General features: G+C 70.2%; 45 protein-coding genes and 4 pseudogenes. 30 read left to right on the forward strand and 19 right to left on the reverse strand.

Going from position 1 to position 41311, the window contains the following annotated elements; genetic code table 11:
* Positions 1–210: 210 nt before the first annotated feature.
* The 4 genes and pseudogenes from ACFV9O_RS29780 to ACFV9O_RS29795 form a co-directional block, all read left to right on the forward strand.
* Positions 211–518 (forward strand): annotated as a pseudogene (locus tag ACFV9O_RS29780) (LLM class F420-dependent oxidoreductase); the annotation flags it as partial.
* Between the two features lie 153 nt (positions 519–671).
* A complete protein-coding gene (locus ACFV9O_RS29785) occupies positions 672–1481 on the forward strand; it encodes a VOC family protein (protein WP_385423203.1) in 810 nt (269 codons plus the stop codon).
* Between the two features lie 772 nt (positions 1482–2253).
* Positions 2254–2811 carry a hypothetical protein gene (locus ACFV9O_RS29790; RefSeq protein WP_385423205.1) on the forward strand — a complete coding sequence of 186 codons (558 nt, stop codon included), beginning with the start codon at positions 2254–2256 and terminating at the stop codon, positions 2809–2811.
* Between the two features lie 35 nt (positions 2812–2846).
* Positions 2847–3341, forward strand: coding sequence for a hypothetical protein (locus tag ACFV9O_RS29795; protein WP_385423207.1), 495 nt, complete (start codon positions 2847–2849; stop codon positions 3339–3341).
* Between the two features lie 24 nt (positions 3342–3365).
* Here ACFV9O_RS29795 and ACFV9O_RS29800 read toward each other — a convergent pair whose 3' ends face one another.
* Entirely contained in the window at positions 3366–3758 is a 393-nt protein-coding gene (locus ACFV9O_RS29800; RefSeq protein WP_385423209.1) for a helix-turn-helix transcriptional regulator, read from the reverse strand.
* 230 nt (positions 3759–3988) lie between these two features.
* On the opposite strand from ACFV9O_RS29800, the gene ACFV9O_RS29805 reads away from it, so the two are divergent.
* On the forward strand, positions 3989–4918 hold the full coding sequence (locus tag ACFV9O_RS29805) for an STAS domain-containing protein (RefSeq protein ID WP_385423211.1): 930 nt from the start codon (positions 3989–3991) through the stop codon (positions 4916–4918).
* A gap of 198 nt (positions 4919–5116) precedes the next feature.
* A complete protein-coding gene (locus ACFV9O_RS29810; protein WP_385423298.1) occupies positions 5117–5317 on the forward strand; it encodes a DUF6480 family protein in 201 nt (66 codons plus the stop codon).
* 50 nt (positions 5318–5367) lie between these two features.
* Here ACFV9O_RS29810 and ACFV9O_RS29815 read toward each other — a convergent pair whose 3' ends face one another.
* The gene (locus ACFV9O_RS29815) at positions 5368–5655 is read right to left on the reverse strand and encodes a hypothetical protein (protein WP_385423213.1); all 288 of its coding nucleotides are present in this window, start codon (positions 5653–5655) and stop codon (positions 5368–5370) included.
* A gap of 182 nt (positions 5656–5837) precedes the next feature.
* On the opposite strand from ACFV9O_RS29815, the gene ACFV9O_RS29820 reads away from it, so the two are divergent.
* Genes ACFV9O_RS29820 through ACFV9O_RS29835 form a run of 4 tightly spaced genes read left to right on the forward strand, consistent with a single transcriptional unit; the run spans position 5838 to position 9368 of the window.
* Complete coding sequence (locus ACFV9O_RS29820; protein WP_385423215.1) at positions 5838–7649, forward strand: thiamine pyrophosphate-requiring protein; 1812 nt, start codon at positions 5838–5840, stop codon at positions 7647–7649.
* A gap of 26 nt (positions 7650–7675) precedes the next feature.
* A complete protein-coding gene (locus tag ACFV9O_RS29825; protein WP_385423217.1) occupies positions 7676–8347 on the forward strand; it encodes a nucleotidyltransferase family protein in 672 nt (223 codons plus the stop codon).
* On the forward strand, positions 8344–8634 hold the full coding sequence (locus tag ACFV9O_RS29830) for a BON domain-containing protein (RefSeq protein WP_385423219.1): 291 nt from the start codon (positions 8344–8346) through the stop codon (positions 8632–8634). Before ACFV9O_RS29825 ends, ACFV9O_RS29830 begins: the two co-directional genes overlap by 4 nt.
* Positions 8631–9368 (forward strand): metallophosphoesterase, encoded by a 738-nt coding sequence (locus ACFV9O_RS29835; protein WP_385423221.1) that lies wholly within the window; start codon positions 8631–8633, stop codon positions 9366–9368. Before ACFV9O_RS29830 ends, ACFV9O_RS29835 begins: the two co-directional genes overlap by 4 nt.
* A 10-nt stretch (positions 9369–9378) precedes the next feature.
* On the opposite strand, the gene ACFV9O_RS29840 is transcribed toward ACFV9O_RS29835, so the two are convergent.
* The 5 genes from ACFV9O_RS29840 to ACFV9O_RS29860 are packed head-to-tail and all read right to left on the reverse strand — an operon-like array spanning position 9379 to position 14848.
* Entirely contained in the window at positions 9379–10272 is an 894-nt protein-coding gene (locus ACFV9O_RS29840; RefSeq protein ID WP_385423223.1) for a Gfo/Idh/MocA family protein, read from the reverse strand.
* On the reverse strand, positions 10269–11492 hold the full coding sequence (locus ACFV9O_RS29845; RefSeq protein ID WP_385423225.1) for an ROK family protein: 1224 nt from the start codon (positions 11490–11492) through the stop codon (positions 10269–10271). Before ACFV9O_RS29845 ends, ACFV9O_RS29840 begins: the two co-directional genes overlap by 4 nt.
* A 17-nt stretch (positions 11493–11509) precedes the next feature.
* Positions 11510–12376, reverse strand: coding sequence for a carbohydrate ABC transporter permease (locus ACFV9O_RS29850; RefSeq protein ID WP_385423300.1), 867 nt, complete (start codon positions 12374–12376; stop codon positions 11510–11512).
* Between the two features lie 26 nt (positions 12377–12402).
* Entirely contained in the window at positions 12403–13428 is a 1026-nt protein-coding gene (locus ACFV9O_RS29855; protein WP_385423227.1) for a carbohydrate ABC transporter permease, read from the reverse strand.
* A gap of 16 nt (positions 13429–13444) precedes the next feature.
* Positions 13445–14848, reverse strand: coding sequence for an ABC transporter substrate-binding protein (locus ACFV9O_RS29860; protein WP_385423229.1), 1404 nt, complete (start codon positions 14846–14848; stop codon positions 13445–13447).
* A 152-nt stretch (positions 14849–15000) separates the two neighbouring features.
* On the opposite strand from ACFV9O_RS29860, the gene ACFV9O_RS29865 reads away from it, so the two are divergent.
* The 5 genes from ACFV9O_RS29865 (at position 15001) to ACFV9O_RS29885 (ending at position 21022) form a co-directional block, all read left to right on the forward strand.
* Positions 15001–16047 carry a zinc-binding alcohol dehydrogenase gene (locus ACFV9O_RS29865; protein WP_385423231.1) on the forward strand — a complete coding sequence of 349 codons (1047 nt, stop codon included), beginning with the start codon at positions 15001–15003 and terminating at the stop codon, positions 16045–16047.
* A gap of 19 nt (positions 16048–16066) precedes the next feature.
* Complete coding sequence (locus ACFV9O_RS29870) at positions 16067–16867, forward strand: sugar phosphate isomerase/epimerase family protein (protein ID WP_385423233.1); 801 nt, start codon at positions 16067–16069, stop codon at positions 16865–16867.
* Positions 16864–18231 (forward strand): trehalase family glycosidase, encoded by a 1368-nt coding sequence (locus ACFV9O_RS29875; RefSeq protein WP_385423235.1) that lies wholly within the window; start codon positions 16864–16866, stop codon positions 18229–18231. The genes ACFV9O_RS29870 and ACFV9O_RS29875 overlap by 4 nt, the downstream gene beginning before the upstream one ends.
* A complete protein-coding gene (locus tag ACFV9O_RS29880) occupies positions 18228–20150 on the forward strand; it encodes a glycogen debranching N-terminal domain-containing protein (RefSeq protein WP_385423237.1) in 1923 nt (640 codons plus the stop codon). Before ACFV9O_RS29875 ends, ACFV9O_RS29880 begins: the two co-directional genes overlap by 4 nt.
* A gap of 326 nt (positions 20151–20476) precedes the next feature.
* Positions 20477–21022 (forward strand): fibronectin type III-like domain-contianing protein, encoded by a 546-nt coding sequence (locus tag ACFV9O_RS29885; protein ID WP_385423239.1) that lies wholly within the window; start codon positions 20477–20479, stop codon positions 21020–21022.
* On the opposite strand, the gene ACFV9O_RS29890 is transcribed toward ACFV9O_RS29885, so the two are convergent.
* The 4 genes from ACFV9O_RS29890 to ACFV9O_RS29905 all read right to left on the reverse strand — a co-directional run bounded on the left by ACFV9O_RS29890 (position 21003) and on the right by ACFV9O_RS29905 (position 23770).
* Entirely contained in the window at positions 21003–21467 is a 465-nt protein-coding gene (locus ACFV9O_RS29890; protein ID WP_385423241.1) for an SRPBCC family protein, read from the reverse strand. The genes ACFV9O_RS29885 and ACFV9O_RS29890 overlap by 20 nt on opposite strands.
* A 231-nt stretch (positions 21468–21698) precedes the next feature.
* On the reverse strand, positions 21699–21980 hold the full coding sequence (locus ACFV9O_RS29895) for a CsbD family protein (protein WP_385423243.1): 282 nt from the start codon (positions 21978–21980) through the stop codon (positions 21699–21701).
* Positions 21981–22023: 43 nt separating this feature from the next.
* On the reverse strand, positions 22024–22962 hold the full coding sequence (locus tag ACFV9O_RS29900) for an SRPBCC family protein (protein WP_385423245.1): 939 nt from the start codon (positions 22960–22962) through the stop codon (positions 22024–22026).
* A gap of 4 nt (positions 22963–22966) precedes the next feature.
* The gene (locus ACFV9O_RS29905; RefSeq protein WP_385423247.1) at positions 22967–23770 is read right to left on the reverse strand and encodes a histone protein; all 804 of its coding nucleotides are present in this window, start codon (positions 23768–23770) and stop codon (positions 22967–22969) included.
* A 149-nt stretch (positions 23771–23919) separates the two neighbouring features.
* Between ACFV9O_RS29905 and ACFV9O_RS29910 the strand changes: the two genes are divergently transcribed.
* From ACFV9O_RS29910 to ACFV9O_RS29945, 8 genes are read left to right on the forward strand one after another with little or no spacing between them, the layout of a single operon-like run.
* A complete protein-coding gene (locus ACFV9O_RS29910) occupies positions 23920–24213 on the forward strand; it encodes a gas vesicle protein (RefSeq protein WP_385423249.1) in 294 nt (97 codons plus the stop codon).
* Between the two features lie 30 nt (positions 24214–24243).
* Positions 24244–24747, forward strand: coding sequence for a gas vesicle structural protein GvpA (locus tag ACFV9O_RS29915; RefSeq protein WP_385423251.1), 504 nt, complete (start codon positions 24244–24246; stop codon positions 24745–24747).
* Positions 24748–24750: 3 nt separating this feature from the next.
* Complete coding sequence (locus ACFV9O_RS29920; RefSeq protein ID WP_385423253.1) at positions 24751–25464, forward strand: GvpL/GvpF family gas vesicle protein; 714 nt, start codon at positions 24751–24753, stop codon at positions 25462–25464.
* Positions 25465–25474: 10 nt separating this feature from the next.
* Positions 25475–25738: a gas vesicle protein GvpG gene (locus tag ACFV9O_RS29925; RefSeq protein ID WP_385423255.1), complete on the forward strand. Its 264-nt coding sequence runs from the start codon at positions 25475–25477 to the stop codon at positions 25736–25738.
* Positions 25731–26180 carry a gas vesicle protein gene (locus tag ACFV9O_RS29930; RefSeq protein WP_385423257.1) on the forward strand — a complete coding sequence of 150 codons (450 nt, stop codon included), beginning with the start codon at positions 25731–25733 and terminating at the stop codon, positions 26178–26180. Before ACFV9O_RS29925 ends, ACFV9O_RS29930 begins: the two co-directional genes overlap by 8 nt.
* Positions 26173–26988, forward strand: coding sequence for a GvpL/GvpF family gas vesicle protein (locus ACFV9O_RS29935; protein ID WP_385423259.1), 816 nt, complete (start codon positions 26173–26175; stop codon positions 26986–26988). Before ACFV9O_RS29930 ends, ACFV9O_RS29935 begins: the two co-directional genes overlap by 8 nt.
* Positions 26985–27218, forward strand: coding sequence for a gas vesicle protein (locus ACFV9O_RS29940; RefSeq protein ID WP_385423261.1), 234 nt, complete (start codon positions 26985–26987; stop codon positions 27216–27218). The genes ACFV9O_RS29935 and ACFV9O_RS29940 overlap by 4 nt, the downstream gene beginning before the upstream one ends.
* Positions 27208–27612 carry a gas vesicle protein K gene (locus tag ACFV9O_RS29945; RefSeq protein WP_385423263.1) on the forward strand — a complete coding sequence of 135 codons (405 nt, stop codon included), beginning with the start codon at positions 27208–27210 and terminating at the stop codon, positions 27610–27612. The genes ACFV9O_RS29940 and ACFV9O_RS29945 overlap by 11 nt, the downstream gene beginning before the upstream one ends.
* 2 nt (positions 27613–27614) lie before the next feature.
* Here the strand turns inward: ACFV9O_RS29945 and ACFV9O_RS29950 are convergent, their stop codons facing one another.
* From ACFV9O_RS29950 to ACFV9O_RS29965, 4 genes and pseudogenes are all read right to left on the reverse strand, one after another.
* A complete protein-coding gene (locus ACFV9O_RS29950; RefSeq protein WP_385423265.1) occupies positions 27615–28913 on the reverse strand; it encodes a PP2C family protein-serine/threonine phosphatase in 1299 nt (432 codons plus the stop codon).
* Positions 28914–29170: 257 nt separating this feature from the next.
* Positions 29171–29671: pseudogene (locus tag ACFV9O_RS29955) on the reverse strand (type III effector protein); the annotation flags it as partial.
* Between the two features lie 114 nt (positions 29672–29785).
* Positions 29786–30181, reverse strand: a pseudogene (locus ACFV9O_RS29960) (helix-turn-helix domain-containing protein); the annotation flags it as partial.
* Between the two features lie 366 nt (positions 30182–30547).
* Positions 30548–30870: pseudogene (locus ACFV9O_RS29965) on the reverse strand (transposase); the annotation flags it as partial.
* A gap of 104 nt (positions 30871–30974) precedes the next feature.
* Between ACFV9O_RS29965 and ACFV9O_RS29970 the strand changes: the two are divergent.
* Positions 30975–31394 carry a hypothetical protein gene (locus tag ACFV9O_RS29970; RefSeq protein WP_385423267.1) on the forward strand — a complete coding sequence of 140 codons (420 nt, stop codon included), beginning with the start codon at positions 30975–30977 and terminating at the stop codon, positions 31392–31394.
* Here ACFV9O_RS29970 and ACFV9O_RS29975 read toward each other — a convergent pair.
* From ACFV9O_RS29975 to ACFV9O_RS29985, 3 genes are read right to left on the reverse strand one after another with little or no spacing between them, the layout of a single operon-like run.
* A complete protein-coding gene (locus ACFV9O_RS29975; RefSeq protein ID WP_385423302.1) occupies positions 31313–31876 on the reverse strand; it encodes a PAS domain-containing protein in 564 nt (187 codons plus the stop codon). The two genes, ACFV9O_RS29970 and ACFV9O_RS29975, sit on opposite strands and share 82 nt — an antisense overlap.
* Positions 31877–31879: 3 nt before the next feature.
* Complete coding sequence (locus tag ACFV9O_RS29980) at positions 31880–32794, reverse strand: AAA family ATPase (RefSeq protein WP_385423269.1); 915 nt, start codon at positions 32792–32794, stop codon at positions 31880–31882.
* Between the two features lie 2 nt (positions 32795–32796).
* On the reverse strand, positions 32797–34038 hold the full coding sequence (locus ACFV9O_RS29985) for an RNA ligase (RefSeq protein ID WP_385423271.1): 1242 nt from the start codon (positions 34036–34038) through the stop codon (positions 32797–32799).
* 169 nt (positions 34039–34207) lie between these two features.
* Between ACFV9O_RS29985 and pgm the strand changes: the two genes are divergently transcribed.
* Positions 34208–35848, forward strand: coding sequence for a phosphoglucomutase (alpha-D-glucose-1,6-bisphosphate-dependent) (gene pgm, locus ACFV9O_RS29990; protein WP_385423272.1), 1641 nt, complete (start codon positions 34208–34210; stop codon positions 35846–35848).
* A 76-nt stretch (positions 35849–35924) separates the two neighbouring features.
* Here pgm and ACFV9O_RS29995 read toward each other — a convergent pair whose 3' ends face one another.
* Positions 35925–36707: a LysR family substrate-binding domain-containing protein gene (locus ACFV9O_RS29995; protein ID WP_385423274.1), complete on the reverse strand. Its 783-nt coding sequence runs from the start codon at positions 36705–36707 to the stop codon at positions 35925–35927.
* A 67-nt stretch (positions 36708–36774) separates the two neighbouring features.
* On the opposite strand from ACFV9O_RS29995, the gene ACFV9O_RS30000 reads away from it, so the two are divergent.
* The 5 genes from ACFV9O_RS30000 to ACFV9O_RS30020 all read left to right on the forward strand — a co-directional run bounded on the left by ACFV9O_RS30000 (position 36775) and on the right by ACFV9O_RS30020 (position 41180).
* A complete protein-coding gene (locus ACFV9O_RS30000) occupies positions 36775–37164 on the forward strand; it encodes a DUF5997 family protein (protein WP_385423276.1) in 390 nt (129 codons plus the stop codon).
* Between the two features lie 569 nt (positions 37165–37733).
* A complete protein-coding gene (locus tag ACFV9O_RS30005; protein ID WP_385423278.1) occupies positions 37734–38072 on the forward strand; it encodes an antibiotic biosynthesis monooxygenase family protein in 339 nt (112 codons plus the stop codon).
* Positions 38069–38956, forward strand: coding sequence for an NAD(P)-dependent oxidoreductase (locus ACFV9O_RS30010; protein WP_385423280.1), 888 nt, complete (start codon positions 38069–38071; stop codon positions 38954–38956). The genes ACFV9O_RS30005 and ACFV9O_RS30010 overlap by 4 nt, the downstream gene beginning before the upstream one ends.
* Entirely contained in the window at positions 38953–39939 is a 987-nt protein-coding gene (locus ACFV9O_RS30015) for an amidohydrolase family protein (protein WP_385423282.1), read from the forward strand. Before ACFV9O_RS30010 ends, ACFV9O_RS30015 begins: the two co-directional genes overlap by 4 nt.
* On the forward strand, positions 39936–41180 hold the full coding sequence (locus ACFV9O_RS30020; RefSeq protein WP_385423284.1) for a cytochrome P450: 1245 nt from the start codon (positions 39936–39938) through the stop codon (positions 41178–41180). The genes ACFV9O_RS30015 and ACFV9O_RS30020 overlap by 4 nt, the downstream gene beginning before the upstream one ends.
* The last annotated feature ends 131 nt before the right edge of the window (positions 41181–41311 follow it).

The following is a 41311-nucleotide window of genomic DNA, read 5'->3' on the forward strand; positions in this document are numbered from 1 at the left end:
CTCGGCAGCGACGGGGTCTCGGACACGATCCCCAATGATCAACAATCCAGGCCCGCAGATCAACTCAGCCCGAGACGACCACCAAACCAGTCACGGCGGAACAAGCAGGTCCCCGGCCGCTGGTGGACCACGTCAGGCATGCCGAGGACGTCGGATTCCACTTCTCGGTCACGCCCGACCACGCGTTCCCCTGGCTCCGGAGCCACGGGCTACGACACCGACCGGGACGCGGCCGTGCGCCGCGCGCACGAGCAGTTCCGGTGGTGCGGACTGGGCTGGAAGGTCAACACCGAACTGCCCCATCGCGACGCGTTCGAGTCCGCCGGCCAATACGTGCGCCGAGGACGTGGCCGAGTCCATCCCCTGCGGCGACGACCCCAGGAGACCGTCGGGGCGGTGCGCCGCTTCGTGGAAGCGGGCTTCACCGAGGTGGCGCTCGTCCAGATCGGCGGTGACAGCCGGCACGCGTACCTGGACTGGGCCGGGCACAGGCCCTGCCGGCGCTGCGCGACGTCTGAACCGACGCCGCCGTCATGGCCGGCGCAGACTCCCGTCGACACGCCCATACATTCCGCCACCATTCCCTCACTGTCGGTGACCAGCCGTCCCGGACAGGGCGTAAAGTTAAAAAGTTCCCCTCACCTGCTCATGGCAGATGGAGTTGGCGGCTCATGTCGACGTCAAGTCATGCGGTCTACGGCGCTCCGTGCTGGGTCAGTCTCATGGCCCGCGATCTGCATGGAGCAGAGGAGTTCTACGGCTCCGTCTTCGGCTGGGATTTCCGGCCCACACGGCTCGGTGAAGAATTCTCGGTGGCATTCCTCGACGGAGATCCCGTCGCCGGCATCGGCGCGCTCGCCGGGAGCCTGGCGGTGCCCGTCGCGTGGACCCCGTACTTCGCCGTCGACGACGCCGACACGATCGCCGCACGCATCCGCGAGCGCAGCGCCACCCTCGCGGTCGGCCCACTCAGCTTCGGCACCGGCCGGGCCGCCCTTGCCGCGGACCGGGACGGCGCGGTCTTCGGGATCTGGGAGGGCAAGATCATCCCCGACTGGGGTGTCGGCAGGGACAAAGCACCCGCCTGGCTGGAGCTGCGCACCAGGGACGCCTTCGAGGCGGCCATCTTCTACGCCGAGGTCCTCGACTGGGCGTGCGAACGGCCGGGCTGCTGCGAGGTGGCCTACGAGGACGACCATGTCGTTCTACGCCGCCACAAGGACGTGATCGCACGGCTCACCGGGGGTGCCCCGGAGGCGGAACCCGACCCCCGGATGCAGCCGCACTGGCACGTGCACTTCTACGTCCCGGACGTTGACTACGCCGTCGAGAAAGCCCTCAAGCTCGGCGGCGAAACCGTGTCCGATGCCACCGGACCGTCCGGCCTCGCCGAGGACGTCACCCTGCGCGACCCCGACGGCGGACTCTTCACAGTGACCGCCCGCACCGCCGGACGACCCGGTACCGCCGGGTGCGGCTGAACGGGCGACGGCCGACGCCACCGGCCCAGCCGGCTGGGCGAGAAGCGCCTCTGCCTGGGAAACTGGCCGCATTGCCTGCCGAGAGCAGCCGCGAGTCCGGTCACCGAAGAGGAGGGACCTGATGGCCGAGCGCGCCAGAGGGAACCAGCCGCGCAGGAGGGCGTCCGGCCTGGTGCATCGCCTGGGCGCCGACATCCGTGAGGCAACCGCGGACCATGCGGGGAGGCCGGCCGCACATCCGGTTGCGGATGGTGCCGTCCCGTCGCGGTATCTCACCGCAGGCGACTACTGGTTCGAGGCGGAGCGGGCCGACGACCGCGGCAGCCCTCTGCATCCCTGACTCCCCCAGCACCTTCTCAACGCCGGGTGGATTTCCGCCTCTTCCGTTAACCGTGGGGGCGGTGAGCTGCCGAGCAGGATTCCCTGCCATCAGGTGCCATCAGGTGCCATCAGGATTGCGCCATCGCGCAGACACATTGCGACGCGATGAGTGAGGCGACTCGGCGCGGGTAAGCGCACATCACATGGCTCCTGAGGAGAGCGCGCATTACCCGCTGCCACAGGTGGGGTGCCCAGCAGGGGCCGATCGTGGCGATGGCAACGGCCCATCAGGACGAGCCTCATGCTCATATCCCGAGGCCGCCCTCGCTCCGTTTGAAATGTCTCCTCTGTGGCAGTGGCGTCCATGGCGCCACGAATCAGGGCGTCGTGTCCCCGGACACGACGCAGGACACCCGCAAAGGGAAACACCGCCTGTCGGGAGGTCGGCTCCATGTCAACAGAAACTCTCCTCGCCATCATCATCCCCGTCGTGGTGGTTCTTGCCGCGCTGGCCGTGGCAGCCCTTCTTCTCATGCGCCATCGGCGCCTTCGCGAGCGTTTCGGCCCGGAATACGACCGAGCGGTCGAGGAGACCGGCAGCCGACGCGCGGCCGAACGCGATCTCAGCGAACGCGAGAAACGACACGACTCGCTCGATATCAGGCCACTGCCGAGCGGTGTCCGGGAGCGGTACACGCAGGAATGGGACAGCGTGCAGGGGGAATTCGTCGATCGACCGGAGGATGCCGTACAGGACGCGGACGTTCTGGTCACGTCGCTGATGCGCGAGCGCGGTTATCCGACCGAGGATCTGACCCAACGACTCAAGGACCTTTCCGTCGAGCACAGTCGCACCCTCGAGCACTATCGCGCCGCCCATGAGGTCAACCGGATGAGCATCAAGCACGAGGCGACCACCGAGCAGCTGCGGGGCGCCATGGTGCACTACCGCGCCCTGTTCACCGAGCTGCTCTCCGACGGCGGTCAGGCTCGTCACGCCCGGGCCTGACCTCCCCGAACGCATCGATCAAGGTGGGCAAGGAAATGGAACGCGAGCAGATACCAGAACGCACGGACACCGGGCTGTCCACCGAGGACCTCGCCCAACCGCGCGGCGGAAACGCTGCCGAAGACACCGAAAGCCGGACCGGTACACCGACGTTTCCTGGCGAGGCCACCGAACCGGCCACTGAGACCGCCCCCGCGTCGGATCAGGAGTCGGATCAAGAGTCGGATCAGCAGGGTGCCACGCCGGTGGACGAGGAGCCGCCACCGCGACTCCTCACGACGGAGGACGAGGAAGGCTTCCGCTCACGCTGGCAGAAGATTCAGAACCTGTTCGTCGACGACCCGCGCGAAGCCGTGCACGCGGCGGACTCCCTGGTCGCGGACGTGATGCAGCAGCTCGCCGCGACGTTCGCCGACCACAAGCAGGACCTGGAGGAGCAGTGGAACCGCGGCGAGGAGGCGAACACCGAGGATCTGCGCATGACTCTGCGCAAGTACCGGTCGTTCTTCAACCGCTTGCTGACCAACTGACCTGACCGAACGCCCTCGCGCGCGTCAACGACCGTCATCGGAGACGGACTTGCCGCCGCGAGGGCGCGCCGTGTCGGCTGCGTCGCGCCCAACGCCGTCCGCCGATGCTTCGGCCCGGTCGGGAAAGCCTGCGAGGATCCGCAGCAGGGGGCCGATGTCCCTGTCCTTCTCCGCCGGGTGCCGGAACTTGCCGCCCATGATCACCTGGTACTGGTTGCGCCGGCCCACGCGCGTGTGTGTGAGGTAGCCGGCCTCCTCCAGATCGGCGACCAGGGCCTGCACCGTCCGCTCGGTCAGCTGGAGATCCGCTGCGAGATCCCGGATCCGGACCCATGGGTCGCGCGCGATCGCCGACAGCACACGGGTGTGATTGGTCAGGAATGTCCATGTGCTCCGCTGCGGCATGGGACTGTCCATTCCTCAATCATATGAGGTTTGATGCGCGTGTTTCAAAGGGTGCATTACGTTTCATGTATCTATTGACGTGTCTCTGCGCGCGTACGACGATGAGGAGGCACGCTCGGTCCGGCAGAGGGAGTGCCACCATGTTCTCCTCTCGATCCGGTAACCACAGTGACCCTGACAGCAAGGCAGGACAGCGGATGCAGGCCGCCGACACCGTTTGCGGAGGCAGGCTCGCGGTCACTGTGAGCAGGAACAGCAGTCGCTGTCTCGCCGTCGTGGTCGGCGAGATCGACACGACGGGCGCCCCGACGCTGCGCGAGACCCTCACTGCCGCCCTGCGCTCCGGGAGCGGACTGGACCTGGACCTCGGCGACGCCGAGTTCTGCGACTTCTCCGGCCTCCGCGTACTCGAGGACCTCCGAAGCCAGGCCATGGCGGCCGGCCGACGGATGAACGTCCTGAACGCCACGTCCCACGTGCGTGCCCTGCTGGCCGCCAACGGGCTTCATGACCTCCTCGCCTCCGGCGGGCCGCCGCACCAGGAGGACGCCGAGCGGCCGCCGGCCTCCCTCCTCACGAGGGTGCGTGAGACCCTCGCCGCCGTGGGCTTCCAGACCTCCCCCACGGACACCGAAGGAGCACCCGGGCTGAGCATCGAGGAGCAACCGCGCGGCATAGCCGTCACGTGGGCGGCACCAACGGGTCTGCACCGTCGTGCCGGACATCACCATGAGCCGGGAGCAGCCGAGTTTCCGGGCATCGACAACGCCCTGCACACCGCGCTCGTCGTTGCTCTCACGACGGCCGGATTCCTGATGGACGACTCCCCCGACACCCACGAGGTCATCGTGACCGGCGAACGGCCGGCGCCCGCGGGCGGCCACGACCGGGCCGCCGTGCAGGAACACGCCAGGAAGGCCATCGACGGCCACGCCACCGTCAATGAGGCTATAGAAGTCGTCGCCTCGACGGGACGACTGACTCCCGGACAGGGCCGACATGTGCTGGGGGACGTCTCCCGTGACACGGGAATCCCCTTGCTCCGGCTGTCCGAGCTGATCGTCGACTGGGCCGGCGGAGGGCAGATCTCCCTCGAACTGCGGGAACAACTCGAGCGCAGTCTCGCCCGGCAACAGCCGTGCACTCCCCCGACACCGCCCGACGCCGCCTGAGCACGCTCCCGGCGCCTCGGAGCGGCCCGTCGACCCGCGGGCAACGCGGTCCTGACCGGTGGGGCCGTGCCCGGTCGGCGGGCTCGGTTGCCGTGAAACCGGTCGGCAGGCGCGGCCGGCCCTGCATACGCCCCGTCGCGGGGAGGAGCACATGCCCGAGCTACCGGACGTCGAGGGCTTCCGCAGGGTACTGAGCACCTGTGGCAGCGGCCGCCGCGTCACGAGCGTGGAGGTGCGGGATGCCGGACCCCGCCCGGCGAGTCCAGCACGGCCTCGGGCACGGGCCCGCACGAGACCCGCACGCGCGGCTGGGCCAAGGGCCCGATGGCCGTGATCGCGGTCGTCGTCCTGATGATCGCCGCGTTCTTCCTCGCCTACGCTCTGGTGCTGCTGGTCTGACGACCGCACCGGGCCCGCCCCCGTTCGGTGCGAGGTGGCCTGCGGGGGCCTCACTCTGCGCGCCGCCGCGTCTCCTGCTCGTACACGGGCACGTCGGCGTCCGGGACCTCCTGGGCGAAGCGCTCGTCGAGCGAATCGCCCACCTGCTGCTCCGCGCCCGTGGTGCCGCGTTTTCCCACGCCCAGTGGGCGCTCGGGAGGCGAGTAGCCGTCGTCGAGGGTGTCGTCGGTCTGGGCGTCGTCGAGCGCGTTCCGCAGGTCCAGCTCGTCGTCGGGACGGTTCCGCACATCGGATTGCTGGGGCTGGTAGACATCGTCGCCTCGTCCTTGGTCGGACATGGCGCACCCCTTTCGTAGGAGTTTCCCCCTGCCGGACCCCGCCTGTCGGGCAGCTGCCCCGGCATCGGCGGCCGACTCGCGGTGCTGCGGCGAATCGACGCGCCGGCCCCCTTCGTCCAGCGTGTCACCGGCCATCGGCCGGGTACCCGCCCACAGGGGACCGGGGAACGGAGTCCACCACGATGAAGGTTTCCGACCACATCCTCGAACGGCTTCGCGCATGGGGCGTCGAGCACGTCTTCGCCTATCCGGGCGACGGCATCAGCGGACTGCTCGCCGCCTGGGGACGCGCCGGCAACACCCCGCAGTTCATCCAGTCCCGCCACGAGGAGATGTCGGCGTTCGAAGCCGTCGGCTACGCGAAGTACTCGGGCCGCACCGGAGTCTGCGCCGCGACGTCGGGCCCCGGGGCCATCCATCTCCTCAACGGCCTCTACGACGCCAAGCTCGACCACGTCCCCGTCGTGGCCGTCGTCGGGCAGACCGACCGCAGTGCGATGGGCGGCTCGTACCAGCAGGAGGTCGACCTCGTGTCGCTCTACAAGGACGTCGCCTCGGAGTTCTGCGCGATGGTCACCGTCCCGCAGCAGCTGCCCAACGTCCTGGACCGGGCGATGCGCGTCGCGGCCGCACGCCACACCGCGACCGCCGTGATCGTCCCCGCCGATGTGCAGGACCTGGAGTACGCGGCGCCCGCGCACGCCTTCAGGATGGTGCCGTCCAGCCTGGGGACCGGCCGCTCCGCACCGGTGCCCGCCGACGAGGACCTCGCCCGCTGCGCCGAGATCCTCAACGCCGGGGAGCGCGTCGCCGTGCTCATCGGCCAGGGGGCGCGGAACGCGCGCGCCGAGGTGGAGGAGCTCGCCGACGTCCTGGGGGCCGGTGTCGCGAAGGCGCTGCTGGGCAAGGACGTTCTGCCCGACACGCTGCCGTACGTCACCGGCACGATCGGGCCGCTCGGCACCCGGCCCTCGTACGAGCTGATGCGCGACTGCGACACGCTGCTGGTGATCGGCTCCAGCTTCCCGTACAGCCAGTTCCTGCCGGAGTACGGGCGGGTGAGGGCCGTGCAGGTGGAGATCGAGCCGTCCATGGCGGGGCTGCGCTACCCGTTCGAGCTCAATGTGCTGGGCGATGCCGCCGAGACCCTCACGCGGCTGATCCCCCTCCTGGTCCGCAAGGAGGACCGGTCGTGGCGCGGCGCTGTCGAACGGAACACGCACCGCTGGTGGGAGGTGATGGAGCGGCGCGCCGCCGTGTCCGCCGATCCGATCAACCCGGAGCTCGTGGTGCACGCGCTCGACCGGTTGCTGCCCGATGACGCGGTCCTGGCTTCGGATTCGGGTTCGGCGGCCAACTGGTACGCCCGCCACCTGCGGATACGCGGCAACATGCGCGGGTCCCTGTCAGGGACGCTCGCCACGATGGGTTCGGGCGTCCCGTACGCCATCGGCGCCAAGTTCGCCCTGCCCCACCGGCCGGCGATCGAGCTCGTCGGTGACGGTGCGATGCAGATGAACGGCCTCTCCGAGCTGATCACGGCCGCCAAGTACTGGCCGCAGTGGTCGGATCCCCGCCTCGTCGTCGCCGTCCTCAACAACCAGGACCTCAATCAGGTGACCTGGGAGATGCGCGCCCTCGAAGGCGCGCCGCAGTTCGAGGAGTCCCAGCGCCTGCCCGACATCCCGTACGCCGCATTCGCGCGGGAGCTGGGCCTCGACGGGGCGCGCGTGACCGACCCCGGCGACGTGGAGAAGATCTGGCGTCAGGCCCTCGCGTCGGACCGGCCCTTCGTCATCGACTTCCGTACGGACCCCGCCGTGCCGCCCATACCGCCGCACGCGACGTGGGACCAGATCAGGGCGACGGCCACCGCCGTGTGGCGGGGTGACACTGACAGGGCCTCGGTGATCCGCCAGGGCGTCAAGGCGAAGATGCAGGAGTTCCTCCCCGGCGGCGGCGCCGGCGCCAAGGCCGGTGGCGGCAAGGGCTGATGGGACGGCAGGACGGAGTGGCGGTCATGAACCATACGAGCGAGCCCCGCGGCGCCGGCCGTCGGCTGCACCTCGCACCTGCCGCCGGGGACCCGGCGCACGACGCGTCCCACGACCTTCCCCAGGACCACACCCAGTCGATCCTGGAGACGACCAAGCAGGTGGCCGCGCTGCTCAAGGCGTCCGGGTACGCCTTCGCGCTCGCGGGCAGCGTCGCGGCGCACGCGCACGGCGTCCCCGCGGTGCTGCGGCACGACACGGACTTCTGCATCAGACGCGAGGACGTGGACGGGGTGGTCCAGGCCCTGCGGGAGGGCGGTGTCGAGATCGTGCCCGCTCCCGAGGACTGGCTGGTCAAGGCCCGGGCGGGAGGTGAGGAGATCGACCTGATCTTCGAGCTGGCCCATCGGCCGGTGACCGACGACATGCTCAGGAACGCGCCCGTACTGTCCGTCGACTCGGTGCGGATGCCGGTCCTGACGCCGTACGACCTGCTGAGCAGCCGGCTCGCCGCCCTGTCCGAGCACCACTGCGACTTCGGCCCCCTGCTCACCGTCGCCCGCACTCTGCGCGAGCGCATCGACTGGAACGCGTTGCGGGACGAGCACCGGCGGGAGCCGCTCGCGGACGCGTTCCTGTATCTCCTCGTACGGCTCGACGTCATCGACCCCAGGGACCGGAGGGAGGCGGGGCCATGAAGTCCGACCCGACCGGCACCGGCGCGGCGACCGGCGACGTCCATGGCGAAGGCGCCTACCGCATCGCGCGTCTGCGCGAACGCCTCGCCGGTGACGACATCGCAGAGCTGGGCATACGCATCGACGAGCGCGGCGGCGCCGTCCTGCTCTCCGGCACCGTCGCCACCGCGGCCCACCGGGACGACATTCTGCGGATCGCCGCGGAGGAGCTCGGCAGCACGCCCGTCCGTTCCGACCTGGTGATCGCCTCGGCCGAGGCCCCCGACCGCAGCGAGGAGCTCCCATGATCCGGATCGCTGCTGTCGGCGACATCCATCTGGGCGAGGACTGCCGGGGACTGCTCCGGCCCGCCTTCGACACCCTCAGGGACTGCGCGGACGTCCTGCTGCTCGCCGGTGACCTCACGCGCCACGGCACCGTCGCGGAGGCGGAGGTCGTCGCAGCCGAGGTGGCCGGGCTGCCGGTCCCGGTCGTGGGCGTCCTCGGCAATCACGATTACCACAGCGACCGCGAGGCCGAGGTGACGGCCGTACTGACCGACGCCGGCGTGACGGTCCTCGAGGGCGACGGCACGACGGTGGACATCCACGGGACGAAGGTCGGCATCGCCGGCACGAAGGGCTTCGGCGGGGGCTACACGGGCAGGAGCGCCGGCGAGTTCGGGGAACCGGTGATGAAGGAGTTCGTCCGCTACACCCGCCGCTGCGCGACGGGTCTGCGCCGGGCGCTCGACATGCTCGCGGAGCAGGGCAGCGCCGTCCGGATCGCCCTGATGCACTTCTCGCCCGTGCCGGACACCCTCGCCGGGGAGCCGCCCGAGATCTATCCCTTCCTCGGCAGCTATCTGCTGGCCGAGGCGGTGGACGAGTCGGGCGCCGACCTGGCCGTGCACGGTCATGCGCACATGGGTGTCGAGCACGGCATGACGGCGGGCGGTGTCCGCGTACGCAACGTGGCCCAGCCCGTGATCAACCGGGCCTTCGCGGTGTACCACCTTCAGGTGCCGCCGAAGGCAGCGTGACCGTTCCGCCCTAGCCGGCCTGTCCGGGGGCCGCGAGCGCCATCAGTTCCTGGAGCCGCAGGCCGCGCGCCGCGTCGATGGGCGTGGAGATGCCGGCCCGCACGGCGTCCGCGAACTCACGGCGCAGTACGGGCCAGCACTCCTCGTGGTCGAGTTCGCCGGTGTCGTAGACGAGTTCCTCTGCGGGCCCGAACAGCTCGATACGGGTTCTGGCCCGCGGCAGGTTCACGGTGCCGGACAGGGACGCCTGGCTGACCGAACCGTTCTCGTGCTCACAGGTGAGTTCGATCCAGCGGCGGGGGTCTCCGGTCGCGTGGACGGCGGCGATGGGGCCGACCGCGGTGTCCAGCAGATCCAGCAGATGCGGTCCGAGGTCGAGCAGGGCGCCGTGCTCGAGGCGCCAGGCGGTGGCGAAGTCGCCGCCCAGGAAAGCTCCGTGGAGATAGCAGGACCGTGCTCCGGTGATCTCCAGTTCGGCGGCCTTGCGCAGGAACTCTCGGGTCACGGGGTGATAGCGCTTGGTGAGGACGAGCTGGGACACGACTCCCGCCTCGGCGACCGCGTCCGCCACCATGCGCGCCGCGTGCACGTCCGGGCCGAGCGGCTTCTCCAGCAGCAGGTGGCGGCCGGCCTTCGCGGCACGTACGGCCAGGTCCGCCTGGACGGCGGGCGGGACGGCGAAGGCGACGGCCTCGCAGCGGTCGATCAGTTCCTCGAACGAGTGGGCGACCGCCGCCCCGTAGGGCTCGGCCGTCTCACGGGCGGCCTCGGGCCGGCGCGCCCACACCGCGGCCAGCTCGGTCTCCGGTCCCGCGGCGAGCATCCGGGCGTGCATGGCCCGGGCCCAGGGGCCGGCGCCGATCAGGCCCACCTTCACCGGGGGCAGCGTCCAGGGGGTGTTCATACAGGGGCTCCGTGCTTGCGGTCGGTGGTGAGGGAGGCGAGGCGCCTGTCGGCCTGGTCGGGTGCGTAGAGGTGTTCGACGACCAGAGCGGCCGCGCCCATCAGGCCGGCGCGGTCGCAGAGCCTTCCGGTCACGACGTCGAGGTTGGCTGTGGTGCGGGGCATGGCGCGCTGGTAGAGGAGCTCGCGCACGCCCGTCAGGAAGGGGGTTCCGGCCAGGTCCCCGCTGAGGACCAGCACGCCGGGGTTGAGCAACGTGACGACGGTGGCCAGCACTTCGCCGATGCGCTGCCCGGCCTCGCGGGCGAGCCGGACGGCGTCCGGCTGCTGCTCGGCGAGCAGCCGGCTGACGTCCGAGCCGGAGGTGGTGGGGACGCCGAGGTCGGACAGCTGCGCGGCCAGGGCACGACCGCTCGCGACGGCCGCCAGACAGCCGTAGGAGCCGCACATGCACAGCGCGTCGGGCCGGTCGTGCACCCTGATGTGTCCGATGTCGCCGGCGCTTCCGTCGATGCCCCGGTAGATCTCGCCGTCGACGACGACTCCGGCGCCGATGCCGGTGGACGCCTTGACGAGGAGGAAGGCCGAGCAGTCGGCGTGGGCGGCTCGGTGTTCCGCGTACGCCATCAGGTTGGCGTCGTTGTCGACGAGCACCGGCACGGGGCCCGGCTCCCGTGCGGCGCCGACGTGCTCCGCGTACGCCTCCTGCATCTTCTCGCGGATGGGGAAGGCGTCCCAGCCGGGCATGATCGGGGGCTGGACGACGCGTCCCGCGGCGAAGTCGACCGGTCCGGGGACGGACAGGCCGATGCCGCACACATCCGCGGGTTCGGCGCCCGCCTCGGCGAGCAGCGGCGCGAACCAGCGGGCCAGTGTGTCGAGGACGGCGACGGGCCCGTCGCCGATCAGCAGGTCCCCGGACCGGATGGCGAGCACCGTGCCCGCCAGGTCCAGGACGGCGGCACGGGCGTGCCGGGTCTCGAGATCGACGGCGATCACGACGGCGTGCGTCGGATCGAACTCGATCCGGGCCGACGGGCGTCCACCGGTCGAGGTGCCCGCCACGTCGCGCAGCCAGCCCGCCCCGTACAGCTGCTCGAGGCGGAGCCCGACGGTCGAACGGGACAGCCCCGTGGCGCGCTGCAGGTCGCCGCGCGTGGTGGCTTCGCCCCGGCGGATCAGCCGCAGCAGATGTCCGGCGCTCGCCTGGTTCCCAGACATGCTTGTTCCCCGTCCCCTCAGCTCTTGTCCGCGCCGCTGGTCAGCCCCTCGGTGAGCAGGCGCTCGGCGGCGAAGAACAGAAGTACCACGGGGATCGTCAGGACCACCGACCCGGCCATCAGTACGGTCTTGGAGACCTCGATGCCGTTCGCGAGCTGGGCGAGGCCCAGGGACACCGTCCACTTGCCGGGGTCGGCGGCGAGGAAGAGCAGGGCGAAGAGGAACTCGTTCCAGGCGATCATGAAGACGTACAGCCCGGTCGCCATCAGCGACGGCGCCGCGAGCGGCAGGATCACCTTGCGCACGGTCTGCAGGCGGGAGCAGCCGTCGAGGGCCGCGGCCTCCTCGATGGAGTACGGGATCGTGACGAGGTAGTTCTTCAGCATGTAGATCGACACGGGCACGGTCTGGGCCACGTAGACGATCGCGAGGCCGACGAGGCTGGAGGACAGGCCCAGCTTCGCGAACATCACGAAGAGCGGGACGGCCAGCAGCGTGGCCGGGAAGAGGTAGACGGCCAGGAAGAGGGCGCTGACCTGCCGGCCGCCGAAGAACTTGAGGCGGCTGATGGCGTACGCGCCCGGCACGGACACGGCGAGGGTGAGCACGACCGTACCGAGGGAGACGAGCGCGGAGTTGAGCAGCAGCCGCGTGAATCCCTGCCCGCCGTCCTCGGTGGACGTCATGACGTTGCGGTACGTGTCGAGCGTGAACTCCTTCGCGGAGACCCACAGGGATCCGGGGTCGAGCAGCAGCGCGTCGATGGGCTTCACCGACAGCAGCAGCATGTAGTAGAAGGGCACGATCGTGATCGCGGCGAGGAACGCGATCACCACCCAGCGCAGGACGCGGAAGAGCCGCTCCTCGAACTGCGCGCGCGTCATTGGCGTACGCGTCATGGCCGAGCGCGTCATGACTGCTCCTCCTGGACCTTCTTGCCGAAGAACTTGAAGTAGAGGCCCAGCAGGACGACGAGGACGGCGGCGAGGACGAGGGCCTGTGCCGCGGCGGCGCCGACGTCGTAGCGGGCCGTGAGGAAGTCGTAGACCCGGACGCCCGCGATATCGGTTCCGGAGCCGCCGCCGGTGAGCAGGTAGACGTCGTCGAACTTGTTGAACGTCAGAATGAAGCGCAGCACGCACAGCAGCGCCAGGACCGGCATGAGCTGCGGAAGGAGAATGTGGCGGAAGCTCTGCAGCGGCGTGGCTCCGTCGACCTTGGCGGCCTCCTCGAGTCCGTCCGGCACCGCCTGGAGCCGGGCGAGGAGGAAGAGGAACGCGAACGGGAAGTAGCGCCAGATCTCGAAGGCGATGACGGTGAACAGGGCGAGCGGGATGTCGAAGTGCAGCCCGAGGAGGCTGACCTCGTACTCGCGCGTGGACAGGAACGCGATCGGGTCGTCCCAGCCGAAGAGCGTGCGGCCCCATTCGTTGACGATGCCGTACTGGGGGCTGAGCGCGACTTCCCAGACGAACGCGACGGCGACGACCGGGGCGACGTACGGCAGGAGCATGGCGCCGCGGAGCAGGCCGCGGCCCTTGAACGGGGAGCGGAGTGCGAGCGCGGCCACGAGACCGAGCAGGATCGATCCGGCGGTGGCGCCGACCGTGTAGATCAGGGTCGTGACGAGGCTGCTCCAGAATCCTGCCGAGGCGAAGACTTGCGTGAAGTTGTCCAGCGACCAGTTGCCGAACAGGCCCATGCCCTGGATGTCGACGAGCTTGGCGTCCTGGAACGCGAGCAGCACGGTCCACAGGATGGGCAGGACGACGACGACCAGCACCACCAGGAAGGTGGGAGTCACGAAGGCGAGTCCTGCGCGGTTCTCGCGCCGGGAGGCGGTGAGCGGCCGGGTGGTGGTGCGGGGCCGGGTGGCGGTGAGCGGACGCCGGTCCTTGGGGCGGCGCTCCGTCGCGCCGCGCTGAGCTGTAGTCATGGGTCGGTTCCTCGGCCTACTGGAGGGACTTCTGCAGGGCGGCGACTTCCTCGTTCGCCTCGCGGGCGGCTTCGTCCGGCGGAATCTGGCCGCTGGTCATGGCGCCGATGGCCTTGGGGACGGGCAGTTCGCCGCTCATCGCGCCGACGAGGGCGCCCTCGCCCTGGGTGATCCCCCAGCGCTGCATGTTGCTGACGCCGTCGGCGAGCTGGTCGAGGAGCTGGTCGGAGAAGACCTCGTTCATGGGCCTGAGGGTGTCGACGCCCATCTTGCTGTGCCGCCAGGCGTCCAGGTACCTGTCGGGCTGCTCGGCGGTGCCCTTGCGGACGGGGATCTTGCCTTCGGGCGCCAGGCCGAACCAGTCCTCGTACCCGGCGCCCATCATGTATTCGATGAACTTCCGCGAGGCGTCGGTCTCGGCGGTCTTGGTCGTCACCCATGAGGTGACTTCGCCGAGCTGGGCCGGCTTCGCGCCGTCGGGTCCCTTGAGGGCGGTGACGATGCCGCTGTTGGCGGCGAGGAAGTTCGGGTCGCCCTTGCACTCGGCGCAGCTGGGCAGCGCGTCCTTGCGCAGCCCGGCGAGTTCGTCGAGCAGGAACGAGGACCAGATGATCATCGAGGACTTGCCGGCGAAGTAGGTGGCGCGGGTGGAGTCGACGGTCTGGGTGCCGGGTGCGCCGTGCTCGCGGGCGAGCGTGTCGTACGCCTCGAAGGCGGTGGCGCACCGGGGCGAGTCGAGTTCGACCGTGCCCCGGCCGTCGACGAGCTGGCAGTCGTTGGCCAGCGCGATGTTCTCGAAGCTCTGCTGGGTGAAGACGTCACTGGGGTCGGTGGCGGCGGAGATGCCGTCCCGTCCCTTCGTGTCGAGCCCCTTGGCCGCGCTGAGGAGTGCGTCGTAGGAGTCGGGCGTCTTCAGACCGGCCTGTCGCAGGAGGTCCTTGCGGTAGACGAGGAGCTGCAGCCAGGCGTCGGAGGGGACCGCGAGCTGGGTGGCGCCGTCCGCGGTGAGGCCGAGGGCGTTGGCGTTGAAGGTGCCACGGCCGAGCTCGTCGACGATGGCCTTGGGGATGTCGGTGTTGAGCAGACCGTTGCCGTACATCTGCCAGGTCTGACCCATCGGTACGGCTCCGATGACGTCGGGGAGTTTTCCGGCGGCGGCGGCCGACATGATCAGCTGGGGCATCTGGCCCTCGTCGACGCCCACGAGGTCGACCTGGATGCCGGTCTCCTTCTCGAAGCGATCGATGATCTTCTCGGTGGCCGCCACGCGTGGGGTCAGGTTCTCCTGGGACCACACCGTGATCCTCTTGTCGGCCTTGCCGGGGCCGGTGGCGTTGGAGCAGCCGGCGAGCACCCCCATGCCCAGTGCCGCTGCGAGACCAACTGCGATCGCCTTCGACCGCCGGGTCCTTTTGCGCATGTCCCGTCCTCAGTCCCTCGGTGCCGGCGTAGGAGCCCTCACCGACTTACGTCTATCGAGAAAGCATCTCAGCATCACTTTTGCGTGTTGACAAGACGTAAGTCGAAGATATTCTCAACCTAAGTGGTGAACCCAACCCCCGGAGCTCTCACGTGGAACGCGTCGTCCAATTCACCGGCCCCCGCCAGGTCGAGGTCGCGGAGCATGACTCCGCCCCTCTGCCCACCGGCCATCTGCGGGTACGCACCCGCTACTCGGGAATCTCGGCCGGCACCGAGCTGACGGCCTACCGGGGCACCAACCCGTATCTGACTCGCACCTGGGACCCGGAGGCCCGGCTCTTCCGCGACGGCGCCGCGGGCATCGAGTACCCGGTCGCAGGCTGGGGCTACTCGGAGGTCGGCGAGGTCACCGAGGTCTCCCCCGAGCTCGTCGGCACGCCCGGCATGCCGGAGTCGGGCGACCTGGTCTGGGGCATCTGGGGCCACCGCAGCGAGGGCATCGTCCCCGCCGAGCGCATGATCGGCCACGCCCTGCCCGCCGGACTCGAACCGCTCGCCGGAGCCTTCGCCCGCGTCGGCGCCATCGCCTACAACGCCGTCCTCGCCTCCGACATCCACCTCGGAGAGGACGTCGCCGTCTTCGGCCAGGGCGTCATCGGACTCCTCACCACCCGCCTCGCCCAGCTCAGCGGCGCGCGCGTCACCGCCGTGGACGCCCTCGACGTACGGCTGGAGAGCGCCAAGGCCTACGGCGCGCACCACACCCTCAACGCCCGCACCGACGCGGTCGCCGAACGCATCCGCGAGGCCACCGACGGCCTGGGGGCGGACGTCGCCATCGAGATCAGCGGCGTCTACCCCGCCCTGCACGAGGCACTGCGCTCGGTCGCCGTGGGCGGTCGGGTCGTCGCCTCCGGGTTCTACCAGGGAGACGGTGCGGGCCTGCGACTCGGCGACGAGTTCCACCACAACCGTGTGCAGCTGATCTGCTCCCAGATCGGCGGCGTGCCGCCGCAGCTCGCCGGCCGCTGGACGGTCGAGCGTCTGCAGTGGACCTTCCTGCGCCTGGTCGCCGAGGGGCACGTCGACGTCGAGTCCCTGGTCAGCCATGTCGTCCCCGTCGCGGACGCGGCCGACGCCTACGTCCTGCTGGACGAGCGCCCCGCGGACGCCCTCCAGGTCGTCCTGGAATTCTGAGTTTCCGAGGAGAGAAACCGTGCTCAAGACCGCTGCCCAGGAACAGCTCCTGCCGGGCGCCACGCTTCAGGAGAAGTGGGACTTCGCGCAGGCTGCCGGGTTCGACGCGATCGAGCTGCGCGCCAAGGGGGACTTCCACTTCCAGGAGCGTCTGCCCGAGCTCAGGCAGGCGCAGAAGGACGGCGTCGTCATGCCGACCGTCTGCGTCGATATGCTGCACTTCTTCGGCGCCTTCGACGAGGAACTGCGCCGTGACGCGATCGCCCAGATGAAGTCCCAGCTCTCGGTGATCGCGGAGCTCGGCGGCCTCGGGGCCCAGACCCCGGCGTCGTACGGCATGTTCTCGCGCCGTCTGCCGCCCTTCGAGCCTTCGCGCAGCGAGGAGGAGGACCGCGAGGTCCTGCTCGCCGGACTCGCCGAGCTGGGTGAGCACGCCGGGACTGAGGGCGTCACCCTCTATCTGGAGCCGCTCAACCGGTACGAGGACCACATGGTCAACCGGCTCGAGCAGGCGGCCGAGCTGATCCGTACGGTCGGCAGTGACGCCGTGAAGATCGGCATCGACAGCTACCACATGAACATCGAGGAAGCCGACCCGGCCGCGTCGATCCTCGCCCACGCGGACGTCATCGGCCACGCCCAGGTCTCCGACTCCAACCGCTTCCAGCCCGGCGCGGGCCACCTCGACTGGCCCGCGTGGCTCGGCGCGCTCAGGGCCATCGGCTACGACGGCTACCTCGCCGCCGAATGCCGCCTGACCGGCGACCCCGTCGAGGCCGTGCGCTCCATCCCCGGCTTCCTGCGGCGGTCCGGAGCATGACTGCCCTCCTCGTCCCGACGCGCCCCCTCGATCCGCCCGTGCCCGCCGCCGCCACAGACCTGACCCTGAGGCGCGGCGCGGCACGGGTCCTCCTCGGCAACTGGACCGGTGCCTCCACCGTCCCCTCGCGCACCCTGTATCCGCACCAGTGGAGCTGGGACTCGGCGTTCATCGCGATCGGGCTGCGGCACCTGTCCCCGCGCCGCGCCCAGCGCGAGCTGGAGACCCTTCTCGGTGCGCAGTGGGAGGACGGGCGCGTCCCGCACATCGTTTTCAATCCGGCCGTGCCGCTGAGCGCCTACTTCCCGAGCCCCGACTTCTGGCGCTCGTCGCACGCGGGCGCCACGGCCGGAGCCCCCGCCGGCATCGAGACGTCGGGGATCGTGCAGCCACCCGTGCACGCGCTCGCCGCGTGGCTGGTGCACGAGGCCGACCCTGCCGAATCCGTCCGGCGCGGCTTCCTCGCCCGGATGTACCCCAGGCTGACGGCCTGGCACCGCTACCTCACCTCCGCCCGGAACCTGGGCGGGGCAGGGCTGGCGGCGGTGGTGCACCCATGGGAGCCGGGCATGGACAACAGCCCTTGCTGGGACGGCCCGCTCTCCCGCATCACGCCGGCCGATCCGGCCTCCTTCCGCCGCGCCGATCTGGACCACGGCCATGCCGACGACCGGCCCACGGACGTCGACTACGGACGGTACGTGCAGCTCGCGGCGGACTACCGGGACGCCGGATACGCGGACGGCGGGCACACGTTCGCCGTCGAGGACCCGTGCGTCAACGCGCTGCTCATCGTGTCCGAGTACGCCCTCGCCCGTATCGCGCAGGCGGCCGGCGCCGACCCGCTCGTCCACGAGCGGCGCGCACAGCGGCTCACGGCCGCACTCGTCTCGCGGCTGTGGGACGCGGAGGCAGGCCTGTTCCTCTGCCGTGACCTGGTGAGCGGCCGGCTCGTACAGGAGCGCAGTGTCGCCGGGCTCGTGCCGCTGATCGTCCCGGGCCTGCCCGAGGACATCGTCCGGACGCTGCTCGACACCCTCGACGGCCCGCACTTCCGGGCGGATGACACCGGCCTCGTCGCCAGCTACGCGCTCAGCGGCCACGCCTTCGACCGGACCCGCTACTGGCGCGGACCGGCCTGGTTCAACACCGCCTGGCTCATCGGGCGCGGCCTTCGCCTGTACGGCGCCGCCGACCGCGCCGAGCGACTTCGGGCCGCCTTCCTCAGCGCCGCCAGGACGTCGGGATTCGCCGAGTACGTCGACCCGTTCACCGGCGAGGGGCGAGGGACCCGCGACTTCGCCTGGACCGCGGCCCTCACCCTCGATCTGCTCGCGACCCCGCACCTGGAGACCGTTCGATGACAACCCCCGGCCGCGTCCTGCTCGTCCGCGACGGTACGTTCGCGGTGCTCGGCCCGGACGGCTCGATCGCCGGCACCCGGGGGACGGCACCCGACGGACTGTTCCTGCGCGACGCCCGTCATCTGAGCCGCTGGGAGCTGACCGTCGACGGCACCTCTCCCACGGTGCTCGTTCCGGCGTCGGACTCGGTCCCGTCGACCAGTGTCCTCACCCCTGCCGGTACGCGCGACGAGCCGCCCGCCTACACCGTCTTCCGCGAACAGGCGGTCGGGGCAGGGCAGTTCACGGAAACCGTGCGTCTGGTCAACAACTGCCCGACGACGCTGACCGCGCGGATCGAACTCGCGGTGGACGCCGACTTCGCGGACCAGTTCGAGCTCCGCGCCGACGACCGCGCCTACCCGAAGCCCGACGCCGAACACGACGTCCAAACGCGGCCGGACGGCGTCGAGTTCGGCTACCGGCGCGGCCACTGGCACTCCCGTACGACGGTCACCGCGCGGCCGGCCCCGGACACCGTCACCGGCGAGCGGCTGGTCTGGGCCGTGACGCTGCCTCCCCAAGGCGAGGCCGAACTGCGCCTGACGGCCGAGGCCCACCCCCACGGCGCCCCGGCCGGCCCGCTTCCCGAGGCATCGCCCGCCGACGCGGCCCTTCCCGACTCCGCGGACCCCGAACTCCTGCGCGCCTGCCGGCAGGGGCTCGCGGACCTCGATCTCCTCCGGGTGTCCGCCACCGGACCCGACGGCGAACAGGTGACCGTGCCCGCCGCCGGGATTCCCTGGTTCCTCACCCTCTTCGGCCGCGACTCGCTCCTCACCTCGTACTTCCTGCTGCCCTACCGGCCGCGCACCGCCGAGCAGACCCTGCTCGCGCTCGCCGCCACCCAGGGCTCCGGGTACGACGCCTTCCGAGGCGAGCAGCCCGGCCGCATCGTGCACGAGGTGCGCCACGGGGAGCTCGCCGAGTTCCGCCAGGTGCCCTACGGCCGCTACTACGGCTCGGTCGACGCGACGCCGCTCTTCCTCGTCCTCCTCGGCGCGCACGCGGACACCACCGGCGACACCTCGCTCGCACTGCGGCTGGAGAGCCATGCCCGGGCGGCCGTCGACTGGATGCTCACCGACGGCGGCCTGACCGAGCACGGCTACCTCGTCTACCGCCCCGACGCCCGGGGACTGGTCAACCAGAACTGGAAGGACTCCGCCGGCGCGATCTGTTTCGCGGACGGCACCCAGGCCGAGGGCCCGATCGCGGTCTGCGAGGCCCAGGGATACGCCTACGACGCGTTGGTGCGCACCGCGCGCCTGGCGCGGACCGTGTGGCACGACCCCGACTGGGCCGAGCAGTTGGAGGCCGCGGCCGCCGGGCTGCGCGAGCGGTTCCACCGCGACTTCTGGATGGCCGGCCAGGACTTCCCCGCCCTCGCGCTCGACGGCGCCGGGCGGCAGGTGGACGCGCTCGCCTCCGACGCCGGTCATCTCCTGTGGTCCGGCATCCTCGACCAGCCGCACGGCGAGCGCGTCGGCCGCCGTCTGCTGGCGCCCGACTTCTTCTCGGGCTGGGCGATCCGCACCCTGGCATCGGGACAGGCCCCTTACCATCCGCTGTCCTACCACCGGGGCAGCGCATGGCCGCACGACAATGCCGTCATCGCGCTCGGCCTCGCCCGCTATGGCTGCCGCAGTGAACTGCGCACCCTCGCCTCCGGGTTGACGGCAGCGGCCGCCCTGCACCGCTACCGCCTGCCGGAGGTGCTCGCCGGATACGGGCGCGAGGAGCACGCCGCCCCCGTGCCGTATCCGCACTCGTGCTCGCCGCAGGCGTGGGCGGCGGCGACTCCGCTGGCCGTGCTGACCGCCTGCATCACGGACGGCGCCACGACGGGGACTGCGGCTGCGGCTACGCTTCGGCCATGAGGGCCCGCGTGCAGGGGTGGGTCGGTACGCGACGAGATCGCACGGCGACTGCAGTGGCTCGACGAGCAGGTGCAGCGGCCGAAGCCGGCCGCCGGGCCCGCGGGTTCACGGCGCGCAGCCGAGTCGGCCGGGGCAGCTGAGCCGGCCGGGGCGGCCGGGGCGGGACGGGAACAGGTCCGTGAGCGTACGCGGAGCTGCGGATCCTGGCGAACACCACCGACGACCCGACCGTCCGCGAGCGAATCGAGGCGGTCTACGGCAAGCTGTGCCCAGGCGCCGACGGCGACCGCGGCCACGGCCGCACCGCGGCGGCACGGCCGGAACCGGTGCTGCCGGCCGGCGAGTTGGACGTGCCGGCCTGTGTCGCGCTGAGCTGGACGAACCCGCAGGTCGCAGCGCTGGTGCCGCACGGATTCGCCGCCGACCCCGCGCACGCCGCCCTGCTCGCCCTGAACGCCGGGACCGACATGGAGATGGTCAGCACATGCTTCGCCGACCCGGCGAGGCGCTGGACGGTCGAAGCCTCCGTGATGGTGCGCAACACCGGCGACCGGCACGGCGACGAGGTCGTCCAGCCCTGCCTCCACGACCCGGGCGCCGGCATGGTCCAGCCCGTACGCCGGCTACGCGGATTCCGTCGTCCCGGCCTTGCCCCGGGGGAAATCACCTCGGTGCGCTTCGTCCTCGGGGCGGTGGACGTCGGCTTCTGGACGAACGCCCCCGAGGGGGAGTTCGTCGTCGAACCCCGGCGTCATCCACGTCCACGTCTGCTCCAGCTCCCGTACCGGGGGCACGGCGTGCGTCCTGACGATCGAGTAGCGGCAGGCGGCTCCTGCACGGCCTGCTGCCGGGTCACATCATCCCGGGCCTGATGCGGCCGCGCCACCCTCCGGCCTCGTCGCCGCGGTGCTCGATGTACTCCTTGAAGCGCCGCATGTCACCCTTCACACGCCTGTCGATCATTCCGGTCATGGCCGCGGTCTTCTCCACGGCACCGCTCGGCTCGACGTCCATCACGAGTTCGACGCGGGTGTGGGTGTCGTCCAGGCGCCGGAAGCTGACCATGCCCTTCTGCTTGGTGTCGCCACTGGTGGTCCGCCAGGTGATCCGCTCGTCCGGGAGCTGGTCGACGATCTCGGTGTCGAACTCCCGCCGGACGCCGCCGATCTTGGTGGTCCAGTGGTTGTGGCGGTCGTCGAGCTGCCTGACCGCCTCGACGCCCTCCATGAAGTTGGGGAATTCCTCGAACTGCGTCCATTGGTTGTACGCGGTGCTGACGGGGACGTCGACCTCGACCGATTCCTTCACCGTGCTCATGGCTGTGGCTCCTCTCGGTGACCGCCGTACGGGCAGCGGATCCGCCGCACGGGACGGCACAGTTCTTCGGGTACCCGGTGCCGGCGGGATTACGACCCGGAAATGACATTGCCGCTCCCGGAATCGGGAAGCCTTGTGGCAGATGCCCGGCATTGCATATCCATGCGGACACGCGTGACGGGCCCGCGACGGGAGAACCACTTCCGTCCCAGGCCCGCGGAACGTGGTCCCTCACGTGTGCTTGCGCGCCTTTCCCTTCAGCTCTTCTGCCGTTCCGCGTACGGTCTTCTCCGCGTCCGCGGCCGTTCCACGTACGGTCTTCTCCGCGTCCGCGGCCGCCTGGCGGGTCTTGCCCTCGACCTGGTCGCCCTTCCCCTTCAGACGCAGCTCGTCGTCGTCCGTGATTTTCCCTGTCTGCTCCTTGGCCTTGCCCACGGCCTCCTGGGCCTTGCCGCGAATCTTCTTGCCCTGTGCGGCCACCTGTACCAGCTCCTTGAAAGACCGGTAATTCATACGTCTACGTCATGCGGCTACCTCGAAAGAAGCACCGCAAACGTCATTCCTCCTCCTCGTCCTCTTCCTCCTCTTCCTCGTATTCCTCTTCGTCGCCCTCCTGGGGCTCCTCGGGCTCTACGTCGCCCTCCTGGGGCTCCTCGGGCTCTTCGTCGTACTCCTCCTCTTCTCCCGCCTCGCCGTATTCCTCCTCTTCCTCCATGGCCTCTTCGTGGGTGCGGACGACCTCACCGTCACGGATTTCTCCCCGCCATCCTTCGACTTCCTCGTCGGTGAAGGTGACGTGCCGCTGGAAGTGCTTGAAGTCAAGCCGCAGGCGTCGCCCCTGTGCGCGCCAGATGTTTCCGGTCTTTTCGAAGAAGCCCGAGGGGTAGTACTCGACGACGAGCACGATGCGCGTGAGGTCGGGCGTGAGCTCATGGAAGCTCACACAACCGCGTGTGGACCCTTTGGCCCCCTCAGAGGTCCAGATGATCCGCTCATCCGGAATCTGTTCCTGAACCGTGGCCTTCCAACTCCGCGACGAGGGCCCGACCTTCAGCTTCCAGTCGCTGTGCGCCTCGTCCTCCTGGGACACGCTGCGCACGCCCTTGGCGAAGTCGCTGAACGCCTCGTACTGCGTCCAGTGGTCGTACGCGGTGCGGATCGGCACCCCCACATCGAGGGCCTCCACGATGTTCATGGACTTGCCCCCGCCGGACTTCCGGCTGCCGCCACCACCGAAAAGGTCCTTGGCCTTGCCCACGACGGTGTCCTTCACCCCTTTGACCTTGCTGCCGATGAGTGCCTTCACGATGCCGCCGCCGGGCAGCGAGCCGCCGCCCTCCGCCGCGTCAAGCAACTGGTCGGTGAGGTCGGACACTTTGTCGCCGGCCTTGTCCGCGAGATTCTCCATCTGGGCGCCGAGGTAGTCCATAAGCTCGTCACGCAGCAGGTCCAGGCCCGACTCTCCGCCACCGGGGGCACGATCTGTCCTGGCCATGGCCCTACCTCCGCCGTCCCGCTGTCTTCTTCGCGGGCGCCCGCGCCGTCGTCTTCCGTGGGGCGGTCTTCTTGGCGGCGGTCTTCTTCGTCGGTGCCCTCTTCGCGGGGGCCTTCTTCGCCGGCGCCTTCCTCGCGGCCGTCTTCTTGGCCGCCGCCTTCTTCGCGGGGGCCTTCTTCGCGGCCGGCCGCTTCGCCGCGGCCGCGGGCTTCTTCGCGGGCTCTCTGGCGCTCTTCTTGCCGACTCTCTTACGCGGAGCGGGTTTCTCCGCACTCTTCGCGGGCGCCCTACGACGCGGCCGCGGTTTCTCCTCCTCGGGCTCTTCCTCTTCCTCAGGCTCTTCCTCTCCCTCAGGCTCTTCCTCTCCCTCAGGCTCCTCCTCTTCCAGCTCCTCCTCTTCCTCCTCGGGCTCCTCCTCTTCCGGTTCCTCCGGCTCTTCCTCCTCCGGCTCTTCCTCTTCCTCCGCCTCGTACTCGCCCTCCTCGCCCTCGCCCTTCTCTCCGAGGCGGAGCGTGCGCTCATGGAGGGAGTCCGCGAAATCGGCGAGCTTTCGGTCCGCCACGGCAGCAAGGGCCTTACGGCCCGCGCCCAGCAATTCGTCCCGTATCTGCTCGTTGAGGTCGGCAACTTGCGGGACGTCCTTCAGCTTGCGCAGGCCTTCCGTGGCGAGCTGCTGTGGGTCGAGCCCGAAACGACGCCCGGCGATGTAGCTCGCCACGGCGAACGCGAGTCGCCCTTTCTTGGCCCTCCCGAGCACGTATCCACCCGCGACCGCGGCCGCGAGAGCGATCTTGGTCGTGTCATTCATGAACTGATCCCTTCGCAAAGGGCGTTGAGAAGCAGGACTTCGCGCCACAGTGGGCCTGCCCACGCGGATGCCAGATATGTCCCTATATGATGAGATTCTATGTTTGCGCGTCGATTTACCGCGCACACTCCATCCAACGGGACACGACCATGGCCCCAGCAGAACCTGCCAAGCGGCGACGCAAGGACAAGGCGGCGTGGGCCATGCGGTCCGCCGCACAGCAGCTGGAGCAATTGCTCGGCCGGCCTCCGGAGTCCGTCTCGGCACTCAGGCCGACCGACGACGGGTGGGAGGCCAATGTGGAGGTCCTTGAACTGGAAAGGATCCCCGAGACCACCAGCGTGATGGCCAGCTATCGCGTGACCCTGGACAAGGAGGGCGACTTGGTGGCGTACGAGCGCGTACGCCGGTACACCCGAGGACAGATCGACCGCACGCCCTGAGGCAAGGGGCGGGCGGCGAAGGGAGGCGCCATGACCGTGGTGCCACAAGGTGGAGGAAGCGTCACGCGGGGTGGTGGCCAGGGCAACCTCTACGACGTCCTGGACCTCATTCTTGATCGCGGACTCGTCATCGACGTCTTCGTCCGCGTGTCGCTCGTCGGAATCGAGCTTCTCAAGATCGACGCCCGCATCGTCGTGGCCAGCGTCGACACGTATCTGCGCTTCGCGGAAGCCTGCAACCGCCTCGACCTCGAGGCCGGCAGCAAGGCACCGGCGCAGCTGACGGACATCGTCGGGGACTCGCTCGAGAGCGGGGCCCGAGGCAAGTCCAAGGGCGCCCTGACGGGCGCCGTGGAGGCCGTGACCGACTCCCTCAAGGGCAGCGGCCGGGAGGACGACGAAGAGGGCGAGGACGAGGACGAGGGCCCCGAGGAGCAGGAGCATGAGGAGAGGGAGAAGGAGCCGGTGGCGAGGCGACGGCGGACGGCCCGGCGGACCTCCCGCCGCGCAAGGGAACGCGAGGAGGAGGATTGAGACATGGCCGTGTACGTCTACTCCATCGCCGACAAGCAGCATCCGCTCCGACTCGACGGTGTCGCCGGGGTCGGAGAGCCGCCCTCCCCCTTGCGTCCGGTCCGCGCGGGGTCACTGACCGCGGTGGTGAGCGACGCGCCTGGCGATCTGCGTCCCAAGCGCCGCGACCTCACCGCGCACCAGGAGGTCCAGAACCAGCTCATGGCCGACGGCACCGTGCTTCCCCTGAGGTTCGGTCTCACGGCGCCGGACGACGACGCCGTCCGTACCGTCCTCGTGGAGCGGGCCGCCGAGTACACCGACAGACTTCGGGTACTCGAGAACTGCACCGAGTACCACCTGAAGGTGCGGCAGGACGAGGAGGGGCTGCTCCGCCAGATCCTTGAGGAATCAAGCGACGCCCGGCAGCTCAACGATTCGATCCGCAACGGCACGGCCGGCCCCGACGCGTCACTCGCGCTCGGAGAGCTGGTGGCCCAGGAGGTACAGGCGCGCCAGGAAGCGCTGGCCGCGGGGATCATCGAGGCGTTGCGGCCCTTCTCCCGGGATCAGGAGGTGTCCCAGCCGACCGGCGAGGACTTCCTCAGCGTTTCCTTCCTGGTGGCCCAGGAACAGGAGGAGGGCTTCCTCACCACCGAACTGAGTCTCGCGAACCAGATGGGGGACGACTTCGAGTTCCGGCTCAACGGCCCGCTGCCCCCGTACAGCTTCGTCTGAAGGTGATCTCATGGGCCTGCTCACTCAGATCGTGACCCTGCCTCTGGCGCCCGTGCGCGGCGCCGTCTGGGTGGTGGACCGCGTGCTGGAGGCGGCCGAGAACGAGTACTACGACCCTGAACCCGTGCAGCGCGAGCTGGCGGAGCTCGAAGCGCAGTTGCTCGCGGGGCAGATCGACGAGGAGACCTTCGACCGGAGAGAGGACGAGCTCCTCGACCGGCTGGAGGAGATCAGGGCCTTCTGGCAGGAAGGCCGAGGTCACAGCCGTGGCTGATCCGCCGGCCAACCGCCTTGGCTCCTACCCCTCCAGGGCCGCTCCGCCGTACGGGCAGGGTTCCTCCGCCAACCTGGCCGACATCCTGGAGCGCGTGCTCGACAAGGGCATCGTCATCGCGGGCGACATCCAGATCAATCTGCTCGACATCGAGCTGTTGACGATCAAACTCCGACTGCTGGTCGCCTCGGTCGACAAGGCCAAGGAAATGGGCATCGACTGGTGGGAGCACGATCCCGCGCTGTCCTCGCGCAGTCGGGGTGAGCGGTCGCTCGCGGAGGAGAACCGGCGGCTGCGGGCCGAGATCGACGCGCTGCGCCAGGGCGAGGCACTCCCCGAAGGCTCCCGGCGCGGCAGGGCACTCCCCGTGGACGAGCAAGAGCCCGCGACCGGGGAGAAGCCCGGACCGGCTCGTCGCACGAAGAGGCGGAGTGATGACTGACGACGTCACCTACGTGTACGCCGTCGCCCGTGAGACCGACGGGCTGGAGGCGACCGCGGCCGGGCTCACCGGTGTCAGCGGCGCTCCCGTACGTCTGCTGGGCCTCACACACGGTGACGGCCCGGTGCTCGTGGTGAGTCCGGTGCCCTCGAAGGATTTCCAGGAGGACGCCCTCAAACGGCACCTCGAGGACCTGGAGTGGCTGGAGTCGGTCGCCCGTGCCCACCACGGCGTGGTGGAGGCGGTGTCCGCCCGCACCACGGTCCTCCCCCTGCGCCTCGCGACCGTGTATCTCGACGACGACCGTGCACGGAGTGTCCTGGAGGCGCAGCGGGACACCTTCGCGGAACGGCTGTCCCGCCTCGCCGCGCACGTGGAGTGGGGAGTCAAGATCTACGTCGAACCGTCGTCGGCGCCCGTCCCCGCCGAGGAGGCGCCGGCCGAGGAGCTGAGCCCCGGGCGCGCGTATCTGCGTACCCGCAGGGAGCAGAAGAGTGTGCGCAACACCGTCTACCAGGCCGCACAGACGGCGGCGGAGCGGGTCGAGACCGCGGCCCGAAGACTTGCTGCCGACCGCGCACGCCACCGTGTGCAGCAGGGCGAACTGGCCACCGGGGCGGGCGAGAACATCGTCAACGACGCGTATCTCGTCCCCCGCGACCGCGCTGACGAGTTCCGCACCGAGGTGAGCCGCGCCGCGGAGGGGCTCGACGGGGTACGCGTCGAACTCACTGGACCGTGGGCGCCGTACTCCTTCGCCACTCCGCCGGAGACGACCGCCGAGACCGTGCAAGGGGCGGGGCCGTGACGGCGTCCGACCCGGCCTCGGTGGCCCCGGCCCACGCGCGGGAGGTGGTGGAGCCGCTGCCTGAGCGGCAGGTCGCCCTCATCGACCTGTTGGACCGGCTGCTCAGCGGAGGCGTCGTCCTGACCGGCGATGTGGTGCTGTCCATCGCCGACATCGATCTCGTGCGGGTCTCCCTGCGTGCCCTGATCATGTCCATTCGCTCCTCGCCCGGAGACGACGATGGCCGCTGAAGCGGAGGACAGGTTCCGTCGGCTCGACGAGGTCGCGGATGCCGCCGCGCGCGCCTTCCGGCTGCTTCCTGCCGCTCCGCAGGATCTGACCGGTTCCGGGCGGGGCCCGCAGGTCCCGGCGCGCAGGATCAGCAGCGATCCGGACACCGTGGAACGGGATCTGGTCCGGCTCGTCCTCACCCTGGTGGAGCTCCTCCGCCAGTTGATGGAGCGGCAAGCGCTGCACCGGGTGGACCAAGGGGATCTCACGGAGGAGCAGGAGGAACGCCTGGGGGCGACGCTCATGATCCTTCACGACCGTATGACCGAGTTGTGTGCCCGGTACGGGCTGACCATGGAGGATCTCAACCTCGATCTGGGCCCCCTGGGTACGCTGCTTCCCCCGGCCGACTGACGTCACGTCGGCGTTTCGGGGATCTGCGCCCCAGTCGGCGCGTTCTCGTCGGGAAGGCGCCCTCCGCGACTCCTCGTCGGCCTCAAGGCCGTGTTGCGCGCACTGCCGTGCCACTCGAGGAAGACGACGGTGGCATCGTCGGACAGGCTGTCGCGGTGGTGCCGGAGGACGGCGCGCATCAGGCGTCGCAGGGTTTCCGGCACCGGCAGGCCGTCCGCGTGATGGCGGACGATGAATTCGACGAACTGTGCGAGGCCGAACTCCTGCCGTCCCGCATCTCGCGCCTCGGTGATGCCGTCGGTGTAGAGCAGCAGCCTGTCCCCCGGCTCCAGCTGCTCATGGCAGACCGTGACGGGCAGCTCCAGCTCTGTGCCCATGGGGTGGCTGGGCGGGCAGTTCAAGGTGGTGGTCCAGCGTCCGCCACGGATCAGTACGGGCGGCAGGTGGCCGCAGTTGACCCAGGAGAGCAGGCCGGTGCGGGTGTCCAGATCGGCCAGGATCCCCGTGGTGTAGCGGGTGTGCACGAACTCCTTCACCAGGGCGCGCTCGATCGCCTGGGCCGTGGCGACCAGATCGGCGCCGTCCCGGCGCTTGGACCGGCAGGTCGCCACCGCGAGGTTCGCCGTGAGACCCGCGGCGCTGTCGTGTCCCATCGCGTCGAAAATCGCCAGGTGGACGATGTCGCCGGCCAGCGCGTAGTCGAAGGCATCGCCGGCGACCTCGTACGCGGGCTCCATCGCGGCGGCAATGACCACCTGGTCGTTCGCGAAGGCCGGAGGAGGCATGAGTTTCCACTGCATCTCCGCAGCGACATGCATCGTCTCGGTCCGCACCAGACGGGCGTGCGAATCGCTGAACGGACGCTTGCTGGCCAGCAGCAGCCCCGCAAGGGACGAGAGAGGCCTGAGCGCGGCTCTCCCGTCCTCCCCGTCCTCGTCATCGACGCAGTCTGCGCGCAGTACGCCCAGGCGCTGTGTGCCGTCCAGGACCGGCGCCCAGTACCGGCGCCGTCCACCGTCGGTGAGATGAGACGAAGCGATCGTTCGCGTCTCACGGAACGCGGCGCCCGCGAGCGTTCCGTCGACCGAGTGCTCGTCACCGCCGTCCCCGGCGTCAGGGCCGCGGCCCGTCAGCTCCCTGAGCAACTCCTGGCGCAGGTCCACCACGTACAGGCGGACATCCTCCAGCCCGGCCAAGGCCGCATACTCGGCGATCAGCCCCGGCAGCTCCTCGATGCCTGCGAGGTGAGCGGCCTCCAGCAGACCTCCGAGCATCCGTGCCGTTCTCTCCGGACCGGCCATCGCACACATCCATCCCGCAACGGCGCCGAGGCCCGCCGGCACACTGGCCGTGCAACACAAGGCCTACGGCGGCGCTCCGGGCAGGAAGCCCCGTGACAGCAGCAAGGCCTACGAAGTCAGCGTAGGGCGGGCGAAGGCACCGGGCGAGCTGAGCACCAGGACGCGCCGCGGTCGGCCCTCCCGGAGCCGCACCGACCCTCACGGTCCCGTATCCCGCCGTACCTCCGCTCTCGCGTACCTCCGCGCAGGGCCGGTGGTCACCCGGTCGTGGGGCGGCGGCGGTCGCCGCTGCCCTGACGGAGGCGATCGGCGTGCGGGTGACGGTGTCGACACGGGCCGGTCGGGGTGGCCCTCCCTCAGGTGCGCGTGGACGCCGGTCAGCGGGTCGACCAGGCCGGCGGCGTCGTTGTCGGCGAGGGCGCCGGCGAACCGGGCGATCGGGGTGCGGGCCTCAGCGGGCAGGTCCGTCAGAGCGGTGATCTGACCGGCGGGCTGCCGCAGGTCCGCGGCGTTGTCGCGGGCCCCTGCGGTGACCCTGCGGTCAGCGGCACGGCGGTCACGGGTGGCCCGCACGCGCTGCTCACCGGTGGTGCCGGCCGCGCCGGGGCGCACGCGCAGACAGCGCCGTTCGGCGGCCTGGCGGCCGGCGACGCCGAGGGGGTGCGCGCGGTCGGCCCAGCTGGCCCTGCCTCGCGAGCGGTCTCGATCAGTCCCGCCTCCCATCCCGCGAGCTGGTCGCGCAGCTCACGTAGCAGCAGCTGGTCGTTTTCGGCACCGGTCTGCGCACTGAGGCGGTTCAGGCCGCCCTCGTCGGCTGCCTCATGTCGGAGGGCGAACGCCTCTCGGCCGTGGACCCCTTCCCCGCATGGGACCTACGGAATCGACGACGTCTGGTCATCCATTCGCCGTGCCGGGCTCCTCCCCCGACCGGCCAGGTCCGTGCCCCTCGCCCGGTATCTCCCCGGTGTGGTGCCGAACAGCCGGCTGAAGGCGTGCGACAGGGCGTACGGGCTGCCGTAGCCGACCTGTCGGGCAATGGCGTCCAAGGGGTCGGCCGTCTCGCGCAGCAGGCCCGCGGCCCGGGTCAGTCGCCACCAAGTGAGGTACGCCATCGGGGACCGGCCCACCAGGGCGGTGAACCGGCGGGCCGGGGTGGGGCGGGAGACACCGGCCTCGGCGGCCAGGCGGACGATGGCCCAGGCGGTGGCCGGGTCCGAGTGCAGCGCGCTCAGGGCGGCGGCCACGACCGGGTCGTTCAGCGCCGCGGGCCCGTCCCGTGCGGCAGCAGCACCACATCGCCCGCGCCCAGCGACACGGGCACGGACGAAAGGGAGTTGCTCGTGCCCGCGCACTTCGGTGGTGCGGGTGCCGTCGAAGTAGGCCGGGAGGGAAGCGGGTTCACAATCGGGCGATGGGTCGCCTGGAGCGTCTTGCCTCCAGTACATAAGTCCGGCGAGCCCATCACGCCGTCCAGAGAGGCACTCCAGCCCTTCGGTGCGGTAGGCGGCGCGCTTGGACGCTGTCCCGTAAATGATCTCTCGCGTGCTGGCTGACCTGCCCATTTGCTATCGGTCACCCGGCGAGGGTGAGGTTGTGCAGGCGAGCGATGTCGAGCATGGCGTGGTGGGCACCGTGGTGCGGCCGACGGCTGCCTTGGCACCGGAGAGTTCCCACGCCTTGCAGTCATTGCGGTTGCCGGGGACCGGCTTGCCGACGGCGACGACGAGACGGGTGTCGACGTCGATGACCACCTGGTGGTGGGTGGAGTAGCGGTAGTTTTTCGACTGCTCGGCGACGGAGTGGTCGCGGGTGGGGACCAGGGTGCCGTCCACGATCAGCACGGTGTCTTTGCGGAACCGCCTGCGGGGCTGGAGACCGGTTTCCCGAACTGTCGCGGGCTCAGCCCGGTGAACGGGGCTGTCCAGGAAGGCTCCGACGCCGTGATCACACCAACCACGACAAGATCGTCTCACCAGCCCCCGAGGCCCTTGTCACGAGGCTTGGCGGCCCTTGAGCAGATCTCAATGGTTCCGCCGGCATCGTCGTGAGAACCTCGCCATGATGAGCACTCACAATGAAGCCGACGTGGGCGAGCTACTGCACCGGCGCGGATGGCGTACGGCATTCACAGTTGCCGAGAGGGTCGATGCGTGGGCGGCGCTGGTGGGTGCGGTCGAACGGGGCTACGGCGACGACGTCTACGAGTACGCCAACGACCTCTACTGCCGGAACTGGCTCCACGAGGCGTGGCTCCTGCTGCACGACCATGTCGTCCAGCTCTGGACACCGCGGATCAAGACATTGGACGAGCGGTTCAGGGCAGCGACCGTCGCTGACGACGGCCTGGCCCTCGACCAGTTCCACAAACTGCCCCACCCCGACATGTGGTGGTGGCGGCGTCACCCCCGCATTCTCACCGGCGCACTGGGCCAGTCGCTTCGCTCTGCCGGTGCTGTCGGCACCGACCCAGAGACCACCTGATCCACGGGCTCCTCGCCGAGCGGGACCGGCTCCGCCAGGTCGACGGTGACGAAGTCCGCGGGTGGCGGCACCGCGAGGTCGGCCAGTTCCTGCCCGGTGCGCAGGACGTCCAGTGTGGTTCCGATGTTCTTGCCGGCCTCGCCCAGGATCGCCAGGCGCTCGCGAGCCCGCTCGCTGTCGGTGACATCCATGCTCACGGCGCATAGGCCCAGCGCACGGCCGTGCGCGTCGTCATGGCGGAAGAGTGAGGCAGCCAACGTAGGTTTCCCGCGTCCATGGATTGGCTGGAAGGCCCGGTATTCCATGTGGATCGCCGGGACACCGCCCTCCAGCACCTGCTGCATCAGCGCCTCGAGCGTCTTCGTCTCCGGGCCGGGCGCGGCCTCCGTCAGCGTGCGCCCGAGCCGTCCTTGGAGAGGGATGCCGTCCTTGAGACCCTGCGTGTCGTTGACCCAGGTGCAGCACAGCTCGGTGTCGCGTATGCCCTAGAAGTTGCCGTAGTTGACCTGCCAGGTGGGCAGGCCCATGCGGCGCCAGACGGCGACGACGCGGTCGCGGTCGTCCAGGGAGACGCGCACGGCGAAGCGGTGGCGGACGTGCCGGTCGAAGAGTTCGGCCTTCACGACGTCGTCGCGGCGCCCGTCACCCGCCGCGCGCATCCACAGTTCGTCGTACGGGACGTCGTGCCGGCGCAGCCACGCCTCCGTCATCTCGCGGTGCTCCTCGCCACGGCCCGAGAGCAGGACGATGACATCGCCGTCGGCACGCCGGAAGGAGCACAGGGCCCCGTGCACCGAGGCGTTGAGCAGGTCCTCGTCGCAGCGCGTGAAGTCGTAGGGCCCCCGGTCGCCCCTGAGGGCGAGCGTTCCGTCGATGTCGCACATCACCGCCGCCGGCAGCGCCGGGTCGGCGACGTACGGCTCGACCGTGGGCTCGTCGTTCAGCCACGCCTCGGTGAGCCGCCAGCCGCCCTGCCTTGCCTTCGTGTGCTTGTCGGCCAGGATCCGGATGATCTCCTCGCCGACGGCCCGGTCCCGCTCGGCATCGCGCCGTATGCACTCCTCCACCGGTACGTCGGTGAAGTCGTGCACGACGAACGCGGCCTGTCCGGCCACCGCGGCCTTCAGACGCTTGGGGATGTGGGGCGTCAGGTGGGTGTTGTCGACGACGACGTCGAAGCCGCCGTCGACCGCCGCCCGCACCGCCGCGTCCTGGACCGCCAGCACGGTCTGCTCGTGCGCCCACGACCGGCCGCGCTCGGGTGCCGGCACGTCGAGCATCCTCCGCAGATCGTCGAGGTTCACCCGGCGCATCCGGCCCTCGGACTCCTCCTGCAGTTTGCGCGCGGCGGTCGTCTTGCCCGAGGCGGGAAGCCCCGTCATGACGTGTACTACGGGCACGGTCAACTCTCCTCGTCGGTCAGGTAAGGGTCGGGCGCCTCCGGCCGGACGGAACGGTACGTCACGAGCTCGGTCGGGCGCCCGTCCAGGCGCAGGAACATGGCCGGGCGGACGGCGGTGTCGGGCAGTTCCTTCACGGCGCGGGCGAAGGCGCCCCGGTCACCGGCGAGATGGGCGACGGTCCCGTACGCCTCGTCGATCGCGCACTCGCGGTCGGCCACGTCCTTCTCGATCCGCGCGATCACCTCGCGCACCCAGGTGTCGAACTCGTCGGGCACCTGCTCCAGAAGCGCGTCCAGGGGCCGGCCGCCGGACGCCTCGATGTCCGTCGCCGAGCAGCCGAGCGCCTGGGCCACCTGCTTGGCGGGCAGGCCGGCGAAGCGCTGGATGCCGTGGCTGCGCCAGATGTCCCGCTCGATGACGCCGGTGAGCACCTTGTGGAGCCGTACGTACTCGGAGAGCTTGGCCTTCGCGCGGACGCCCGAGGCGAAGCGCAGCACGAAGCCCTCGGCGTCGGTGCCCGTGGCGGCGCGGCCACCGGGCAGCCGGTTGGACTCGGTCAGGGCGAGCAGGTCGGCGAGCGGCATGGCGGGCCAGACGGTGACGACCGAGCCGACGCCCTTCCAGCCGGCCGCGGCATCGGCCAGGGCAATCTCCGTGCCGTCCTTGCCGAAAGCGGCTAGGAGCACCAGGTCCCGGCGGTCGCCGTAGTCGACGACGATCCTGTTCTGCGGGTACAGGATCTCGGCGAGGTAGGTCACCCCGGGCACCAGGGCGGCGGTGTCCTTGCCGTCGAGCAGGCGCTGGGCCCAGGTGGCCTGGGCGCTGGTGAACGAGCCCTTGGACGCGACCCGCCACCGGCCGGCGTAGTGGAAGACCACGGCGAGGCTGCCGTCGACCTTGTCGTACACCTCGAACGGCTCGTCCGGGAGGGCCGGCGCGTACGGCTGACCTGCCTGGTGCTCGCCGACGTTGAAGAACTTCGGCAGCGGCAGCGCGACGATCTCGCCGGTGGCGTCGTCGGCGACGAGGCCGCGGCAGCGCGTGGTCACGCTGTTCCACACCCGCTCGTACTGGCACGTCCTCGTGTACGTGTAGAGCGAGAGCGGCAGTTCGGGGTGCGTCTTGCGGGTGACGTGCCCGGCGTCGATGGCCGCCGCCAACTCCTGCGACGGCAGCAGCTCGTGGAGAGTCAGGTAGGCCTGGCTCATGTGTTCCTCCCGGTGGTGGTCCTCGATTGTCATGTGCGGGAGGCTCGGGCGACACCGAATTACCTGCGGGAACGGGCAGGCGGCAGGGGGACGTGGGCGCGGGCAAGCGGACGAAACGCGCCCGACAGGCAATCATGACTGGTGCACGGACATGACTGGTGCACGAATCGCACCGACCGACGGACGTGGATGGAGTGGACGGATGCCGAACGAGCGCGCGGGACAGCCGGCGCGGCCGGAGGACCTGATCGATGTGGCCCGGCTGGTGACCGCGTACTACGCCTTGCACCCCGATCCGGCCGTACCCGCCCAGCGTGTCGCCTTCGGCACGTCGGGACACCGGGGGTCTTCCCTCGACACCGCTTTCAACGAGGACCACATCGCCGCGACCAGCCAGGCGATCTGCGAGTACCGGTCCCGGCAGGGCACCGACGGCCCGCTGTTCCTGGGCGCAGACAGCCATGCGCTGTCCGAGCCCGCCCGGGTGACCGCCGTGGAGGTCTTCGCCGCGAACGGCGTCACCGTGCTCATCGACTCCGCAGACGGCTACACGCCCACCCCGGCCGTATCGCACGCGATCCTCACCCACAACCGCGGGCGCACCTCCGGCCTGGCGGACGGCGTGGTGGTCACGCCCTCGCACAATCCGCCGTCCGACGGCGGCTTCAAGTACAACCCGCCGAACGGCGGACCGGCCGGCTCCGAGGCGACCGGCTGGATCCAGGAGCGTGCCAACGAGATCATCACGGGCGGTCTGAAGGATGTGCGGCGGCTGCCCTACGCGGCGGCCCTGGGGGCGCCGACCACCGAGCGCTACGACTTCCTCGGCGCCTACGTGCGCGATCTGCCGTCCGTACTCGACCTGGACGCCGTGCGCGCCGCGGGGGTGCGGATCGGGGCCGATCCGCTGGGGGGCGCGTCCGTCGCGTACTGGGGCCGCATCGCGGAGGAGCACCGGCTCGATCTGACCGTCGTCAACCCGCACACGGATCCGACGTGGCGGTTCATGACGCTGGACTGGGACGGCAAGATCCGGATGGACTGCTCGTCCCCGTACGCGATGGCGTCACTGATCGAGCGGCGCGACCGCTTCCAGATCGCCACCGGCAACGACGCCGACGCCGACCGGCACGGAATCGTCACCCCCGACGGCGGACTGATGAATCCCAATCACTACCTCGCCACCGCCATCGCCTATCTCTACACGCACCGCGACCGGTGGCCGGGCGGCGCAGGGGTCGGCAAGACCCTGGTGTCTTCGAGCATGATCGACCGGGTGGCGGCCGATCTCGGCCGCGAGCTGATCGAGGTGCCGGTCGGTTTCAAGTGGTTCGTGGACGGGCTGATCGACGGCACCCTGGGCTTCGGCGGCGAGGAGTCCGCAGGTGCCTCGTTCCTGCGGCGGGACGGGTCGGTGTGGACCACCGACAAGGACGGCATCATCCTGGACCTGCTCGCGTCCGAGATCCTGGCCGTGACGGAGCGGACGCCGAGCGAGCACTACGCGTCGCTCACCGCCCGGTTCGGCGAACCGGCGTACGCCCGCGTCGACGCCCCCGCGACGCGCGAGGAGAAGGCCGTGCTGAGCCGTCTCTCCCCCGAGCAGGTGACGGCCGACAGGCTTGCCGGGGAGCCGATCACCGCGGTGCTCACCCATGCTCCGGGCAACGGGGCGGCCATCGGCGGCATCAAGGTGACCACCGCCAACGCGTGGTTCGCCGCGCGGCCCTCGGGTACCGAGGACGTCTACAAGGTGTACGCCGAGTCGTTCCTTGGGCCGAACCACCTGACGCAGGTGCAGGAGGAGGCCCGGTCCGTCGTGGCGGCGGCGCTGAGCAGCTGACGCGTCCGCCCGTGGCTCGGCCGGCTCGGCTGTGCGGCCGTACAGCCGAGCCCGGGCGCCGTCGGCGATGTCGGGGCTACGACCGGCGGCGGGGTTTGCCGCGCTTGCCGCCCTTGGGTCCGCCGGCACCGCCCCGTGGGTTCTTGCCGGTCGACCTGCCGGCCGCGGGCTTCTTGCCGGCCGCGGACTTCCGCTGTGCGCCGCCCGCGTCGGGGCGCTTGGCCTTCGGCTGTGCCGGGGCCGGGGGGCGGCCCCGTGTGCTGTTCACGGTGCGCCCGCGGACGATCCCGATGAACTGCTCCACCAGGTCGGGCGTGGTCTCGTCCTGCGGCCACGACAGCGCGACGCGGGACTCGGGGGCGTCGGTGACCGGCCGATAGGTCAGGTCCTTGCGGTGGTGCAGGCGGGCGAGTGACTGCGGGACGACGAGCAGCCCCACTCCTGCCGCCACCAGTTCGACGGCATCCGCCGTGGTGGCGGGCCGCTCGATCGCGGGCTTTCCCGGCAGACGCTCCCAGTCGAGGACGTCGTCGAGGGGATGCAGCACGATGTCGTCCGCAAGATCCTCGGCGGAGACCTCGTCGACCGCCGCCACGAGGTGGTCCTTCGGAACCACCACCACGGTCGTCTCGGTGTAGAGCGGGATCGCGCTCAGGTCCGTCCGGTCGACCGGCAGCCGCACCAGACCCGCGTCGGCGCCGCCGCCCCGCAGCACGTCACATGCCTCGGCGGCGGGAACCGCGATGAGGTCCAGTGGGACGTCGGGCAGCCGCTCGTTCCAGATCCGCACCCACTTCGAGGGCGTCACTCCCGGGACATACGCGAGCCGGAACAAAGGGGATACTTCCGAGCCTGTCACCCTGACAGGCTACCTGCCGGTTCTGTGGTGGTCGGAGGTAGTGCACCCGTTCGATACCCTTGACACCATGACGTCGCACCAGACCACCCAGACGATGAAGCCCGCAACCGCGGCGAAGAAGCTGGGTGTGTACCTCGAGGCCACCCCCGCCGAGTTCCAGGAGGGTGTCGTCTCGCGCGCCGAACTGAACGCGCTGCAGACCGACCCGCCGGAGTGGCTGCAGGAGCTGCGACGCAACGGCCCGCACCCGCGACCGGTGGTCGCGGCGAAGCTGGGCATCTCCATCTCGGGTCTCGCACGCGGCGGAATCGCCGAGCCGCTCACGACGGAGCAGATCGACGCGCTGAAGCGCGACCTTCCCGAGTGGCTGCAGAAGGAACGGGCCACCCAGGCCGAGGTCCGCAAGGAAGCGGCGCGCGTCAAGGAGAAGAACGCGGCGCGCGGCGACCAGCACTGAGGACCGCGCTCCTGCACTCCTGATGCTCCTGCAGTCCTGATCTTCCTCGTCGTGCCCTCCTGGTCGGGCTCGTCCTCCTCGCTCGACGATGCCCGTGGGACGCGGGTGGCCCGAACCGCGCCGGGCTCATGCCGTCGGCGACCGACGGAGCGGCCGTGCCGTCCGCACGCCCGGCCCCGTCGCCGGGCCCGGCGCTCCTGGCCGCGCCGATCAACGTCCAGCGCCGGCTGAGCATTTCGGCGGACGGCGGATACGGAATCCGGACCCGGACCGCCATGAAGTCACGCACACCCACGCACACGGCGGATCACGTTCTCCGGCCCAAGCCGACGCTTTACCCGCGTGCTCGCGAAGCTGAACGGCACCTGGTGATCCGAGCCCCTTTCGTGTGACGCCAATCGGCCGTGTCCGACGCGCATGGGGGTGCCTCATCACTCACCCGAACAGGCTAACAACAGAGCGTCAGCCCTTGTCCCGACTGGCCTGTCCCCCATTCGGAGTTGCGACGCCACTGGGGTCATGAGTCGGTAGGAGTCGTGTCCTGCCGGATCTCACCATCAGGAGGAGACATGGGCACCAAGCAGAAGGGCCATTCGGCCGAAAAGCTGTCCGTTGTATTCGCGGTCCGTGTGATCGAGGGCGGCGAACAAGGGTTTCTGGACATGTACGACCAGATCCGGAAGTCCGTCGCCGGAACCCCCGGTCACATCATCGAGAGGCTGGGCGAGCCCGTCGACGACTCCCGCCAGTGGGTGATCACCAGCGAGTGGGAGACGCCCGAGCACTTCTTCGCCTGGCAGCAGAGCGAGGACCACCGCGCACTGGTGGCCCCGCTCCGCAAGTGGGTCGACTCGACGCAGTCCCTGCGGTTCCGGGTCGTCAAGGAGACCACGAAGGAGACGTCATGACGCGCACGACAGACGGCCCTGTGGCCGTCCTCGGTCTCGGCAGGATGGGCACCGGCCTGGCGACCCGCCTCCTTGACCAAGGCATACAGGTGCGGGTCTGGAACCGCACCTCGGAGCGGACCGAGCCGCTCGCCAAGGCGGGCGCCGTAGCAGCCGCCCACCCAGCGGATGCCGTCGAGGGCACGAGTGCCGCCATCTGCACCGTCGCCGACGGCGAAGCCCTCGGCACCGTGCTCCGGGGACCGGACGGAGTCCTGGCCAGGGGCACCTACCCGGGCACCCTGATCTGCGCCAGCACCGTCGCTCCCGAAGAGGTCGCCAGCATCGCCGGGGACGTGCCCTCGGTTCTGGACGTCGGCATGCTCGGCAACCGTGAGCACGCCCGCGACGGCGAGCTGCGGCTGTTCGTCGGCGGCGAGCAACGGGCCTTCACCGCGGGCCGGCCGCTGCTGGAGATGCTGGGCAAGGAGGTCGTCCATCTGGGCGCGCTCGGTTCCGGCATGCGGATGAAGCTGCTCCTCAACCTGCTGATGGGGATAGAGGTGCAGGCGCTGGCCGAGGCCACCGAACTGGCGTCCGCCACAGGGCTCGACCGCCAGCTGGTTCTCAGGACGATCGCGGGCAGCGGCTTCGCCTCGCCGGTGATGGCGTTCAAGTCGAGGCGCCTGGCTGCCGACCGCTTCGACGAGCCGGACTTCCGGCTGCGGCTGATGGCCAAAGACCTCATGCTCGCTACGAAGCAGGCAGCGGAGGCCGGCCTGCGTCTGCCCCTGGCAGCCGCAGCAGCCGAGACGCATGTCCGCGCCACCGAGCAAGGGCTCGGCGACGAGGACTGCGCCGCGGTCACCCGCGCACTCACACCGAACCCGGGAACCGACACATGATCATCGACATCCACGGGCACCTGTCCCCACCGGAGGCGGCCAAACGCTTCCCCATGCCCCCCAGCCTGACCGACGTCGACGGCATGCTCGCCGCTCGCGCCCAGGCCGGGATCGACCTCACCATCATCGGCAGCCCGGTCGGCGCCGGCGCGATGGCGCGGGTCCCGGGCGTCGACAACTACGCGCAACCGCGCGACCGGCTGCGCGGCTTCCACGCCTGGATGTCAGGCGTGATCGCCAAGTTCCCGGACCAGTTGCGCGGGTACGTCTACGCCAACCCGTTCGGCGACGACGATCACCTGGAGGGAGTCAGGGAGACGCTGGCGGACCCCGCCTTCGTCGGCCTGATCACCACGTCCAGCGTCCACGGCGAGCTGCTCGGCTCCCCGCGTGCCGACTCCTTCTTCGCGCTGGCCGCCGAGGCGGGAGTGCCGGTCCTGGTGCACGCCCCGGCCGAACCGGTCGGCACGGAGCGGGTCGACAACATCGGCTTCGTCGAGCAGATCGGCCGTTTCGGCGACGTCACGATGGGCATGGCCATGATCGCGTTCGCGGGATGGCTGGACAAGTACCCCGGTCTGCGGCTGATCGGTGCGACCGGTGGCGGCGCGATGGCGCTGCTGCCGGAGCGCCTGCAGACGGCGGCGCGCCCCCGGCACTGGGCCGGGGGGGCGCCGCCCTCCGCCCCGCCGGCGGCGCCGCCCTCCACCCCGTCGGCGGAGAACCCACCGGCGGCCGACCCTGCCGCGGCACTCCAGCGCATGTACGTCGACACCAGCCCGTTCAGCACGGCGCACCTGAGTCTCAACGCCGAGGTGCTGGGGCCCGAACGGATGCTGTTCGGCACCGACTCACCGCCGATGTCGGCGCCGCTGGAGGACCTCATCCGCATGATCGAGAAGCTGCCCGTGGACAAGGCGTCCCAGCAGCTCATCCTCGGCGGCAACGCCGAGGCCCTCTTCGACCTCAGGAGTCGTCCGTGACCACGACGCAAGACCCAGTCGCCGCGGCCGAGCGGTGCACCCCCGAGTTCCGGCGGAATCCGCACCCGTTCTACGCCCGGCTGCGCGACACGGCGCCGGTCTGCCCCATGAGACCGCCGCACGGCAACGAGACGTACCTGATCACGCAGTACGAGGACGCACGGGCGGCCCTGTCGGACCCGCGGCTGAGCAAGGACATGTACGGGGCCATGGACGCCTACCGGAAGATCTTCGGTGACTCGTCCGTGGCGCTGGACGACAACATGCTCAACTCCGATCCGCCCAAGCACACCCGGCTGCGCAAACTCGTCAACTCCGCGTTCACCCCGCGCCGCGTGGAAGCGCTGCGACCGCGGATCCAGGGCATCGTCGAGGAGCTGCTCGACGGATGCCCGACCCGGGAGCCGTTCGACCTGCTGCCCGCGTTCGCGTTCCCGCTGCCGATCACGGTGATCTGCGAACTGCTCGGTGTACCGCCCGAGGAGCGGTCGCAGATGCACCACCTGTCCACCACGGTGGCGCAGACCGGCTTCAGCGAGGAGTCCAAGCGGGCCCAGCAGAAGGCGGAGGAGGATCTGCACGCGTACTTCACGGATCTCATCGCGCGCAAGCGCAGCCAACCGAGTGACGACCTGCTCAGCGCGCTGACCGCGGTGCGGGACAACGACGGCGGCCTCACCGAGAACGAGCTGGTCTCGACGGCGTTCCTGCTGATGTTCGCGGGTCACAAAACGACCGCCTACCTCATCGGCAACGCCGTTCACCACCTCCTGGCCCATCCCGCACAGTTCCGTACCGTGCAGGAGAATCCGGAGCTGGTCGGCCAGGCGGTGGAGGAGCTGGTGCGCTTCGACGGCTCGGTGGAGAGCGCGACGTTCCGCTACGCCACCGAGGACGTGGAGATCGGCGGGACGCGGATCCCGAAGGGCGCCCTGGTCCAGATCGCGCTGACCTCGGCCAACCGCGATCCGCTGAAGTTCGACCGCCCGGACGAGTTCGACGTGATGCGTCCGGACAACGAACAGAACGCCCATCTCGGGTTCGGGCACGGCATTCACTACTGCCTGGGAGCTCCTCTGGCCCGGCTGGAGATGCAGATCGCCCTCACTGGTCTGTTCGGCCGGTTCCCGAGGATGACTCTGGCTGGCCCCGCGGCCGAGGCGAAGTGGATGGAGGTGCCGTTCCCGGCCTTCCGCGGCCTCGCCGAATTGCCGGTCGTGCTCGACCCTGCCGGGTCGTGACGCCGCCGGGGGCGGGGACCCCGGGGAGTTGCAATGGCTCCGCGCCCGCGTTTCCCCACCCAGGTGCGGAGCCGCCACACACACGCAGGCGCAAAAACCACCACAACGGTCCGCCCTCCCGAAGATTCCCC

Source organism: Streptomyces sp. NPDC059909 (assembly GCF_042730885.1).
Lineage (GTDB): Bacteria > Actinomycetota > Actinomycetes > Streptomycetales > Streptomycetaceae > Streptomyces.

Bases quoted from the DNA above. Each gene is read 5' to 3' on its own strand.
- ACFV9O_RS29785 (WP_385423203.1), top strand. From the start codon at position 672: ATGTCGACGTCAAGTCATGCGGTCTACGGCGCTCCGTGCTGGGTCAGT.
- ACFV9O_RS29790 (WP_385423205.1), top strand. From the start codon at position 2,254: ATGTCAACAGAAACTCTCCTCGCCATCATCATCCCCGTCGTGGTGGTT.
- ACFV9O_RS29795 (WP_385423207.1), top strand. From the start codon at position 2,847: ATGGAACGCGAGCAGATACCAGAACGCACGGACACCGGGCTGTCCACC.
- ACFV9O_RS29800 (WP_385423209.1), bottom strand. From the start codon at position 3,758: ATGGACAGTCCCATGCCGCAGCGGAGCACATGGACATTCCTGACCAAT.
- ACFV9O_RS29815 (WP_385423213.1), bottom strand. From the start codon at position 5,655: ATGTCCGACCAAGGACGAGGCGACGATGTCTACCAGCCCCAGCAATCC.
- ACFV9O_RS29820 (WP_385423215.1), top strand. From the start codon at position 5,838: ATGAAGGTTTCCGACCACATCCTCGAACGGCTTCGCGCATGGGGCGTC.
- ACFV9O_RS29825 (WP_385423217.1), top strand. From the start codon at position 7,676: ATGAACCATACGAGCGAGCCCCGCGGCGCCGGCCGTCGGCTGCACCTC.
- ACFV9O_RS29830 (WP_385423219.1), top strand. From the start codon at position 8,344: ATGAAGTCCGACCCGACCGGCACCGGCGCGGCGACCGGCGACGTCCAT.
- ACFV9O_RS29835 (WP_385423221.1), top strand. From the start codon at position 8,631: ATGATCCGGATCGCTGCTGTCGGCGACATCCATCTGGGCGAGGACTGC.
- ACFV9O_RS29840 (WP_385423223.1), bottom strand. From the start codon at position 10,272: ATGAACACCCCCTGGACGCTGCCCCCGGTGAAGGTGGGCCTGATCGGC.
- ACFV9O_RS29845 (WP_385423225.1), bottom strand. From the start codon at position 11,492: ATGTCTGGGAACCAGGCGAGCGCCGGACATCTGCTGCGGCTGATCCGC.
- ACFV9O_RS29850 (WP_385423300.1), bottom strand. From the start codon at position 12,376: ATGACGCGCGCGCAGTTCGAGGAGCGGCTCTTCCGCGTCCTGCGCTGG.
- ACFV9O_RS29855 (WP_385423227.1), bottom strand. From the start codon at position 13,428: ATGACTACAGCTCAGCGCGGCGCGACGGAGCGCCGCCCCAAGGACCGG.
- ACFV9O_RS29860 (WP_385423229.1), bottom strand. From the start codon at position 14,848: ATGCGCAAAAGGACCCGGCGGTCGAAGGCGATCGCAGTTGGTCTCGCA.
- ACFV9O_RS29875 (WP_385423235.1), top strand. From the start codon at position 16,864: ATGACTGCCCTCCTCGTCCCGACGCGCCCCCTCGATCCGCCCGTGCCC.
- ACFV9O_RS29880 (WP_385423237.1), top strand. From the start codon at position 18,228: ATGACAACCCCCGGCCGCGTCCTGCTCGTCCGCGACGGTACGTTCGCG.
- ACFV9O_RS29890 (WP_385423241.1), bottom strand. From the start codon at position 21,467: ATGAGCACGGTGAAGGAATCGGTCGAGGTCGACGTCCCCGTCAGCACC.
- ACFV9O_RS29895 (WP_385423243.1), bottom strand. From the start codon at position 21,980: ATGAATTACCGGTCTTTCAAGGAGCTGGTACAGGTGGCCGCACAGGGC.
- ACFV9O_RS29900 (WP_385423245.1), bottom strand. From the start codon at position 22,962: ATGGCCAGGACAGATCGTGCCCCCGGTGGCGGAGAGTCGGGCCTGGAC.
- ACFV9O_RS29905 (WP_385423247.1), bottom strand. From the start codon at position 23,770: ATGAATGACACGACCAAGATCGCTCTCGCGGCCGCGGTCGCGGGTGGA.
- ACFV9O_RS29910 (WP_385423249.1), top strand. From the start codon at position 23,920: ATGGCCCCAGCAGAACCTGCCAAGCGGCGACGCAAGGACAAGGCGGCG.
- ACFV9O_RS29915 (WP_385423251.1), top strand. From the start codon at position 24,244: ATGACCGTGGTGCCACAAGGTGGAGGAAGCGTCACGCGGGGTGGTGGC.
- ACFV9O_RS29920 (WP_385423253.1), top strand. From the start codon at position 24,751: ATGGCCGTGTACGTCTACTCCATCGCCGACAAGCAGCATCCGCTCCGA.
- ACFV9O_RS29925 (WP_385423255.1), top strand. From the start codon at position 25,475: ATGGGCCTGCTCACTCAGATCGTGACCCTGCCTCTGGCGCCCGTGCGC.
- ACFV9O_RS29935 (WP_385423259.1), top strand. From the start codon at position 26,173: ATGACTGACGACGTCACCTACGTGTACGCCGTCGCCCGTGAGACCGAC.
- ACFV9O_RS29945 (WP_385423263.1), top strand. From the start codon at position 27,208: ATGGCCGCTGAAGCGGAGGACAGGTTCCGTCGGCTCGACGAGGTCGCG.
- ACFV9O_RS29950 (WP_385423265.1), bottom strand. From the start codon at position 28,913: ATGGCCGGTCCGGAGAGAACGGCACGGATGCTCGGAGGTCTGCTGGAG.
- ACFV9O_RS29970 (WP_385423267.1), top strand. From the start codon at position 30,975: ATGAGCACTCACAATGAAGCCGACGTGGGCGAGCTACTGCACCGGCGC.
- ACFV9O_RS29985 (WP_385423271.1), bottom strand. From the start codon at position 34,038: ATGACAATCGAGGACCACCACCGGGAGGAACACATGAGCCAGGCCTAC.
- pgm (WP_385423272.1), top strand. From the start codon at position 34,208: ATGCCGAACGAGCGCGCGGGACAGCCGGCGCGGCCGGAGGACCTGATC.
- ACFV9O_RS30000 (WP_385423276.1), top strand. From the start codon at position 36,775: ATGACGTCGCACCAGACCACCCAGACGATGAAGCCCGCAACCGCGGCG.
- ACFV9O_RS30005 (WP_385423278.1), top strand. From the start codon at position 37,734: ATGGGCACCAAGCAGAAGGGCCATTCGGCCGAAAAGCTGTCCGTTGTA.
- ACFV9O_RS30010 (WP_385423280.1), top strand. From the start codon at position 38,069: ATGACGCGCACGACAGACGGCCCTGTGGCCGTCCTCGGTCTCGGCAGG.
- ACFV9O_RS30015 (WP_385423282.1), top strand. From the start codon at position 38,953: ATGATCATCGACATCCACGGGCACCTGTCCCCACCGGAGGCGGCCAAA.